Origin of the sequence: Philodulcilactobacillus myokonensis (assembly GCF_027923585.1) — a bacterium.
GTDB lineage: Bacteria > Bacillota > Bacilli > Lactobacillales > Lactobacillaceae > Philodulcilactobacillus > Philodulcilactobacillus myokonensis.
Window position 1 is genome coordinate 460,962 of sequence record NZ_BRPL01000002.1, and the last position, 57,671, is coordinate 518,632.

General features: G+C 35.2%; 58 protein-coding genes, 1 tRNA gene and 3 riboswitches (1 of these 62 only partly in view). Of the genes, 36 read left to right on the forward strand and 23 right to left on the reverse strand.

The genetic code is table 11. From position 1 onward, the window contains the following. Positions 1-53 precede the first annotated feature (53 nt). Positions 54-863: a bifunctional hydroxymethylpyrimidine kinase/phosphomethylpyrimidine kinase gene (thiD, locus tag WR164_RS02405; protein ID WP_286135974.1), complete on the reverse strand. Its 810-nt coding sequence runs from the start codon at positions 861-863 to the stop codon at positions 54-56. A 20-nt stretch (positions 864-883) separates the two neighbouring features. Beyond that, positions 884-1,693, reverse strand: a complete 810-nt coding sequence (gene thiD / locus WR164_RS02410) for a bifunctional hydroxymethylpyrimidine kinase/phosphomethylpyrimidine kinase (RefSeq protein ID WP_286135975.1) — start codon at positions 1,691-1,693, stop codon at positions 884-886. A gap of 162 nt (positions 1,694-1,855) precedes the next feature. Here thiD (WR164_RS02410) and WR164_RS02415 point away from each other — a divergent pair, with 162 nt between their 5' ends. The 6 genes from WR164_RS02415 to WR164_RS02440 all read left to right on the forward strand — a co-directional run bounded on the left by WR164_RS02415 (position 1,856) and on the right by WR164_RS02440 (position 7,222). After that, the gene (locus WR164_RS02415) at positions 1,856-1,978 is read left to right on the forward strand and encodes a hypothetical protein (RefSeq protein ID WP_286135976.1); all 123 of its coding nucleotides are present in this window, start codon (positions 1,856-1,858) and stop codon (positions 1,976-1,978) included. 71 nt (positions 1,979-2,049) lie between these two features. Next, complete coding sequence (locus tag WR164_RS02420; protein WP_286135977.1) at positions 2,050-2,877, forward strand: ribonuclease H family protein; 828 nt, start codon at positions 2,050-2,052, stop codon at positions 2,875-2,877. Between the two features lie 41 nt (positions 2,878-2,918). Further along, positions 2,919-3,449, forward strand: coding sequence for a sugar O-acetyltransferase (locus WR164_RS02425; RefSeq protein WP_286136886.1), 531 nt, complete (start codon positions 2,919-2,921; stop codon positions 3,447-3,449). A gap of 198 nt (positions 3,450-3,647) precedes the next feature. After that, positions 3,648-5,207 (forward strand): BCCT family transporter, encoded by a 1,560-nt coding sequence (locus WR164_RS02430; RefSeq protein ID WP_507763357.1) that lies wholly within the window; start codon positions 3,648-3,650, stop codon positions 5,205-5,207. Between the two features lie 75 nt (positions 5,208-5,282). Next, positions 5,283-6,224, forward strand: coding sequence for a phosphoglycerate dehydrogenase (locus WR164_RS02435; protein WP_286135978.1), 942 nt, complete (start codon positions 5,283-5,285; stop codon positions 6,222-6,224). 62 nt (positions 6,225-6,286) lie between these two features. Beyond that, positions 6,287-7,222 carry a phosphoglycerate dehydrogenase gene (locus WR164_RS02440; protein WP_286135979.1) on the forward strand — a complete coding sequence of 312 codons (936 nt, stop codon included), beginning with the start codon at positions 6,287-6,289 and terminating at the stop codon, positions 7,220-7,222. 65 nt (positions 7,223-7,287) lie between these two features. On the opposite strand, the gene map is transcribed toward WR164_RS02440, so the two are convergent. Then, positions 7,288-8,097 (reverse strand): type I methionyl aminopeptidase, encoded by an 810-nt coding sequence (gene map, locus WR164_RS02445; protein WP_286135980.1) that lies wholly within the window; start codon positions 8,095-8,097, stop codon positions 7,288-7,290. 238 nt (positions 8,098-8,335) lie between these two features. Here map and WR164_RS02450 point away from each other — a divergent pair, with 238 nt between their 5' ends. The 3 genes from WR164_RS02450 (at position 8,336) to WR164_RS02460 (ending at position 10,889) form a co-directional block, all read left to right on the forward strand. Then, positions 8,336-9,217, forward strand: a complete 882-nt coding sequence (locus WR164_RS02450; protein WP_286135981.1) for an alpha/beta hydrolase — start codon at positions 8,336-8,338, stop codon at positions 9,215-9,217. A gap of 86 nt (positions 9,218-9,303) precedes the next feature. Continuing rightward, the gene (locus WR164_RS02455) at positions 9,304-10,731 is read left to right on the forward strand and encodes an MFS transporter (protein WP_286135982.1); all 1,428 of its coding nucleotides are present in this window, start codon (positions 9,304-9,306) and stop codon (positions 10,729-10,731) included. Continuing rightward, a complete protein-coding gene (locus WR164_RS02460) occupies positions 10,728-10,889 on the forward strand; it encodes a hypothetical protein (RefSeq protein WP_286135983.1) in 162 nt (53 codons plus the stop codon). The genes WR164_RS02455 and WR164_RS02460 overlap by 4 nt, the downstream gene beginning before the upstream one ends. A 71-nt stretch (positions 10,890-10,960) precedes the next feature. Here WR164_RS02460 and WR164_RS02465 read toward each other — a convergent pair whose 3' ends face one another. The 4 genes from WR164_RS02465 to WR164_RS02480 form a co-directional block, all read right to left on the reverse strand. Continuing rightward, the gene (locus WR164_RS02465) at positions 10,961-12,892 is read right to left on the reverse strand and encodes a M13 family metallopeptidase (protein WP_286135985.1); all 1,932 of its coding nucleotides are present in this window, start codon (positions 12,890-12,892) and stop codon (positions 10,961-10,963) included. 93 nt (positions 12,893-12,985) lie between these two features. Further along, positions 12,986-13,897 carry a glycine betaine ABC transporter substrate-binding protein gene (locus tag WR164_RS02470; RefSeq protein WP_286135986.1) on the reverse strand — a complete coding sequence of 304 codons (912 nt, stop codon included), beginning with the start codon at positions 13,895-13,897 and terminating at the stop codon, positions 12,986-12,988. A gap of 17 nt (positions 13,898-13,914) precedes the next feature. Next, entirely contained in the window at positions 13,915-14,763 is an 849-nt protein-coding gene (locus tag WR164_RS02475; RefSeq protein ID WP_286135987.1) for an ABC transporter permease, read from the reverse strand. After that, positions 14,764-15,957 carry a quaternary amine ABC transporter ATP-binding protein gene (locus tag WR164_RS02480; RefSeq protein ID WP_286135988.1) on the reverse strand — a complete coding sequence of 398 codons (1,194 nt, stop codon included), beginning with the start codon at positions 15,955-15,957 and terminating at the stop codon, positions 14,764-14,766. It abuts the gene before it with no gap. 205 nt (positions 15,958-16,162) lie between these two features. On the opposite strand from WR164_RS02480, the gene WR164_RS02485 reads away from it, so the two are divergent. From WR164_RS02485 to WR164_RS02495, 3 genes are read left to right on the forward strand one after another with little or no spacing between them, the layout of a single operon-like run. After that, positions 16,163-17,272 carry a YibE/F family protein gene (locus WR164_RS02485; RefSeq protein WP_286135989.1) on the forward strand — a complete coding sequence of 370 codons (1,110 nt, stop codon included), beginning with the start codon at positions 16,163-16,165 and terminating at the stop codon, positions 17,270-17,272. Continuing rightward, a complete protein-coding gene (locus tag WR164_RS02490; protein ID WP_286135990.1) occupies positions 17,269-18,042 on the forward strand; it encodes a YibE/F family protein in 774 nt (257 codons plus the stop codon). The genes WR164_RS02485 and WR164_RS02490 overlap by 4 nt, the downstream gene beginning before the upstream one ends. Before the next feature lie 6 nt (positions 18,043-18,048). Further along, complete coding sequence (locus WR164_RS02495) at positions 18,049-20,016, forward strand: S9 family peptidase (protein ID WP_286135992.1); 1,968 nt, start codon at positions 18,049-18,051, stop codon at positions 20,014-20,016. Positions 20,017-20,085: 69 nt separating this feature from the next. Here WR164_RS02495 and WR164_RS02500 read toward each other — a convergent pair whose 3' ends face one another. From WR164_RS02500 to WR164_RS02515, 4 genes are all read right to left on the reverse strand, one after another. Further along, positions 20,086-20,745 carry a VIT1/CCC1 transporter family protein gene (locus tag WR164_RS02500; RefSeq protein ID WP_286136888.1) on the reverse strand — a complete coding sequence of 220 codons (660 nt, stop codon included), beginning with the start codon at positions 20,743-20,745 and terminating at the stop codon, positions 20,086-20,088. A 77-nt stretch (positions 20,746-20,822) separates the two neighbouring features. After that, complete coding sequence (locus tag WR164_RS02505) at positions 20,823-21,503, reverse strand: VIT1/CCC1 transporter family protein (RefSeq protein WP_286135993.1); 681 nt, start codon at positions 21,501-21,503, stop codon at positions 20,823-20,825. A 181-nt stretch (positions 21,504-21,684) separates the two neighbouring features. Next, the gene (gene dapF, locus WR164_RS02510; RefSeq protein ID WP_286135994.1) at positions 21,685-22,668 is read right to left on the reverse strand and encodes a diaminopimelate epimerase; all 984 of its coding nucleotides are present in this window, start codon (positions 22,666-22,668) and stop codon (positions 21,685-21,687) included. Between the two features lie 13 nt (positions 22,669-22,681). After that, entirely contained in the window at positions 22,682-24,034 is a 1,353-nt protein-coding gene (locus WR164_RS02515) for an aspartate kinase (RefSeq protein WP_286135995.1), read from the reverse strand. 196 nt (positions 24,035-24,230) lie between these two features. Beyond that, positions 24,231-24,419, forward strand: a riboswitch (Lysine riboswitch). A 137-nt stretch (positions 24,420-24,556) separates the two neighbouring features. Here WR164_RS02515 and lysA point away from each other — a divergent pair. From lysA to WR164_RS02560, 9 genes are all read left to right on the forward strand, one after another. Beyond that, the gene (gene lysA, locus WR164_RS02520) at positions 24,557-25,861 is read left to right on the forward strand and encodes a diaminopimelate decarboxylase (RefSeq protein ID WP_286135996.1); all 1,305 of its coding nucleotides are present in this window, start codon (positions 24,557-24,559) and stop codon (positions 25,859-25,861) included. 14 nt (positions 25,862-25,875) lie between these two features. Continuing rightward, positions 25,876-26,586, forward strand: a complete 711-nt coding sequence (dapD, locus tag WR164_RS02525) for a 2,3,4,5-tetrahydropyridine-2,6-dicarboxylate N-acetyltransferase (protein WP_286135997.1) — start codon at positions 25,876-25,878, stop codon at positions 26,584-26,586. A 4-nt stretch (positions 26,587-26,590) separates the two neighbouring features. Continuing rightward, positions 26,591-27,742 (forward strand): N-acetyldiaminopimelate deacetylase, encoded by a 1,152-nt coding sequence (locus WR164_RS02530; protein ID WP_286135998.1) that lies wholly within the window; start codon positions 26,591-26,593, stop codon positions 27,740-27,742. 9 nt (positions 27,743-27,751) lie between these two features. Further along, entirely contained in the window at positions 27,752-28,672 is a 921-nt protein-coding gene (gene dapA / locus WR164_RS02535; RefSeq protein ID WP_286135999.1) for a 4-hydroxy-tetrahydrodipicolinate synthase, read from the forward strand. Beyond that, positions 28,673-29,452 (forward strand): 4-hydroxy-tetrahydrodipicolinate reductase, encoded by a 780-nt coding sequence (gene dapB, locus WR164_RS02540; RefSeq protein ID WP_286136000.1) that lies wholly within the window; start codon positions 28,673-28,675, stop codon positions 29,450-29,452. A 23-nt stretch (positions 29,453-29,475) separates the two neighbouring features. Continuing rightward, complete coding sequence (locus WR164_RS02545; protein WP_286136001.1) at positions 29,476-30,660, forward strand: aminotransferase class I/II-fold pyridoxal phosphate-dependent enzyme; 1,185 nt, start codon at positions 29,476-29,478, stop codon at positions 30,658-30,660. A 17-nt stretch (positions 30,661-30,677) separates the two neighbouring features. Beyond that, a complete protein-coding gene (locus tag WR164_RS02550; RefSeq protein ID WP_286136002.1) occupies positions 30,678-31,754 on the forward strand; it encodes an aspartate-semialdehyde dehydrogenase in 1,077 nt (358 codons plus the stop codon). A gap of 38 nt (positions 31,755-31,792) precedes the next feature. Further along, entirely contained in the window at positions 31,793-33,295 is a 1,503-nt protein-coding gene (ppcA, locus tag WR164_RS02555; RefSeq protein ID WP_286136003.1) for a phosphoenolpyruvate carboxylase, read from the forward strand. A 116-nt stretch (positions 33,296-33,411) separates the two neighbouring features. Next, a complete protein-coding gene (locus WR164_RS02560; protein WP_286136005.1) occupies positions 33,412-34,098 on the forward strand; it encodes a hypothetical protein in 687 nt (228 codons plus the stop codon). 61 nt (positions 34,099-34,159) lie between these two features. On the opposite strand, the gene WR164_RS02565 is transcribed toward WR164_RS02560, so the two are convergent. Then, positions 34,160-34,564 carry an aggregation-promoting factor C-terminal-like domain-containing protein gene (locus WR164_RS02565; protein WP_286136889.1) on the reverse strand — a complete coding sequence of 135 codons (405 nt, stop codon included), beginning with the start codon at positions 34,562-34,564 and terminating at the stop codon, positions 34,160-34,162. Between the two features lie 333 nt (positions 34,565-34,897). On the opposite strand from WR164_RS02565, the gene WR164_RS02570 reads away from it, so the two are divergent. Then, entirely contained in the window at positions 34,898-35,071 is a 174-nt protein-coding gene (locus WR164_RS02570; protein WP_286136007.1) for a hypothetical protein, read from the forward strand. Positions 35,072-35,151: 80 nt separating this feature from the next. Here WR164_RS02570 and WR164_RS02575 read toward each other — a convergent pair whose 3' ends face one another. Beyond that, positions 35,152-35,616 carry a Fur family transcriptional regulator gene (locus WR164_RS02575; protein WP_286136008.1) on the reverse strand — a complete coding sequence of 155 codons (465 nt, stop codon included), beginning with the start codon at positions 35,614-35,616 and terminating at the stop codon, positions 35,152-35,154. A 297-nt stretch (positions 35,617-35,913) separates the two neighbouring features. On the opposite strand from WR164_RS02575, the gene WR164_RS02580 reads away from it, so the two are divergent. Continuing rightward, on the forward strand, positions 35,914-36,369 hold the full coding sequence (locus WR164_RS02580; RefSeq protein WP_286136009.1) for a hypothetical protein: 456 nt from the start codon (positions 35,914-35,916) through the stop codon (positions 36,367-36,369). 43 nt (positions 36,370-36,412) lie between these two features. On the opposite strand, the gene WR164_RS02585 is transcribed toward WR164_RS02580, so the two are convergent. Continuing rightward, a complete protein-coding gene (locus tag WR164_RS02585) occupies positions 36,413-36,907 on the reverse strand; it encodes a hypothetical protein (protein ID WP_286136010.1) in 495 nt (164 codons plus the stop codon). 150 nt (positions 36,908-37,057) lie between these two features. Here WR164_RS02585 and WR164_RS02590 point away from each other — a divergent pair, with 150 nt between their 5' ends. After that, positions 37,058-38,113 carry a lactonase family protein gene (locus WR164_RS02590; RefSeq protein ID WP_286136011.1) on the forward strand — a complete coding sequence of 352 codons (1,056 nt, stop codon included), beginning with the start codon at positions 37,058-37,060 and terminating at the stop codon, positions 38,111-38,113. Positions 38,114-38,151: 38 nt separating this feature from the next. On the opposite strand, the gene WR164_RS02595 is transcribed toward WR164_RS02590, so the two are convergent. Then, a complete protein-coding gene (locus tag WR164_RS02595) occupies positions 38,152-40,521 on the reverse strand; it encodes an ATP-dependent DNA helicase (protein WP_286136012.1) in 2,370 nt (789 codons plus the stop codon). A gap of 145 nt (positions 40,522-40,666) precedes the next feature. On the opposite strand from WR164_RS02595, the gene fakB reads away from it, so the two are divergent. After that, positions 40,667-41,509: a DegV family protein gene (fakB, locus tag WR164_RS02600; protein WP_286136014.1), complete on the forward strand. Its 843-nt coding sequence runs from the start codon at positions 40,667-40,669 to the stop codon at positions 41,507-41,509. Here the strand turns inward: fakB and WR164_RS02605 are convergent. From WR164_RS02605 to WR164_RS02620, 4 genes are all read right to left on the reverse strand, one after another. Further along, complete coding sequence (locus tag WR164_RS02605; protein WP_286136015.1) at positions 41,500-42,204, reverse strand: aquaporin; 705 nt, start codon at positions 42,202-42,204, stop codon at positions 41,500-41,502. The two genes, fakB and WR164_RS02605, sit on opposite strands and share 10 nt — an antisense overlap. Positions 42,205-42,333: 129 nt before the next feature. Further along, positions 42,334-42,696, reverse strand: a complete 363-nt coding sequence (locus WR164_RS02610) for a hypothetical protein (RefSeq protein WP_286136016.1) — start codon at positions 42,694-42,696, stop codon at positions 42,334-42,336. A gap of 53 nt (positions 42,697-42,749) precedes the next feature. Then, positions 42,750-43,118, reverse strand: coding sequence for a hypothetical protein (locus WR164_RS02615; protein ID WP_286136017.1), 369 nt, complete (start codon positions 43,116-43,118; stop codon positions 42,750-42,752). A gap of 70 nt (positions 43,119-43,188) precedes the next feature. Next, positions 43,189-44,487 (reverse strand): nucleobase:cation symporter-2 family protein, encoded by a 1,299-nt coding sequence (locus WR164_RS02620; RefSeq protein WP_373876893.1) that lies wholly within the window; start codon positions 44,485-44,487, stop codon positions 43,189-43,191. Between the two features lie 78 nt (positions 44,488-44,565). Then, positions 44,566-44,664, reverse strand: a riboswitch (purine riboswitch). Positions 44,665-44,768: 104 nt separating this feature from the next. Between WR164_RS02620 and WR164_RS02625 the strand changes: the two genes are divergently transcribed. After that, positions 44,769-45,740, forward strand: a complete 972-nt coding sequence (locus tag WR164_RS02625; protein WP_286136018.1) for an asparaginase — start codon at positions 44,769-44,771, stop codon at positions 45,738-45,740. A 12-nt stretch (positions 45,741-45,752) separates the two neighbouring features. After that, positions 45,753-46,919, forward strand: coding sequence for a hypothetical protein (locus WR164_RS02630; protein ID WP_286136019.1), 1,167 nt, complete (start codon positions 45,753-45,755; stop codon positions 46,917-46,919). Positions 46,920-46,969: 50 nt separating this feature from the next. Here the strand turns inward: WR164_RS02630 and WR164_RS02635 are convergent, their stop codons facing one another. From WR164_RS02635 to WR164_RS02645, 3 genes are all read right to left on the reverse strand, one after another. After that, the gene (locus WR164_RS02635; RefSeq protein ID WP_286136020.1) at positions 46,970-47,170 is read right to left on the reverse strand and encodes an LBP_cg2779 family protein; all 201 of its coding nucleotides are present in this window, start codon (positions 47,168-47,170) and stop codon (positions 46,970-46,972) included. A 77-nt stretch (positions 47,171-47,247) separates the two neighbouring features. Beyond that, positions 47,248-47,889 carry an energy-coupling factor transporter transmembrane component T family protein gene (locus WR164_RS02640; RefSeq protein WP_286136021.1) on the reverse strand — a complete coding sequence of 214 codons (642 nt, stop codon included), beginning with the start codon at positions 47,887-47,889 and terminating at the stop codon, positions 47,248-47,250. Continuing rightward, positions 47,886-49,304 (reverse strand): ABC transporter ATP-binding protein, encoded by a 1,419-nt coding sequence (locus WR164_RS02645; protein ID WP_286136022.1) that lies wholly within the window; start codon positions 49,302-49,304, stop codon positions 47,886-47,888. The genes WR164_RS02640 and WR164_RS02645 overlap by 4 nt, the downstream gene beginning before the upstream one ends. Positions 49,305-49,394: 90 nt before the next feature. Next, a riboswitch (TPP riboswitch) is annotated at positions 49,395-49,485 on the reverse strand. Positions 49,486-49,641: 156 nt separating this feature from the next. Here WR164_RS02645 and WR164_RS02650 point away from each other — a divergent pair. The 3 genes from WR164_RS02650 to WR164_RS02660 all read left to right on the forward strand — a co-directional run bounded on the left by WR164_RS02650 (position 49,642) and on the right by WR164_RS02660 (position 52,471). Then, on the forward strand, positions 49,642-50,646 hold the full coding sequence (locus WR164_RS02650; RefSeq protein ID WP_286136023.1) for a D-alanyl-D-alanine carboxypeptidase family protein: 1,005 nt from the start codon (positions 49,642-49,644) through the stop codon (positions 50,644-50,646). Positions 50,647-51,095: 449 nt separating this feature from the next. Further along, positions 51,096-51,842, forward strand: a complete 747-nt coding sequence (locus WR164_RS02655) for an HAD hydrolase family protein (RefSeq protein ID WP_286136024.1) — start codon at positions 51,096-51,098, stop codon at positions 51,840-51,842. Between the two features lie 23 nt (positions 51,843-51,865). Further along, positions 51,866-52,471 (forward strand): LVIS_2131 family protein, encoded by a 606-nt coding sequence (locus tag WR164_RS02660; RefSeq protein ID WP_286136025.1) that lies wholly within the window; start codon positions 51,866-51,868, stop codon positions 52,469-52,471. A gap of 45 nt (positions 52,472-52,516) precedes the next feature. Here WR164_RS02660 and WR164_RS02665 read toward each other — a convergent pair whose 3' ends face one another. Continuing rightward, entirely contained in the window at positions 52,517-54,340 is a 1,824-nt protein-coding gene (locus WR164_RS02665) for an FAD/NAD(P)-binding protein (protein ID WP_286136026.1), read from the reverse strand. A gap of 118 nt (positions 54,341-54,458) precedes the next feature. Here WR164_RS02665 and WR164_RS02670 point away from each other — a divergent pair, with 118 nt between their 5' ends. The 6 genes from WR164_RS02670 to WR164_RS02695 form a co-directional block, all read left to right on the forward strand. Beyond that, complete coding sequence (locus tag WR164_RS02670; RefSeq protein WP_286136027.1) at positions 54,459-54,788, forward strand: hypothetical protein; 330 nt, start codon at positions 54,459-54,461, stop codon at positions 54,786-54,788. A gap of 46 nt (positions 54,789-54,834) precedes the next feature. Then, positions 54,835-54,906 (forward strand) — tRNA-Arg (locus WR164_RS02675). Between the two features lie 145 nt (positions 54,907-55,051). Then, entirely contained in the window at positions 55,052-55,480 is a 429-nt protein-coding gene (locus WR164_RS02680; protein ID WP_286136028.1) for a MarR family winged helix-turn-helix transcriptional regulator, read from the forward strand. Positions 55,481-55,500: 20 nt separating this feature from the next. Then, positions 55,501-56,901: a DHA2 family efflux MFS transporter permease subunit gene (locus WR164_RS02685; RefSeq protein WP_286136029.1), complete on the forward strand. Its 1,401-nt coding sequence runs from the start codon at positions 55,501-55,503 to the stop codon at positions 56,899-56,901. A gap of 116 nt (positions 56,902-57,017) precedes the next feature. Beyond that, complete coding sequence (locus tag WR164_RS02690; RefSeq protein ID WP_286136030.1) at positions 57,018-57,305, forward strand: hypothetical protein; 288 nt, start codon at positions 57,018-57,020, stop codon at positions 57,303-57,305. Positions 57,306-57,317: 12 nt separating this feature from the next. Beyond that, on the forward strand, positions 57,318-57,671 hold the 5' portion of the coding sequence (locus WR164_RS02695; protein ID WP_286136031.1) for a hypothetical protein. It continues 222 nt past the right edge of the window; 354 of the gene's 576 nt are visible here — the first part of the coding sequence; its start codon is at positions 57,318-57,320; the stop codon falls past the right edge of the window.

Genomic DNA, 57,671 nt, shown 5'->3' on the forward strand with positions numbered 1-57,671 from the left:
CAGAATATTTTAATGCTTTTTAATGTTACTGTATAATTATGTTTTAACTAATTTTATTTTTGAAATTTAACGTAGTGATTAATGGGGCCTAATTTATGGCCAACGTTAATCACATGTTTTATGGCATCATCAACGTATGATTTAGCTTCTATAATGGATGCTTTAACATCCATTCCTTTTGCTAAGTTAGCGGTAATGGCAGCCGATAGGGTATCGCCGGTGCCATCCTTATGATGGGTTGGGTAGTACTGACCACTAAGCCAAAAGTCATGGTGTGATTTCAAAAGCACGTAGTCTTTAACAACTTTGCGGTTAGCATTATCATTTTTGCCCTTAATCATGATGTTGTTAGCACCTAATTCTTGTAAAACTTCTGCCACTTGTTTCATATCCTGATCTGATTTAATTTGAATCCCGGATAATTTTTGGGATTCATAAAAATTAAGGGTCAGAACGTCTGCAATCGGGATTAATTTCCGTTTTAAAGTTTTGATGGCGGAATTTTCTAATAACATTTCACCATGATTGCTGGCGATGACGGGATCAACGACAAGAGGACCCAAATCATATTTAGTATAATTTTTATAAACGGCATTAATTAAATTAGCATCAGCCAGCATTCCCGTTTTAGATGCCTTAATTTTAAAATCGTCGGCAATGTCCTTGAATTCTTGGTTGATAAAATCAATCGGTAGTTTATGAATGACATGGACACCATATGAATTACCGGCAACACAGGCAGTTAGAACGGAAGTCCCGTAAACATGTTCAGCAAAGAGGGTGTGTAAATCAGCTTGCATGCCAGCTCCGCCACCATTTTCAGAACCGGCAATCGTCAACGCCTGTGGGAAATCATTGATCATTTTAAAAATCCTTTGATGCTTTATTTTTGAAATTTAACGTAGTGGTTGATGGGACCGAACTTGTGAGCAACGTTAATCCCGTGTTTAATGGCCGCATCAACGTATGCCCTGGCTTCTTTAATCGAATCTTCAACGGACTTACCCTTGGCTAAACCGGCAGTAATGGCGGCAGAAAGGGTATCACCAGTCCCATTTTTATGTTCGGTATCGTAGTATTGGCCTGGTAACCAAAGGCTTTTGCCAGATTCCAAGAGAACGTAGTCACGAACGGTGGATTGGTTTTCATTATCATGGCGTCCCTTGATAATGACGCTGTCAGCTCCCATCTGCTTTAATTTCTTGGCAGCTACTTCCATGTCATGATCCGATTTAATTTCCATCTCTGCTAATTTTTGGGCTTCATAGAAATTAGGGGTTAAGACTTTCGCAAGCGGAATTAATTTTTGCTTCAATGCATCAAATGCATCTTGTTTTAATAACATCGCACCATGCTTAGTGACAATCACTGGGTCAACAACCAATGGTCCAAAATCATATTTAGTATAATTTTCATAAACGGTATTGATCAGAGTGGTGTCAGCTAGCATGCCAGTCTTGGAAGCTTTGATATGATAGTCATCAGCTAAATCTTTGAATTCTTGGTTGATAAAATCAACGGGCATGTTGTGGGCAGCATGAATCCCGTATGAATTACCGGCAACGCATGCCGTAATGACGGATGCACCGTAAACATGTTCAGCAAAAAATGTATGTAAATCAGCTTGCATTCCAGCACTGCCATCGCTGTCAGAGCCAGCAATTGTCAATGCTTGTGGAAAATCATTAATCATCTTTAAGCCCTCCTAATAAGTTATTTGATAAAATATTAACATGGTTAGGGGTAATAATCTATTAATTGGTGATTAATTTCAATTTGATTTATAATCATGGTTTGTATTATACTAATAAGAGTATGTTTATACGAATAATTTAAACGAAAAGGAGTAATAATAATGAGAAAATGTCATCCAAATGGCGTTCAAGGCCATCGTCCAATTAGTGCTAAAAAGAATAAAAAACGTGAAAAAGAAGTTCAAAGCTTACAAAAGTTTTTAAGACAAAAACCTGCTAAGTAAATAAAATTGGCCCAGTTGACTTAAATGACTGGGTCATTTTTATTGCAAAAATATTTTATTTGGTGGTCATTATGAGCAAAAAGAAAAAATTCTATGCGGTTGCAAAGGGTCGTCACCCGGGAATTTATCAAACTTGGGATGCAACTCAAAAAGAAGTGAATGGTTTTCCCAGTGCAAAATTCAAAGGCTTTGTAACCCAGCCGGAAGCTAAGGAATACCTTAAGCAAAATTCCAGTTCATCGAAAACATCTAATCAACACTATGATATTCAAATTTATAGTGATGGCGGGTCCCGTAATCATGGTAATCGCAAGGGTGGTCACGTTCATTCGGATGATAAATCAGCGTGGGCATACTTAATTCAATTTGACCATCGCCAGTTTTATGGTTCCGATGGTGAATTTGGTGCTACGAATAATCGAATGGAGATCATGGGCTTTTTGAATGCCTTAAAGTGGTTGCAAAAGCATCGTGATCAAACTAAACATATTTTAGCCGTTTTAGATTCCAAGTATGTTTTAAATGCAGTGACGAAACACTGGCTGAAAGGCTGGAAGAAACGTGGTTGGAAAACTGCCACTGGGGGTCCAGTAAAAAATGCTGAATTATGGAAACGGGTCGATGCCATCTTACCGTCATTTCGCCACTTAGATTTTCATTGGACGAAGGGACATGCTAATAATGATGGAAATAATTTTGTTGATCGTTTATTAAACGAAACGATGGACAAAATGAAAAAAGAACCCCATCATATTAAACGACCAGTTCATGACTATCGTCCAAAAACAAGTGTTAAAAAGCATCATAATCAACATTACAACCAACATTCTAAACGAATTTCGACTGATCAATCAGTTCAGAATTTGAAGAATAATTTTAAACAAATGGGCTTGTTTTAGCTCACTAGAGGAGAAAAAATTTGTTAACAGAAAAAGAAAAAATGACCAAGGGATTAAATTATGATCAATTTGATCCTGAATTAGACCAACGCCGTGCATACGTTAGAAAAAAATTAATGCATGTGAACCAATTAGCAGATAAGGAATCCATCAACAAAGCATTATCAAAATTATTTGCTGATGCTGGGAAAAATTTATTTATTGAAACCGGAATCGAATTTGATTATGGATTTAATATTCATATTGGTGATTATTTCTATGCTAATTACCATTTAACTTTATTGGATACCTGTCCGATTACCATTGGCAATCATTGTTACTTTGGCCCCGACGTTGGTTTATATACCCCTGTTCACCCGCTTGATCCTGAAAAAAGAAAAGCAGATGTTGAGTTAGGGAAACCAATCACAATCGGTAATAATGTTTGGATGGGTGGTCATGTTACCATTCTTCCGGGAGTTACTTTAGGTGATAACGTTGTCGTTGGTGCCGGCTCGGTTGTTACCAAATCATTCGGGGATAACGTTGTCTTAGTCGGCTCACCAGCTCGGGTCATTAAGACGGTTAAATAGTTATATTAATGAGAGCTTTTTTACTTATCGTCTAATGTGTGTATAATGTTATATGAATGTTTAATTAGAGCATTGAATAAATGCTATACAGAAAAGTTTCCTGTATAGCATTTTTAAATCAAAGGGGAGGAAAAATCAATTTTTAAGAGACTACATATTAATAAAGTCGTTTTTATTCCTACTGTTCTCTCGTTTTTTGTGGTTTCAGCTATTTTAATTGCTGGTGGTTCATCACTTCAAGGAGTTTTGGCAGATATTTTAAATTGGATTGATAATAAGATGGGTTGGGCCTACATGTGGGTCTACACCATTAACTTTATCTTCTTTATTTTCATCCTATTTAGTAAATATGGCCGAATCCGATTTGGTGGCCCGGATGCAAAACCACAATATTCTAGTTTTGAATGGGGTAGCATGGTCTTTGCGACCGCCATTGATGCTAGTATTTTAATGCTAAGTATGACTGATCCACTAAGTTACTTACAGGATCCGCCATACGGTGCCAAACCTTTTTCAGAACAAGCCTATAACTTAGCACACATGCTGGGCCAATTCAATTGGGGCCCGATGGCATGGTTAATGTTTTCCGCACCTACCGTTGCCGTTGGTTATGTTATTTATAATAAACACCGACGGATTCAATCGATTAGTGAAGTTTTGACCGTCTTAGATGGTGATCAAATGTGGAAAAAGACAATGCGGCAAATTGTTAATTTGTTAATTGTCTTTGGAATCATGGGTGGTGTTGGAGCCGATGTTGGATTAGAAATCCCAGTTGTCTCGAACGTTTTAAGCCGTTTAACCGGTATTTCCGATAACATGATGTTGAAGATGGAATTATTCTTCGTTTTGTTTGTTATCTTTACCTTTGCGGTTATGCGTGGTTTAAACGGTGGAATTGATAAACTGAGTCATGCCCATATTTGGACGGCCATTTTATTCTTGGTAATTGTTCTATTGGCAGGACCGACCGTTTACATTTTAAACTCTGAAACCAATAGTATCGGGTTATTAATTCAAAAATTCATTCCAATGAGTATGAGTACCGTTCCCAATGGACATCCTGGCTTTACCCAACGTGAAACGATTTTCTACTGGGGCTGGTGGTTATCATATACTCCATTCATGGGATTGTTTATCGCTAAGATCTCACGTGGTCGAACCATCCGTCAGTTATTGATTGGGATGTTAACCTATGGTGCAATTGGTTGTATGAGTTTCTATGCTATTTTTGGTGGTTACTCATTATGGCTACAAAAGACTGGTACCATCAACTTAGTCCATATCTTGAATACGCAGGGTCAAGCTGCAGTCATTTCAACTGTCATTGCTAGCTTGCCATTCAAAATTATTATTTTGGCATTGTACTGTATTTCATGTTTCATTTTCCTAGCGACAACGATTTCTTCATCTGCCTTCGTACTATCATCATTTACTAGTACGAAGTTAAAACCAGGTGTTGAACCAAGTAAAGTTAATAAAATGACATGGGTTGTCATCTTTATTATCTTCTCATTTAGTTTAGTTCTTGTCGGTGGATTCCAGACTGTTCAGACATTCTGTACGATTGCTGGATTTCCGATTATGTTCGTTGCAATTTTAGTTATTATGTCAGTCTTTAAGATGATTACGCATGATAAAAGTATTATGTATCCACCAAGAAGACGGTTCATTCGACGTCATACTAAGAAATCCGCCACGGTTGAAAGACGCCGTTCAATTTCAAAATTGATTTCGCCTAAGAACATTGATAAATAATTTATAATATCGGTATAATTAATAATGATTCCATTAGTTGGGGTCATTATTTTTTTGTAGAAAAGGAATGAAAAAATGAAAGCAAAAGTACTAATTCCAGAATATGCTGCTAAGTATGTCACAGATGATTTTAAAAAACATAAGATTGAAATTAAAACAACTAGTAGTACCCAAAGTGAAGATGAATTATTAGCAAAGGGAAAAGACGTTTCTGGTGCCATGATCTTAATGCCGCCGGATGGATTCAATCAAAATATGATTGATCAGATGCCAAATTTAAAGGTGATTTCGCGTTTAGGTGTTGGCTACGATAATGTTGACTATCATTATGCAGCCAAAAAAGGGATTGTGGTGACAAACACCCCGGGTGCCAATGCTATTTCAGTTGCTGAATCAACCGTTTGTGATATGTTAATTCTAGCTAAGCATTCATATTCAATTTCAAAAGCAATGCGCGATGGTGATAATGATTATATTTCAAAACATCCTACCAGTGAGTTAGCCCATAAAACGGTTGGCATCGTTGGTTATGGCCATATTGGCCAAGCCGTTGCCAAAATGTTAAGTGGTTTTGGTGTTAAAATTTTGATTTGGAATCGTCATCAAAAGCAGAGTCAATACGGAAAATTTGTTGATTGGAACACTTTGTTTCAACAATCAGATTACATTTCTTTACATATTCCATCGACTTCCGAAACAATTCACAGCGTGAGTCGAAAAGAATTCAAAATGATGAAGAAATCAGCAATGATCGTAAATTTTGCCCGTGGTTCAGTTATTGATGAGAAAGCAATGATCAATGCACTTAAAACAGGGGAGATTGCTGGAGCAGGTTTAGATGTCTTTGAAAAAGAACCATTGCCAATGGATAGTGAATTAAGAAAGTTGCCGAATGTTTACATGACACCGCATATTTCCGCCCAGACAACGGAAGCAATCGAACAAACTGCAATTAATGCGGCTTCTGAAATGATTCGAGTGATTGAAGGACAGCGTGCTAAGTGGCAAGTTAATTAATCCTTTTGTTTGGTAAAACTCATTTCTTCTTTTATAATTTCTGCATAGGAAGGTGATTTTAGATGGCAAATAAAGTTTTAGTACCACAAATTGCGGTACCGTATGTAAAAGATGATTTAGCAAAACATCATTTAAAAATGATTTCAACTAGTAACGCCCAAAAAGCGGATGAATTATTATCCAAAGGAAAAGATGCAGTTGCTGTAATGCTTTTAGGCGCACCGTTTACCAAGGATATGATTGATCAAATGCCGAATTTAAAAGTGATTTCACGTTTCGGCGTTGGTTATGATAACGTTGACTATCGATATGCTGCTAAAAAAGGGATTAAAGTTACGAATACCCCGGGAGCTAATGCTGCATCCGTTGCGGAAGCGGCTGTGACCGATATTTTAATTTTATCAAAACATTCCTATTCCATTTCAAAAGCAATGCGTGAAGGTGACAATGATTACGTTGCTAAACACCCCACCAATGAATTAGCTGGCAAAACCGTTGGAATTATTGGCTTTGGTCATATTGGCCGCATGGTTGCTAAGATGCTAAGTGGATTTAATGTGAACGTTTTAATTTGGAATCGTCATCCAAAGCAAAGTCAATACGGTAAATTTGTTGATTGGGACACTTTATTAAAACAATCTGATTTCATTACACTTCATGTTCCAGCAACTCCTGATACCATTCACAGTATCAGTACGAATGAATTCAAAATGATGAAGGATTCCGCCCATATTGTTAACTTTGCCCGTGGATCGGTCATTGATCAAAAAGCATTGGTTGAAGCACTTAAATCGGGTGAAATTGCTGGCGCTGGTTTGGATGTTTATGAAAAAGAACCACTTCCAGAAGATAGTGAACTAAGAAAGTTACCGAACGTTTACCTAACACCACATAACGCTGGTCATAGTTATGAAGCTATCGAAAGAATGTCAACTAGGGCTGCTTCAGAAATGGAACGGGTTATCAATAACGAACAGCCAAAATGGCAAATTAATTAAAAGATATAAACAAAAAGACTTACGATGAAATTAATCATCGTAAGCCTTTATTTTTTTAATTGAAATTATTTCTTGTACATATCTAACATGTACTTAGCATCCGCTTTGTGATCCTGTGAAGTCAATAACTTTGGACCATCGTTAGTAATTGCTAGGGTATGTTCGTATTGAGCGGACTTAGTATTATCCTTAGATAAGTAATAAGTCCAGTCATCCCGTTTGTCATAATGATCCTTGATTTGCCATGTTCCAAGGTTAACCAATGGTTCAATGGTGATAGTCATACCAGGACGAAGACGTAAACCTTGGCCCTTGGTACCATAAGCTGGTACATTCGGGGCTTCATGAATTGATGGTTGAATTCCATGACCGATTAATTCACGAACGTCACCCATATGGTGTTCATCTTCAACGTAGTGTTGAATGGCGGCACCAATATCTCCAATTCGGTTACCAACGACTGCTTGATCAAGTCCTTTATATAGTGCAGTGTGACAAACATGCATTAATTCTTTAACTTTGTCAGAAACCTTACCGACACCGTAGCACCAGCAAGAGTCACTTTCAAAGCCGTCTTTGTTAACACACATGTCGACTTTGACAACGTCGCCGTCCTTTAATAGGAGTCCCTTTCTAGGAATTCCATGGGCAACTTCATCGTTAATTGAAATACATGTGGCAAATTTATAACCATCAAAGCCAATTTGAGATGGAATCGCACCATGATCTCTGATGTACTTGTTAGCAAATTCTTCGATGTCCCATGTATCGACACCTGGCTTAATGATGTTTCTTAAGCCACGGTGGACACCGGCTAATACGGCACCAGACTTGGCCATCATTTCAATTTCTCGAGGTGATTTCAAAGTAATCAAAAACAACAATCTCCCTTGTAATTATTAATAAGATATGACAAAATATTGTCATGACAATATATTTTTAATTTATATATTGATGAACGAATATCAGAATTTTATGAAAACATAAAATTCCCTTCATATAATAATCTACTACTTTTTGCTTAATTAATAAAATAATCAATATTTTAATGCAAAATTTTTCGTTTTCGATTATCATTAAGAATGTTGAATATGAGAAAGTGAGGTTTAATTTTTGAGAAAAAATGTTAAAACAACCATCGTCTTAGCTGTTATTTGTGCGATTTTAGCAATCATTGCAGCTTTTTTAGCTTATGGCAAAAAGAAAAGTATGAATATGAACATGAGTTCTGCACCTAGTGAACCTGATACACCAACTTTGTATTTACATGGGATTGACGGAACTAAAAAATCAACTAATCATTTGATAACGGTTGCTAGTCGTAATAGCGGCACCCGTTCATTAACGATTAATGTTAAGAAAAATAAATCAATTGAATACCATGGTCATTTATCGAAAACGACTAGGAATCCATTAATTCAAGTTAATTTTCTTGATAATAAAGCACCGATTAAGTATCAAGTAAATTGGTTAACGCAGATTTTGATCCATTTGAAACAAAAATATCATTTTAATGATTATAACGGTGTTGGATATTATTCTGGCGGGGTTACGATATTGGAAAATGCTGCCCAGAATTCAGATAATCATCAAATTCCAAAGCTACAAAAATTTGTTTCAATTGCAACTCCATACAACGGGGTGGTGGGTCTAAATGACCGTGCCAATCAAAATACAGTTAACAGTAATGGCGAACCACAGATTAAGCATGCTGCCAATCGTTTTTATCCATCATACGATCAGATGATTTCTGATTGTAAAAAATTCCCATCCGATGTTCAGATCTTAAACATTTACGGTAGTTATAATGATTTATTAAATTCCGATGGCAAAGTAACCATCCCATCAGCACAATCACTTAAATATTTGGTATCGAAACACGTTCAGAATTACCATGAAATTCAAATGAATGGTCAAAATGCCAAACATAAAGTCTTGGTCGATAATCAAGCTGTCAACCGAATTATTAATAGTTTCCTTTTCGGGGATAATTAATGATCCTAAAACTTTACTTTTATTTAGAATCATTATAAAATATAATTATTGTTATATTAGAACTATTATAAATTAGGAGTGATGATATGGAACAGAGTCGTGATTTAGAAGGCCATACTTATAATCGTTGGTTCTTTATTTTAGTGCTGTTATTTGGTAGTTTTACGATGTCAATTAGTCAGTCATCAGTATCAAATATCTACCGTCCATTGATGGATACTTTTAACGTTCAAATGACATCTGTTCAATGGATGACTACTGGCTTTATGTTAGTTATGTGTATTATGATGCCAGTCAGTCCATGGCTATTGAACAATGTTAAGTTTAAGAATTTGTTCATGTCAATTCTGCTTACTTTTGATATTGGGACGCTAATTATTATCTTTGCGCATAGCTTCATTACACTAATTATTGGACGTGCACTTGAAGCCATTGCCGTTGGAATTTTATTTCCATCATTCCAATCTGTCTTGTTATACATCACACCGAAAGCTAAACGTGGAACTGTTATGGGATTAGCCGGTTTGGTAATGGGATCAGCATTAGCATTAGGTCCAACCATTTGTAGTGTCATTTTAAACTTTACTGCATGGCGTGGATTGTTTATGTTCTTTATGGTGGTTGTGACCGTTTTGTTCATTTTGGCATTGTTTGCTATTAAGGATGTAATGCCACATAAAGAGAGCCACTTAGATTTTATTTCTGTTATTTTATCAATTGGATTAATTGGAATCTTATATTTTGTTAATGCCATTGGCCAACTCAGTAAGGGTGGTGGATCACTTTCATTCTTACTATTGATTTTAGTCGTCAGTCTTATTATGGTTACCGCGTTCGTTTACAGGCAATTTCATCTTAAAGAACCATTATTACAATTACGGGTCATGAAGAATCTTAATTTTGATTTATCGATGGGGTTAACCGGAATTTCATACATTGCTTTGATTGTGGTTACCATTATTTATCCGCAATATTATCAAACCGTCTTAGGAATTCCTGCCAAGTATTCTGGATTTGCTTTAATTCCAGGCTCAATTATCATGAGTGTCTTGAACCCATTAACTGGTCACTTAGCTGATAAATTTGGTTTTAAGAGAATTATGGTGATTGGAATGTCCATGATTTTACTGGGTTGGCTTGCTCTAACCATCATGCCATTTCAATTTGGTCTAATTGCAATGATCATTACTTCATCCTTGATTAAGGGTGGAAATGCATTCGTTATGATGCCAGCAACCACTTTAGGTGGCGATTCACTACCAAAAGAATATATTTCACATGGAACCGCAGTGATCACAACGGTTAGACAAATTTTAGGTTCAACCGGTGTTATGATTGCATCATTAATTTTAACCAATGTCACAAATGATAGTTTAGGCCGTGGAATTCGAATGAGTTTAGCCCGAAACAATGGTTACCATGTCGTTTTCTTAACTTTCTTTATCATTGAAATTTTTGGCATGATTATGGCATTGATGATTAAGAATAATCATAAAGAAGGTGCTAAGAAATGACTAATTCGAAATTGTTAGCTTGTTTATTCTTCATCTTCTATTTAATTTTATTCTTCATGGTAATTGCTTCTAAAAACATGATTGCCATGTACATGATGTCAATTGGAATGTTACTAGAAGCATTGGTGAATCTTATCAGAGTTTATCATCGAAAATAATTAAATTTAAACAGTAAAAAAACAGTCGCTATCTAAATGATAGCGGCTGTTTTTTTATAATTATTTTGATTTTACCAAATTTTGACCCGGTCTGCTGGTTTTCTATACATTCCATCACCAGGTTTGATATCGAATGTCTTAAAGAAGTCATCTAAATTCTGTGGTTGAATTTGGCCACGTAATTCGGATGGAGCATGGACATCAATTGATAATAATAGTTGCTTAAAGGCCTCAGTTGACTTAGTTCGCCATACTCGTGCCCAGTTAAAGAAGAAAGCTCTTAAATCGACATTATTTTCAGATTTAGCAGCTTCTTCAGCACAACTTAATCCACCATCATCGGCAATATTTTCAGAAACGGTTAATTTACCATTAACCTTACCACCAGCAAATGGCATCCCATCAAATTCTTTAATCATTTGATCGGTTAATTTTTCAAAATGTTCATGATCTTCTTTTGTCCACCAATTATGAAGGTTACCATATTCATCAAAAAGTGAGCCGTTGTTATCAAACGAATGTGAAATTTCATGGGCCATGACAGCGCCAATTCCACCGTAATTTTCACTTGATGATTGATCCAAGCTATAGAATGGCTTCTGCAAAATAGCAGCAGGGAAGACGATGATATTTTTGAATGGGTGATAATAGGCATTGACCATGTTAGCTGGCATTTCCCATCTCATTCGGTCAACTGGACGGTTCCATTTACTGAAGATGTCTTGGACGGCAATTCTTGTGAATTTAACCTCGTTTGAAACGATGCTTGCGCCATCTTCAAATGTTTCAACGTGAAATTTAGCAAATAATGGATCGATTTTATCTGGATAACCAACTTGGATGCCAAGGTGATTTAATTTATTGATGGCTTGTTTTCTAGTTGAATCACTCAACCAGTCATTATCGGTTAAACGTTTTTTATAGACGTTAATCATATTGACAACCATTTGGTGAACATCTGCTTTAGCTTTTTCACCAAAGTACTTATGTCCATAATAATCACCGACAACTTGATCAAACGCGTCTTCAGCTAGGTAATAGGCTGCTTTTTCTTTACTAGAGGTCTGTTTCTTGCCTGAAAGAGCCCGGCTGAATAAACTACCAGCCTGTCTAAATTCTTCAGAAAGATCGCCAGTATATGAAGTTAAAACGCCAACTAACATCCAAGCTTTCATTTCATCGAAATGGTCAGGGCTAAGTAAATCTTTTAATGCTTCATAATACTTGGGCTGGTTATTAATGACTCGCTTTGGTGTTTCGTTCTGACCGATTAAATCGGTAACAACTTTTGCAAGGTCTAAACCAGGGACGGCATCATCTAAATCGCTAAACTTTTGAGGATTGTAATTCTTTTTTTCGTCGGCTGATTCCTCCGCAGATTTAACGTGAGGAGCAATCAATTGATCATATGCTTTCGCCTTTGCAACGATGGTTTGGGCCTGCTCCTTAGAATATCCAACCATAACAAGTAATTGATTCAACATTTTAACTAAAATTGGCATCAATTTTTGATAGGATTGATTATTTTTACTGTAGTAAGTTTTATCAGGCATGAAAAGACTAGGTGCCGTAGCATATAGGGCGTTTAACTTAGTATTCTTTTCATCAGCTTCAATATATAAAGCAAATGGTAATGGAAAACCATCTAGAATCCAATCCCTTAATTGGTGATTCAAATCGGATAATGATTTAAGATCTTGAACTTTTTTAAGAAGTGGCATTAATGGTTTTGAACCATCAGCTTCCCGTTTCTTAAAATTAGTGGTCATGGTGTAGAATTTTTTATATTCTGCCATTTCCTTATTTTTAGGTGCTATTTTACCGTTTTTTAAATCGTTTGAATCATGAATTAATGTTTTTTCAATTTGATCGACTAAATCCATAAAACCACCGGTTGATGAATGATCGGCTGGGATCTTAGCCGTTTTTAGCCAGTTACCGTTAACAGCTTGATACAAATCATCTTTAACCAATGATTCGTTAATTTCATTTGTTTTATCCATTCAATTAGCCTCCATTTTACAATCAATTGAACTAATACTAATACAATCAGGTTTAATTCACAAGTAATTCTTAATGATAATCTAATTGCTTTATTATTTATTGATTAAATCATTGATTGAATTAATATTTTTCATGTATTTCGGAACCGATAGGCCAACTTTAGCACCATTTAGGTTGACACCAGCGTCTTGAACCCGACTCTTGTACTGCTTGTAATAGATTCCAGCGGTGTTTGGTAGCCAAGCAGAAACGGTGGCGTCAGATGCACCAGTGGCAACTGATGCCCACATCGGCTGCATTTCCATCGATTGAATGGTAACTTTGTATCCCATTTGATCTAGTACTTGTGAAATTACATTGGTGGAAGCAATCTCTGAATCCCATGCAACATAGGTCATCTTCATTGCCTGACCATGGCCACGTTGGGCACCTTTTTCCCATTGGGCAACCTGCTTTGGATTCTTTTTAATCCATTCGTCAGCCGCTTTTTTCGGATCTTCGCCAGCGTTAGTTTTTAGCATTACTTGAGACATTTGTGATGGGGTCCAATGAAATTGCTGTAGAACTTTATATGCACCCGGTAATCGGGTATTTAGCCCTTTTTTAGTAATGGTGTGAATCTGTTCACTACTACCATAGACATTTTTCGGATCCTTTAAGAATTTAATGGGAAACTTAGTGAACATCCAATGTGGCTGCCATCCGGTAACAACAATCGGTTGTTTATTTTTAATGGCTTTATTTAAAGTGCTGGTCATGGCAGCAGTTGAACTGGTCTGTAATTGCCACTTATTACTTTTTAATGGATAAGTGGTCAAAGCTTTTTGAGTTGATGCCATGATTCCGGCACCAGCATCGATACCAGTAATGGTGTAGTTAACCTGTGGACCTAATTTCTTTTTCGGATTATAAGCAGCAGTTTCACTTTGACATGCGGATAATCCGAGTGTCAAAACAGCAATTGTGGCGATTAATAAAACTGATTTAAAACGTTTTAGTTTCATAAAACTCCTCCTTATAATTATTGACGGTTTTGGTTTAATGATTGGGTAATCCGGTCTAAAATAATGGCTAAAATAACGATGGCTAAACCAGCTGCAAAACCGGATCCGGCATCGTTTCTACCAACGGCAAAGTAGACTTCGGAACCAAGTCCCATCGCACCAATCATGGAAGCAATGACAACCATTGAAAGTGTTAGCATCATGCCTTGGTTAATCCCAGACATTAGTGTTGATTTAGCGAGTGGTAATTCAACTTTGATTAATTTTTGCCATGCGGTTGAACCAAAAGCATCGGCGGCTTCAACTAAATCACTTGGAACCTGTTTAATGCCTAAATTGGTCATCCGAACAACTGGTGGCAATGCAAAAATGATTGAAGCAATCACACCAGGAACCATCCCAATTCCGAATAACGCAACGGCTGGAATAAGGTAGACGAAAGCTGGCATTGTCTGCATAAAATCAAGCAATGGTTTTAAGATGACAGTAACGACCTTACTTTTAGCCATCCAGATGCCAAGTGGGACGCCAATGATAACGATAATTAAACTGGATGTTAAAACTAAAGTTAAAGTTTGAGTCATATCTCGCCAATAACCCTGATTCCAAATAAATAACAAGCCAATTAGTTCAAATGTCATTAATCCCCAATGCTTGTTTTTCCTTAATGCTAAATATGTGATTAAAAGAATTAAAATGATAAATAACCAAATTGGTAGGGCATCGAAGATCCATTGGAATCCGTTAATAATACCACCCAAGAAATTAGTGATGGCATTAAAAAATCCGGTAAATTGAGTGAGCCAATTAACAAAAGCATTAATCCATTTAGCAACTGGAATTGGTTGTAATGATAAAATGTTCATTTATTTTTCCCCCTCATTTCCTGACAAAGCTTCTAAAACAGAACTATTAATGATAATTCCAATTAATTTCTGGTCTTTATCTACAACGGCAACTGGAACCGGAAACTTTGGAATTTTAGCAATGATTTCCTTAATTGCCATGTTCGGTTTAACAATTGGAACGTTTTTTTCAATAATTTTTGAAATGTCATTATCGTTATTTTGAATTAGGCGATCGGCATCGTTAGCTCGAACTAATCCCTTGAAACGATGTTCTGAATCGATGACGTAAACACTTGAAATTTCGTTATCACGCATTCTTCTGAGGGCAATCCTTGGACCATCTTTCTCAATATTAATAATGGCAGGTTTGACCATGACGTCTTTAGCGTGCAAAACTTTGGTTCGGTCAACACCTTGAATGAAACTTCTGACATAGTCATTCTTGGGATTTCTTAAAATTTCTTCCGGGGTGCCGGTCTGAACGACTTCACCATCCTTCATAATCATGATCCGATCACCAATTCTTAGTGCTTCGTTTAAATCATGACTGATGAAGACGATTGTTTTTTGCAATGATTCTTGTAAATCTAATAATTCGTCCTGCATTTCTTTTCGGTTTAATGGATCTAATGCTGAGAACGCTTCATCCATTAACAGAATTTCAGGATCATTGGTTAGTGCTCTTGCTAAACCAACCCGTTGCTGCATTCCACCGGATAATTGGTTAGGAAATTCATTCCCATAATTATTTAAACCGACTAATTGGAGTGCTTTCTTAGCTTTTTGATAACGTTTATTTTTTGCAACACCTTGAATTTCTAATCCATAGGCGGTATTTTCTAAAATAGTTCGATTCGGGAAAAGGGCAAAGTTTTGAAAGACCATGCTCATTTTTTGACGCCTTAGTTCCCGTAATTCTTTTTTACTCAATGATGTGATGTTTTTGCCATCTAAATAAACTTGCCCGCTAGTTGGAGCAATTAAATGGTTTAACATTCTAATCAATGTTGACTTACCACTTCCGGATAAGCCCATAATGACAAAGATTTCATTATTTTTAACATTAAAACTGGCTTTTCTAACGCCGATCGTGGCACCAGTTTGTTTTAAAATATCATTTTTAGATGCACCCTGATTAATTAAGTCTTCTAACTTATGACTAGGATGTCCAAAAATTTTAGTAAGATTCTTAACTTGAATTTTATCAGCCATATCTTCTTCCTCCTTTATCTACTTCTTTTCATAGATACAAAAAACCCACCATTATATTATGTAAAATATGTGACGCTAATGTCAAATTACTTAACTAGGTTATGAGAATATGTTAATTTTACCTTAAGCCAGATAGGGTTTAATGATCGAAAAAAGTAGTGAATTATATTAGGATAGAGACTAAGCTAAAATAAAAACAAACGAGATGAATAGCGTGAATGAAGTAATCAAAAAGTTGCCAATTAAAATTATTATTGGTGCTTTAGTGCTGGGATTCATTGCCATTTTTGGCACTTCTCACGATGAATTTTTATACCAGCAGCCAATTTTTAAAGTTGAAAGTGTTCATAATGGTAATCGAATGAAATCCAGCGATGAATTTCATAATGCTGATTATCAGATTAACCAGAAATTAAATGGAACGATTATGAATGGTAAATTAAAGGGAAAACATTTAACGATTAACAATACCTTTAGTCATTCCGGTGCAATGGATCGTGAATACCACGTTCATAATGAAGCATTTATTAGTTATCATCAGCATGGGCAAAGTACGATTAAAGATTATAAGCGTGATGTTCCGATTGTCTTTCTAGTCTGGCTTTCGATTAGTCTATTAGTGATTTTCTTAAGGATGAGCGGTGTTTCAGCGTTATTAAGTATCATTGTTAATAGCTTCTTGTTCTATGATTCGGTTTTGATTAATTACCAGACGCAGGGAGACCAGGTCTTATTCCTATTTGGAACGTTAGCAATTATATTCTCTGCAATTACTTTGTGGCTGATTTTAGGATTTAGTCGGCAGATGCTGACGACTTTGTGTTCAACAATTGCTGGAACCCTCGTTTCAATTGTCGTTAGTTTAATTGTCTTTACATTTACCCATGAGCATGGGATGTACTATGAATCGATGCAGTACGTTACCCAGTTGCCCAAGCCGCTCTTTTTATCTGAAACATTGATTGGATCATTAGGAGCTGTGATGGACGAGTCAACGGATATTATTTCATCATTATTCGCACTTAAATCCGAACGTCCGCAAATTTCTAGGAAACAAATTTTCTTATCTGGCCGGCAAATTGGTGCTTCCATTATGGGGCCGTTAGTAAATGTCCTATTCTTTATTTTCATGGGAAGTACCTTGCCACTCGCACTATTATTCTTAAAGAATGGCAATAGTATTGGATATTCATTTTCAATGAACATGTCATTAGGCATCGTTCAAAGCTTGATCAGCGGAATTGGAATTGTTGCTGCGGTTCCGCTAGCAAGTTTATTTGCTAGTTTGTTTATCAAAGGTGGTGCTAAAAAATGAGTACGATTACAGCCTTAGGAATCATCCTATTATTAATGATGGTTGCCGTCGGTGGTAAAAAAGGGGTTCAATCATTTTTAAGCCTGCTATTTAACTTTGGTTTTCTATACTTTGCCATCATTCTAATGGCGTATCACTTGCCACCGTTGCCGATTACGTTAATTGTTGGCATCATTATATTGTCTTTGACAATTTTTCTTAGTGGAACCGACGATAACGCAAGCCAATCAGCATTTATATCATCACTATTTGTATTGATCCTACTGATTATTTTGATCATTCCAATTGAAAATTGGGTTCAAGTCCAAGGCTTTGGCATTGAGGATAGTGATGATTTAGAAGGAATGTCTTTGCTAATTGGAATTAAATTTATTAAAATTGCAATATCAACTGCGATATTAAGTACTTTAGGTGCAATTGCAGAAGCATCAATGGCAATTGCTTCAGGATTGAATGAAATTGCAGAACAGCATCCAGCGATTAAACCACGCCAATTATTTATCGATGGAATCTCAGTTGGTAAACAAATTATTGGAACCACTTTAAATACGTTGTTCTTCGGTTTATTTGGTGGATCGTTGTCACTGTTTATTTGGTTTGCCGGTTTGCATTATTCATTTGGAAACATTATTAACGATAAAGTTTTCGGAGCTGAATTTATTATTATTATGTTTTCATTGATTGGTGTAATTATTACAATTCCGATTACTTCGGCGGTGATCTCAAGAAGATTTGCTAAAAGAAAATCCAAATCTCAAAGTAAGGGGTAATGAATTATGAAGCAAGGCGTTCAGATCAATGATTTATATCAATTGAAGACAGTTAGTCATCCCGTTCGTTTTGGCGGTTTCTATTTTTTCAGTGAAAACGGCATGGATGCAGCTGACAATCAATACACCAGTGTTATTATGAGTGTTGATAATGATTTTAGGGTTCATCAATGGACTGCTGGCTGTTTTGATAGTCATCCCGTTTCGAATGGCAATGATCTATTCTTTATTCGCAAAACTTCAACGGGGAATCAAGTGATGCAGATTGATTTTGAACATCAAAATGTTAAAAAAATTACAAATGGTTTCCCAGTTTCTGATTTACATGCTTCAGATGATGGAAAATGGTTGATTTATAAAACCACTGAAACAAATGAATCACCTAAGTTTAAAACGTCTCAATTTCCACCAATCCGATATGTTAATAAGCTGAATAATCGAATTGATGGGATGGGTTGGTTACCAAATCACGTCACATACCGTTTGCATACTTTAAATTTACAAAATCACCAAAGTCAGGTTTTATTAAAACAATCTGAGCCGTTTGAAATTAAATCAATTAGTTCCGATGGTAACCAAATTGTTTATCTTCAAGCTAACCATCCGGAAATTAAAAATGATTATGACATCAGTAAGGGTGTCTATATTTTTGATCGTGAAAGCTTGCAAGTTACTTTTGTAACTGAAAAATACGATCAGGGCATCTTTCAAGATGCATCTTTTTCAGCCGATAGCCAAAAATTAGCATTAGTTGGTAATAATAATACGCACTATAACCAAACGGTCAATGATCTTTGGGTTTATTCGTTATCTGATTATAAGCTTAAGAATATGACACATGCCTTGGACGATGTTGATGTTGGATATGAAGGTGGCATTTCAACTGATTTACTGCAACAAGCTAGGAATCATGCTGTTTTATGGATTAATGCCCATCAATATGTTTTTCATGCTTTTCACCATGGTCATAGCCAGCTTTACACCGGTAATGAACAGGGTGTGAAATTAATCAAAGATGATTCAGAAGATATCTATGATTTAAACGTTTTTGATGAAAACAATTTGATGATGTGTATATCTGATCAATCACATCCGTCTAAACTAGGAATTTTTGATTTATCTAAAAAAACATTTGAACCGGTATTTAATCCAAATAATAAGTATGAACAGGATCATCATTATGCAACTTCTTATGCTTTTAAATTCAAGACGTTTGATCATCAAACGGAAGGTGGTTGGGTCTTGATGCCAAAAGTTAAATCAAACCAAAAGGTACCAGTGATTCTATACGTGCATGGTGGGCCGCATGCCTTTTATGGTGAAACTTTCTTCCATGAATTCCAAGCTTTGACATCTAAAGGGTACGCAATCGTCTTTGTCAATCCGCGGGGCTCAACTACTTATGGTCAAAACTTTCAAGATGCTGTTAATGGCCATTATGGTGAAGGTGATTATCAAGATATCCTATCCGGATTAGATGCGGCCTTAGGTCAATTTAATCAACTGGATGCAAACCATGTTGCAATTGTTGGTGGATCATACGGTGGGTTTATGGTCACATGGGCTGTTTCCCACACCAATCGTTTTCAAGCTGCCATTGCTCAACGGCCACTAGTTGATTGGCAATCACTCTATACCACTAGTGATATCGGTAATCGCTACGTCCGGGAAGAAATGCAAACGGATTTATTTAAGGACCCGGATGCACGTGACATTTATTGGCAACATTCACCATTAGCATATGCAATGAATGTTAAAACCCCACTGCGAATTCAGCATGGCGAATGGGACATGCGCTGCCCAACGAACCAGAGTGAGGCATTTTTCAATGCAATTCAACAAAACGGCGTTAAAAGTGATTATTTAAGGTATCCACAGTCATTCCATGGGATGTCTCGAAATGGGCTGCCTAATTTGAGGATTAGGAGACTGGAAGATATCTTAGAATGGCTTGACCGTTATTTAAAAAATTAAATTAAAAATTAAAACAAAAATGAGCTCATCAATCATTGATGAGCTCATTTTTGTTCATTTGAGTTGGAACTATTTAATTAGAATTCCTAAAGTATAATGGATGATCATCGTAATAATTCCGATAATGATATTTCTGATGATGGCTTTCTTGGTTAATCCATTACCAAGTTTAGCACTTAAATATCCGGTTAAGCCAACACAAATGATGACTGCTAGAATGGTTCCGGGCCATTCGATTGATACCGGCAATAGTGACATTGCGACTAGTGGTAAAATTCCGCCTAGTGCTGCCGAGAAAAGTGATGAGAAAGCAGCATTCCAAGGATTCATGTAATGCCCCAGTTGAAGATTATATTTGACACTAACCATGGTGGATAGTGGTTGGGTGTCTAATAAATTTTGGGCAATATCCTTGGCGGTCTGAGCAGTAATCCCCTTGCTAGCATAATAATTTTGAACGGTCTTTAATTCACCAGCAAAATCAGTTTTCAAAAGATGTTTTTCAGTGGCAACTGCGGACTGTTCAGTATCTTGCTGGGAACTAACTGATGAATATTCACCGGAAGCCATTGACAGGGCACAAGCAAGTAGATCAGAAAGCCCAGCAATGAAAATGGTAAAACGATTAGTCGTTGCAACGGCGACGGAAAAGAGGACCCCAACGACGGTTAGGATTCCATCATTTGATCCTAAGACACCGGCACGAAGGGTATTTAATTTTTCACCCATCGTTTGTTTGGCTTTTTTAGTTGTATTTTGATTTGATGCTAAAGCTTTATTATCAGACAAAATGGATTCCTCCTTTTTTAAAGCATATGAACAATATTACCAATGACGTATAGAACAACCATTGTGAAAATTCCAGAGATGACATTTCGAATCATGGCTTTAATTTTATTTGCATTCCCAATTAAAGCGGCAACGTAACCGGTAATTGCCAGGGCAATTAAAACGGCAATGAAAGTATAAATAATACGCATGTTAGCTGGTGAAAGTAAGATGGCAGCTAACGGTAAAACTGATCCGGTTGGAAATGAAAGCATTGATGCGATGGCAGCAGCATATGGACTGGTGAAATCGTTGACGTTAAATCCAAATCGTTCACGAACGGTTGTGACTAGTGGATTACTAGTCATCATTTCGTTAGTTGCCCGATTAGCTAATTCCTCTTTAATACCCGAATTCATGTACTTATTTTTAACAAAGGTGTATTCTTGATTATAGTTGTTCCTTAAATTCTTCTTTTGGGTCATCACGGCACGACGTTGTGAATCCTTTTCAGTATTAACTGATACATATTCACCCATGGCCATTGAAACGGTTCCGGCAAGCATGCCGGCAATTCCAGAAATGAAAATTGCAAAACTTGATTCGGCAGCTCCGGCAACACCAATAACAATTCCGGCAACGGAAACAATTCCATCGTTGGCACCCATCACACTAGCACGGATGATATTGATTTTTTGACTAAGTGTTTGTTTCTTCATAATGAATCTCCCCAAAGTTATTATTTGTTTAGAATGATTATCAACTAAAAACAATTATAATCTATTGAACGGAATTTGTAAATAGAAACGACGAAAAATGCTCTATAAATTTCCTCTTTTGCAAGGACAATTATAGAGCATTTTTTTCATAAGTATAATTTTTAATATATTATTTTAAACTTTATTTTTTAATGGTTTTCACAAATTTTTGGTAGGCATTTTCTTCGCCGGTACTTTGAATTTTAACATTATTTTTTGACACATCAGCATTGTGCAAATCATCTTCATCAACGTCAACAACATCTGTAAAAGTGGCGTTACCAATTAAATTGATCCAGTATTTGCCATTTTGATGGTGAACATTGGTTTTAACCATGCCACCAGGATTCTTGACCTTAATGATGTGATCGTAATCGCCGTCATTAGGGTAATTTAATAGGAATGCTAATGATGTTGCTGACATACCAGTTCCACAGGCATTAGTAAAGCCAACCCCGCGTTCGTAGGTTTGGACGAATAATTCGTTGTGGCCTAATATTTTAGCAAAACTGACGTTAACCCCATCTGGAAAGTAGGGGTTCTTGCCATTTAACTGTTTACCCAATGGCCCTAGTTTCTTAAAATCATTTTTATTTTTCACGAAACTAATTAAGTGTGGATTAGGAAGTGCAATCGCAGTGAATCTTAAATCAGGGTCAAAATTTAAAATTTTACGGTTCATAATTTGATCAGTTTCTAAATGGTCAAATGGAAAGGCTTCTTTATTAAACTTAACGGGCGAAATTTCAACACTGAAAGCTGGAACGTGGTCTGCAAGATCTTTTTGCTTACTAACATCTAAATTGGCAGTAATGGTTTCAACCTTAAATTGATCTTGGTGGTGCTTTTCAGATAAATATCTAGCAATGGTTCTTAAACCATTTCCACACATTGAAGCTTCACTACCATCGGCATTGATGACCCTCATTTGGCCAAGTGCATCTTGACTACCGGCGTGATTGACCACTAAAACTCCATCGGCACCTCCTAAGACACCGTTATCAGGGTTAGTAATATCACGTGCTAAGTTACTTAATTCATTATCGCTTAATTGATTTTTTAATTGGGTCTGGTCTAAAATAAAAAAATGATTTTCAGAACCATGGACCTTTAATAGTTTTGTCATTATTTTTCCTCCGTTATTTCATAAATTCATTATAAATCCGGATGATGGCTTCGTCCGCATCCTCCGTTTTAGTTCCAATCATCATTGAAATTTCAGATGCACCCTGGTTAATCATATTAATACTGATCTTTTTATCAGTTAGGGGTTTAATAGTGCGTTCCAAAGCACCAGGACGGTTTTTCATGCCTTCACCGACCACCATGATAATTGCGTAGTCACTGATCCATTGCATATCATCTGGATGCAGTTGTTCCTTAATATCATGGCACATATTTTTAATGATTTTGTCATTAAATTGGCGGTTATCAAAGACAACGGTTAAATCATCAATTCCGGATGGCATGTGTTCATATGAAATATGATATTTATATAAAATTTTCAATAGTCTTAGTGTAAACCCAATTTGCTTATTTAATAAGTATTTATGCAGATAAAGAGCAGCAAAATGTTTAGAACTAGCCACTCCGGTAATAACGTGAGCTGGTTTGAAGCATTTGTCTGGAACAATCAAAGTTCCAGGTGCTTTCGGGTTATTGGTATTTTTAACGTTGATGGTAACGTTTCCTTTAATTGCTGGGATGATTGCTTCATCGTTAAAGACTGAAAATCCGGCGTATGATAATTCACGCATTTCACGGTAAGTCATTCTTTTAATTGGGACCGGATGGTGAATTAGATTCGGGTTAGCAGAATAAATGGCATTCACGTCGGTAAAATTTTCGTAGGTTGGAACATTTAAACCGCAAGCAATGATTGATCCGGTAATATCAGATCCGCCACGGGCAAATGTTGCAATTTGATGGTTTTTCGTAAACCCAAAAAAGCCTGGAAAGACTAATTTTTCATCATTGAATTTTAATTGGCTTAAATTGTGATAAGTTTGATCTAAAACGGTAGCATCGTTGGGATGGTCACTAACGATAATACCGGCTTCACTTGGATCAACAAAGCGGGCTTTAATACCCAAATGCTTTAATACTTTAGTGAATAAGCGAGCGTTCATGCGTTCACCGTGGGCTTTAAAAGCAGCCATTAAATAATGATTATCTGGATAATCATGGTCTGGTAATGACTGAATAATTTTTTTAATATCATCAATTTTTCCACTTGGCAACTTAAAATAATCTGCAATATCTTGATAACGTTTAATAATTGCTTGAACTGTTTTTTGAGTAGATTGTTTTTTAATGGTTTGATTAGCATATTGAATTAGTAAGTCGGTAACTTTGATGTCACCATTAAATCTTTTTCCCGGAGCAGATGTAACAATTACTTGGCGCTGTTCATCACTTTTAATGATGTTAATGACCTTTTGAAATTGCGGTCCATTAGCTAATGAACTTCCGCCAAATTTTACGACTTTCATTAAACAAAGCAACTCCCTTAATCATAAAAGTTTTATTAAAGTGAATTTTATCATTTTCATTTTGTTTATCAACCTTAACATGCAAAATAAATGTGCATCTTTTCTGCCATATAGTAGTAAAAAAGAATTTTTAATTAGAAAATTAAATTTTACATTAAAAAACAATTGACTTAAATGAGAAAAAGTTATATTCTGTTTGTAAAGAAGAGGTTGCAACCGACATTAGTAAATCAGCCCAGTGTGATGTAGACACGATGATAGTTGATTGAAAGGGAAGGCTGCCGAAGCGCTAGGATAATGCAAATCCTAGTAAGCTGGGACGTAATTAAAGAAGTTACGGACTGTCACAGGCACAAATAAAAGCCTGTGGGGTGCTTCCTACAATATGAATCGAATGATGTTTAATAAATTAAAAGGATTCATTTGTTTGGATGTACCAAACAAATGAATCTTTTTTTATTGTCATTTTAAAGCATCAAAATTCACAATTAGCCATGATCTATTTTTGGAGGTTATCAATTTATGTTAGACGCTAAGTATAACGTTAATGATCAGGGTCATCTTACGATTGGTGGGATGGATGCAATTCAACTTGCTAATCAATTTAAAACACCACTAGTTGTTTATGACGTTGCCCAAATCAGAAATCAAATCCATCATTTTCAAAAGGTTTTTCAAGATAATGATGTTAAATATGCAATTAGCTACGCAAGTAAAGCCTTCGCATGTTTAGGGATGTATCAAGTTGTTAATCAGGAACATTGCCACATTGACATTGTTTCCGGTGGTGAAATGTATGCAGCTTTAAAGGCAGGCTTTCCAGCCAGCAAAATGAGCTTTCATGGGAATAATAAATCGAAAGCCGAATTAGAAATGGCAATCGATCACCATGTCGGATTGATCATGATTGATAATTTTCATGAAATAGATTTATTAAACCAAGTTTTAAAAAATAAGGATGCAAAAGTCGATGTGATGTTGCGATTAACACCCGGCGTTTCAGCTCATACCCATGAATATGATCAAACTGGCCAACGTGATAGTAAATTTGGCTTTGATTTAAAGTCAGGCCAAGCCGACCAGGCACTTCAAAAGGTAATGGCAAGTGGCCGAATGAACTTACGAGGAATTCATGCCCATATTGGATCCCAAATCTTTGAAGTCAAAGGTTTTGAGATGGCAGCTCAAAAATTAGTTGAAGTTGCCAAAAACTGGCGTGATAAATATGACTATGTTCCAGACATTATCAACGTCGGTGGTGGATTTGGCATTAAATACAATGAAAATGATGATCCAATTCGACCAGAGGATTTTGTCGAAGCCATCATTAAAACAATGAAAGATAGCGTCAAAGATGATGGATTACCAATGCCTGAAATTTGGATTGAACCAGGTCGATCGATTATCGGTCCTGCTGGCTATAACTTATATACGATTGGATCAACTAAACGGGTTCCGGGAATTAAAACCTATGTTGCTGTCGATGGCGGCATGGGTGATAATATCAGGCCTGCATTGTATCAAGCTAAATATGAAGCAGTTTTAGCTAATGATCCCAATGCTAAACCGGTTGAAGACGTTAGAATTGCCGGTAAGTATTGTGAATCTGGCGACATTTTAATTCAAAATCAGCCGATGCCTAAGTATCATCTGGGCGACGTTTTAGTAATGTTTGCCACTGGTGCTTATGGGTATGCAATGGCTTCTAATTATAATTTAAATGCAAGACCAGCCGTTGTTTTCGTTGAAAATGGCAAGGCTAAGGTTGTTATTCGCCGCGAAAGTTACGAAGATATGATTCATTTAGATAATAATTATATTAATTAAAGGAGAATTTTAATATGCCAAAGATGGATGCACAATCAATTATTAATTACATTTCTAATTCAAAGAAGAAGACCCCCGTTAAAGTTTACATTAGTGCTGACATGGGAAAAATTAGCGTTCCGGATAATGTGAAGGAATTTGCTAGTGATAAGATGGGAATTCTATTCGGCGATTGGTCTGATATTCAACCGGTTTTAGAAAATAATAAGGATCAAATTGACGATTATGAAATTGAAAACCATGCTAGAAATTCCGGTGTCCCGTTATTAAATCTTAAAAATCAAGACGCCAGAATTGAACCAGGTGCAATTATCAGAGAAAAAGTTGCGATTGGCCATAACGCCGTTGTCATGATGGGTGCCATCATTAACATTGGTGCTGAAATTGGTGATGATACCATGATTGATATGGGGGTTGTTATGGGCGGACGTGCCATTGTTGGCAAGCATAGTCATATTGGTGCCGGTGCAGTTTTAGCTGGGGTAGTTGAACCCGCTTCTGCTAAACCAGTTCAGATTGATGATAATGTCTTGGTTGGTGCCAATGCAGTTGTCATCGAAGGTGTCCACGTCGGTGAAGGTGCCGTTGTTGCCGCCGGCGCAATTGTTACCCACGATGTTGCTCCTCATACTTTGGTTGCTGGAACACCTGCTAGAAAAATCAAAGATATTGATGCTAAGACTAAATCTAAAACTGGTTTACAAGACGCATTAAGAAAGTTGTAATATGATGAAAACTTTAAGTGAAAAAGAGTTAATTCAAATCAGAAGGCATCTGCACACTATTCCTGAACTAGCCTTGCATGAACATCAAACCCATGATTATTTAATGAAGGTGATTCAAAGTTTTGACCAATCACATTTAACGATTAAAACTTTTCAACAATTACCAACTGCAATCATGGTAAGAGTAGGTGGCAGTAATCCCAAACGAACGGTTGGCTACCGAACCGATATTGATGCTTTGCCGGTTAAAGAACAAACCGGATTGCCATTTTCATCGCACCATCAAAATATAATGCATGCCTGTGGACACGATATTCATATGACCGTTGCTTTGGGTGTTTTGAACTACTTCTCAATTTATCAACCGAAAGATAATCTACTTTTCTTCTTTCAACCAGCTGAAGAAAGCGAGTACGGTGGTAAACGAGCCTATGAAATGGGACTATTTCATGATGAATGGAAACCAGATGAATTTTATGCCCTTCACGATAATCCGAACTTACCTGCTGGCGCCATTGGTTGTCGAATGGGAACCCTGTTTGCTGGGACAACCGAAGTTAATGTTGATTTGATTGGGAAAAGTGGTCATGCTGCGTACCCACAAGATGCTAACGATATGGTTGTTGCCGCTGCTGAATTTATTAATCAAGCTCAAACCATCGTTTCCAGGAGTATTAATCCGATTCAAAGTGGCGTGGTTACGTTCGGTAAAATGGAAGCTGGTACCATTAGGAACGTAATTGCCGGTAAAGCCCGGATTGAAGGTACCATTCGTGGACTTGACCAAGCAATGATCAAACGAATTGATCAGCGTCTAAAAGATATTGGCGAAGGAATTGCTAGGAGCTTTAATTGCCAAGTCAATGTGGGCTTAAACCAGGGTGGTTATTTACCAGTTCAAAATAATCCTAAATTAACCAAATTCTTTATTCATCATATGCAATCAGATCCAGCCGTTAACTTTATTGCAACTAAACCAGCTATGACCGGTGAAGATTTTGGTTACTTACTATCTAAATTTCCTGGAACCATGTTCTGGTTAGGAGTTAACGATACTTCACCACTACATTCTGCCACTTTTAATCCGAAAGAATCGGCAATTCAAAAGGGTGTGAATGCAATTGTTGGTTTCATGCAAGATCGCATGGATCATTAGTAAGGAGATATGAATATGTTTGAAAATGTTGATTTAATGACAGCGTTAGTAACTCCTTTCAATGATGATAACCAGATTGATTATCAATCACTTGAAAAGTTAGCCAACCATTTAATTAATACCGGTAGCCGTGGCTTTGTCATTGGGGCTACCACTGGTGAAACGCCAACTTTAAGCATGGATGAAAAGATTGAATTATATACCAAATTTAGTCGTATAATTCACGGTCGGGTTCCAATCATTGCAGGTGTCGGTACTAATAATACTGCTGAAACAATCAAATTTACCCAACGGGTCAGCAAAATTAAAGGAATTAACGTTGCCCTAATTGTCGTTCCATACTATAACAAGCCTGATCAACGAGGGATGATTAATCATTTTACCAAGGTTGCCGATGAAGGTGGAATGCCAACCATGATATATAACATTCCAGGGCGGACCGGTAAGAAGATGGATAATGATACCATTATTAAATTGTCTCATCACAAAAACATTATCGGTGTTAAACAGTGTGGAACGATGGAAGACATGGAGAATTTAGTAGAACATGTTGATAAAAATTTCATGATCTATAGTGGCGAAGATGCCCAAGCATTATTTGCTAAAGTAATTGGTGCAAATGGTGTGATTTCGGTTGCATCCCATATTTATGGACCTCAGATGCGCCAAATGTACGATGCAATTGAAAAGGGCGATGTCAAAACTGCTGGGCATCTTCAAAGATTACTGACTCCTAAAATGGCGGCATTATTTATGTATGCATCACCAGAACCAACTAAAGCAGTTTTGAATGCTCAGGGTTGGAACGTTGGTGGCTGCCGTCTTCCATTAGAGTCACTTAATAATGAAGAAAAAGAAAAATTGGCGAACCGATTAGGGTTAAGCCAGGATGCACTATTAAAATCTTTACCAAAGGAGCTGAAGCTTTAAATGATTAAAGTATTAGTAGCAGGATTTACCGGTGCAATGGGTCAAAAGGCCGTTCACATGGTAAATACAACGGATAATTTTAAATTAGTGGGTGCTTATGCTCCATCAGCTAAGAAGATTAACCGAAAGGACTACCATTTAGATGATGATGTGAAGATTTATTCTTCATTAAATGATATTGATAGTGATGCCGATGTTTGGATTGACTTTACACTACCTAGTTCTGTTTATGAGAACACTAAGTTTGCCATCCAACATCATATTCAGCCGGTAGTTGGTACTAGCGGTTTATCAGATGATCAAATTAATTCACTTGTTAAGCTATCAAAGCAGGAAAAAGTGGGTGGCTTAGTTGCACCTAACTTTGGGTTATCAGCAGTTCTATTAATGAAATTTGCTCAATCTGCAGCGAAGTACTTCCCAGATGCTGAAATCATTGAAATGCACCATGGGGACAAAGCCGATGCACCATCTGGAACTGCTTTGAATACTGCTAAATTGATTGATCAAGTTAGACCACGTCATGAACAGGGTGCTAAACACCCCGTTGAAACTTTGAAAAATGTTCGTGGTGGTGACTACCACGGAATTAGAATTCACGCGGTTAGATTACCTGGTTACATTGCCCATGAACAAGTCTTGTTTGGTGGACCAGGTGAAGCTTTGACCATTAGACAAGATTCATTCGACCGTGGCTCCTTTATGAAGGGTGTTAAGGTTGCAGTTAATAAAGTCGATTCATTAGACCACTTAATTGTTGGTTTAGAAAATGTTTTATAGAAATTAGAAGGAGTGGAATTACAATGCCTGAATTAATACCACAATTGTCAAAACAATATAATCATAAATTAGATTTGGTTCAACCATCCGGAATTAGAGCCTTTGATCAAAGAATTTCAAAGGTGCCTGGAATTGTTAAACTAACGATTGGTGAACCGGATTTAAATACGCCGGATCACGTTAAAGAAGCCGCTATTAATGGAATTAAAAATAACGATACCCACTATTCAGCTCAACCCGGCAAACTTGAACTAAGAAAAGCCATTGCGAACTATCTTCATAAAAGTCAGGGCTTAAATTATGATCCAAACGATGAAATTATCGTTACAATTGGGGCCACCGAAGCAATCTATGCTACTTTTGAAGCAATGATTAACCCTGGTGATAAGGTATTGATTGCCACTCCTGCATTTGCTTTATACCAGCCGATTGTAACTTTACTTGGCGGAATCCCTGTTGATATTGATACTTCTGGAAGTCATTTTAATTTATCTGCTGACCGGTTAGAAAAGGTCATTGAAAAAGAAGGCGATGCTGTTAAAGCCGTCTTGATTAATTACCCAGGAAATCCAACTGGCGCAGAATATTCAAAGGATAGTTTAGAAGCAATCGCAAAGGTAATTAAGAAGCATCATTTATTTGCCATTACCGATGAAATTTACGCTGAATTAGTCTATGGTGTGAAACACTATTCATTAGCACGCTGGATTCCAGATCAAACGATCGTTATTAACGGTTTGTCTAAATCACACGCAATGACTGGCTGGCGAGTTGGTTACGTTGCGGGACCAGCTGAATTTGTTAAAAAAGCAACGAAAGTCCATGCCTTCATGGTGACATCACCGTCTGATCCCGCCCAAGATGCTGCAACAGAAGCATTGACTAATGGTTTAGATGATCCAATTGGGATGCGGAAAATCTACTTCAAGCGTCGTAATTTCATTAATAAAGCAATGAACGACATGGGATTGAAGACAGTTTTGCCACAAGGGGCATTTTACCTCTTTGTTAAAATTCCAGCTTCATATAATAATTCTGAAGCATTTGCATTAGATTTGGCTAGAAAAGCTAAAGTTGGTGTTACACCTGGCAGTGCATTTGGAACTGGTGGCGAAGGCTACATCCGTCTATCATACGCTGCATCTGATCATGATCTTCATTTAGCAGCTGATCGGATGAAAACATTTATGGATCAAATTAATAAATAATTAGGGAGTTTTTGAAAATGAGAAAATATAACGTTGCAATTTTAGGTGCTACTGGTGCCGTTGGAGTTAGAATGGTCGACCAACTTGCAAAGTCAACCATTCCAGTTAAGTCTTTAAAATTGCTAGCTTCTAGTAAATCAGCTGGTAAGAAGATGAAATTTAAGGACCAACAAGTAACCGTTGAAGAAGCAACACCAGATTCATTCAATGGGGTTGACCTAGTCCTTGCTTCGCCTGGTTCTTCCGTTTCAGCTCGTTTGTTGCCAGAAGCTGTTAAACGCGGTGCTGTCTGTGTTGATAACAGTAGTAACTTTAGAATGGATCCCAAGGTTCCGTTGGTAATTCCAGAAGTTAATCCGGAACAGTTAAAGAACCATAAGGGCATCGTTGCGAATCCTAACTGTTCCACCATTCAAATGTTAGTGGCATTGAATCCCATCAGAGAAAAGTTTGGTCTAAAACAAATTATTGTTTCAACTTACCAAGCTGCTGCTGGTGCTGGTCATGCTGCCTTAGAAGAATTTTATCGCCAAGCCCAAGAATATTTAGATGGTAAACCAATGGAACATAACATTTTACCAACCGGTGGGGACAAAAAACACTATCCATTAGCATTTAACCTACTTCCACAAATCGACGTTTTCCAAGAACATGGTTACACCCATGAAGAATGGAAAATGGTTCATGAAACTAAGAAGATCATGTTAAACGACATGAATTCACCGAAGATTAAGGTTAATGCAACATGTGTTCGAGTTCCCGTTCCAGTTGCCCATGGTGAAACGGTCTACTTTGAAACTGATGATCAAAATGTTACCGCTGACCAAATTAAGAAAGCAGTTGACGATGCACCGGGTGCAACATTACAAGATGACCCAGCTCACCAAGTTTACCCACAACCATTGAATGCAGTTGGCAAGCGTGAAACCTTTGTTGGCCGCATTCGACCTGATTTAGAAAATAAGGGCAGCTTTGACATGTGGGTCGTTGCCGATAATCTTTTAAAGGGGGCCGCATGGAATACCGTTGAAAATGCTGAAGAATTAGTTAAACGTGATCTAGTTCACGTTCCAGATGATTATTACAAAGCTTAATTAATTGAATGTTTTTCTAATCTTAGGAGGAAAAGACAATGGATCGTAAAATTCCAAATATCATGGGAACTCAACATCCCGATAATGCGCGGGCTCCATTTTTTCAAAAGAGTCCCTTTGTTTCAGCTTTTAAAGAAATTAACGAAGCGTATCAAAACTTTTCGGTTTTAGATGCCGATGAATACATGTGGGATTGGGAAGGTAAACACGCTGATGCATCAGTTATTAGCCGTCTTTATTCAGAACATTATGATTACTTTAAACAGCATCAATTAGGTCGAGATAAATTCTTAACTTTTCGGTTTCCAAATATTTGGGAAGAAAAGGGCTATAGTCTAATGCAGGCCATGACAACCATGTTATTAGCAGAAGACTTAGCACGTGATCTTCAATTTGATCAAAGGCCACTTTTTGAAGCCATTTTGCCAATGACCAAGTCTGCTGACCAGTTAATTAATATGGAAGATAAATTTTCCGCATTGGCTCATTTTAAAGCTAAGGTATTTAAGAATGGTCATAAGGATTATGATACGATTAAGATGATTCCATTGTTTGAAAGTTTTGAAGCCCAACAAAATGCCCCTAAAACTTTAGAAAAATTTATTGAACTATACCGCAAGCATTTCGGTAAGGATGTTGAATACATGCGAGTATTTCTGGCTGGGTCTGATTCAGCATTGTCCAATGGATTTTTAAACAGTATTATTGGAAATAAATTAGCATTGTCTGGTTTAGCTCAATTTGTTGATAAGACCAGGATTCCGGTTTATCCGATTGCTGGAACTGGTAGTACGATCTTCAGGGGCGGTTTATCACCTGAAATGATTGATCGATACGTCAGGGAATTTCCTGGTTTAAAGACTGCGACAATTCAATCTGCATTTCGATATGATTTTCCAATGTCAACTGTAAAACCAGCGATTGCTAAATTACGTCGGGGGTTACAGAACAGTGAATTCAACGTCATTAGTGGTGAAGATCACGATACATTATTCAACATTGCTAATCGCACTGGAAAAGAATATCATGATACTTTAGATCCATTAATTAATGATCTACAACACGTTTTTAATGTATTTCCAAAGCGTCGTGATCGACACTTACACGTTGGAATTTTAGGCTACTCAAGAAATGTTGATGGTTATAAGATGCCCCGTGCGATTACTTTCTCTGGATCACTTTATTCGGTTGGCGTTCCACCAGAATTTATTGGTTCTGGAAAGGTTCTCCGTGGCTTGAATAAGAAGGAAATGAAGACTTTAAGAAAGTACTATCCTGACATGCGCCATGATTTTGACCATGCTGGTAAATACTTCTCAAGACGGGCTTTAAATATCTTAGAAACTAAGAATCCAGCCTGGAAAGTCGTTGATAAAGAAATTCAGGATCTAGAAGATATTTTAGATGTTAAATTCGGGCCAACAACTGATGATCAAGCTAAACATGCTGAATTAGCTGCTGATCTAGTTAGCATCCATGATAAACAAACTAGAACCGAATTAATTAACCGAATGGGATTATTAAGGCACTTCCTAGGTTAATAATATCCATCCAAAAAACACTCACTTTTAAAAAGTGGGTGTTTTTTTAGTTTGTAATGATTAAATTTAACTTGTAAAATGATTTTGATTTCAAATTAAAGGGGGTGTTTTAAACGATGACATTAACCATTTCTGAAAAACTATTTTTGTTGATTAGTAAGCAAAGTACCAGTTCGAACGTTTATCATTCCAACACACCAATGCTTGAGAGTTACTTAGTCGATTTACTTTATCATGGTGTAATTGGAATTGAGAATGATCAAATCGAAATTCAAAAACAATTGCCAAAATCTTTGGACAATCTGGACGAATTAGACGAATATTTAAAACAACACGTTCAAAATCAAAGAAGGATGAATGCACTGGTTTTTAACGTTATTAAACAGACTAAAATGGCTAAATCAATTTATGAAAAAATTGGTGAAAAATTAGCTACTGATGGAATTGTTGCTGACCAGGGACATCGGGGATGGATTATTAAATACCATAATTTTACGCCTAAACCAACGATAATCAATCAGTTGATCAATCAAATTAAATCCGAAATGATTGATTCTTCTGAAAAATTAAATCACTCAACCTTATTTCTTTCTAAAATGTTGATTGATAGTTCTTACGCGATGAGGTACTTTAACTTTCGACAGATTAAAACAATGAAGCAGCAAATTAAAACTTTTCAGATTAATCATCATGAATATGATGATATTTTTGAATTGATGAAAGTCGTTCAAAATATTAATAAAGCATTTAGAAATTCAAATAGTGCAGCAATTATGGTTGCTTCAACACTTCATTTCCATTAAAAAACTCATTTCATTTTTGAATGAAATGAGTTTTTTTATTTTATATCAATTTAATTTAATCTTAATACCAATGGTGTGCTTGCCAGAAATGTTTGGCATGAATCCAAGTACCATATCGATGGGCAACGTATTTGTTAGCAGTTAATTCTTGATTTTTAGGGGTGAAATTGTGATGTAAGTACCCTAAATCAAGTTGAAATTTACCATAACAATGACCATTTTGAGCATGGTATCGATTAGTGGATTCGTGAAATGAAATCCAACGTCTGGCGGCAACCTGTTTTTTAGATAGTTTACTTTCGGCAAATTTCATCCAGTAGTGACCATCATAAGCACTATGGTGGGTTTTAGTAGTTTTAGCATTAGCGTTGGTTGGGTGAATAGCATTGTTGGCACCAACAACGGTTGTAAATAAACTCATGGTACTGACTAAAATTAAGAAAGATTTTTTAAGATTGGTTTTCACTGATTTCAACTTGTAATGCACTCCTTGAAATTTAATAACTTTTGTTTTTAATTTATTATATTTAACATTTAACTTCGTTCGATTAACTTATGGTTAATACTATATACCGTGAATGTCACAGCGCGATTATCATAACTTTACAGTTTGATTATGAAATGTTACAAATAACATATTAAAATTCTAGATGCTGATTTAAAGGCATTCATACTTTCAATGAACTCATTAATCAATTGCTATTAATGTGAAAAATGTTAAAATAATTGTATTCAAGTTGAAGAAGAGTGATTAAAAATGTTTATTTTACTATTATTGTTATTTTTCGGATTAATATTCATGGTTAAATTGACTTTTAAAATTATGTTTTGGTTATTCGCCATTGCGATTATGTTAATTTTAATTCACGTTTTAATCGGTGGGGCAGTTTTATTTGGCACCATTTTGCTGATTAATTATTTACCGATTATCTTTGGCGGCCGGATGACACTGTTTAGGAGTTTCTTTAGCTGATTGTTAAAATTAACCATAATAAAAGGGTTCATTTCATGTAAATCATGAAATGAACCTTTTTTTATTCCGTTTTGATTTAATTATTTACTTCGTTGCTTATTTAACTTCTTTTGACACTGTGGACATAAACCATAAACTTCAATTTTACTATGTGATAGTAAATAGCCAGTTTGGTCAGCGGCTTCATCTTTTAAGTGTTGACTGATTTTCATATAATCGTCACTTGAGACATCGGTAATTCGTCCACAATTTTCACAAATGGCATGAAAATGAGGTTGACCAAAGAAGTCGTACCTGATTCCACCACCTTGATTAGGTAATTCAATTATAATTCCGATCTTTTCGAATAGTTCGAGCGTATTATAAATGGTTGCCATACTTAGGTTAGAAAATTGTTTTTCTAAAGAATCATAGATAGTTTCAACAGACGGATGGTTATGATGCTCAATTAAATATTTCAAAATAATTTGACGTTGTGGAGTAATTCGAACGTTGTGCTTTTTTAAACTTTGAATCCCAATTTCATATTTTTTTTGGTTATCCATATCAATACCTCCTTGTTTTTAATCTGTATTTTTTAATAATCATTATTAAATAGTATATATTATTATTATCATATATCTTATTGAAATAATTTTCAATTTTTTTCAATGTTTTAAGAATGTAATATTGTTAAATAACTGAAATAAATATTAAACAAAACGCAAAAAACAAAAGACAAACGCCATTATAACAGAACTGGTGCGGAGTTGATAGCTATTTTTTAAATTGCATTTATTTTTAAATTTAATAAAATAAAAGTAATGATGTTAGTAGTCAACCAATAAGCAAAGGAGAATTATGTGTTAAAAAAATCTAAAACCTTATATTTTTTAATCATATTAGTTGCTGTTTTGGCAATTATCATTCCATTTAAGATCAGTAACGCCAACGCAAAAGTTGATTCAATTCCTAATCATTTTCAAGGAACATGGGTTTCACAAATGAAGTCTAAAGTTAATTACTTGGGAAGTAAGGAATATATCTGGGATGGCATTAAATTAAAATTAAATTCTAACCATGCTCAAATTGCAACTCAAGACATGGAAAGCAAGGGCAATTATAATTTAAATAATCAGTTGAATTTTACTTCTGTAAAGTCACAATCCGATGGCTTTTATCAGTGTATTGATAAAAATGGAAATGTTGTCTATTTAAAACATTTTACAATTAACCGGAATGGTCACTCTAAAGATGCAATTTATTATACTAATCAAAGCAATAAAAAAGACGGTAAATTATTATACCGTCAAGGTTAAAATATTAAAAATGATCTGGGAATATCAATTTAATTTGATGTTCTTATTTTTTATCGTTTCGATTAATAATATAAATCATTCTAGTGGTAACGCTAGTGATCGTGATTTTGTATTGATCATCTAACCAGTGATACAAACTTTCATTATCAGCATTATTAATTATTTTAATTTTATCAACTTTAATTTGATCACTGAATAATAAAGTTACCATTCTTTGAACGATTTCAATTAATGCCTCTGAGTCAGCAAGTTTTTCAACGCAATCAATGTTCATGGTTGCTTGATGATTCTTAAAATCAATTCGGATCATTCCAAGAAAATGATCCGTTTTTTTATCGCCAATCCCAAAAATTAACTTTTGATTTTGCATAATTGATTTCATCGATTGATTAATATAGTTTGCAACGCCATCGGGGGTAACGGTGGGGAAAATAGTTCTTAAAAATCTTAAAACGTCTTTAATTTGAAATTGATTGATCCAATCTAATTTATAATGATTGGTGAAAAAGGGATGTAAGCTGCTAAAATTGGCTTTCATGATTTGAATTCAACTCGATTAATTAGGATAACTCTATTCTATGGGTATTTAATATATTTTTCAATGAAATATGGGTTTTCCATTATTGTTAATAAAATAATTGTGTCATAATAATAGTGTGAAATAAATTAAATGAAAAGAGTGATTAAAATGTCTGAAAAATTTTTAATTGGAACTTATACCCATAGTAAAAGTGAAGGAATCTACGAATTAGAACTTAATTCGGAAAGTAAAAAATTAGAAAATTTAAAATTAGTTGCTAAAGCCGGAAACCCAACATACGTTGCATTATCTAAAAAGAACCGCATTTATTCAGTTGATAAAGTCTTTAATGCTGGCGGTCAAAAGGGTAATGTTAAAGGTGGTGTATTAGCACTTGATTTCAATGCTAAGCCTGCTAAGCCAATTAATTCAATCATTAAAGAAAACACTAATCCAGCTTATATTACCGTTGATGAAAAACGTCAATTTGTATATACTGCTAATTACCATACTGGGCAAGTCCGCGTTTATCAGATTGAAAACAATGGTTCACTAAAATACTTAGATGAAGTGGTTCACCAAGGCTCTGTCGGCCCGCGTCCAGAACAACAGGATGGTGCTCATCCACACTTTGCTGACTTAACACCTGATGGCCGCTTAGTGGTTGTTGATTTAGGTCAAGATCGGGTTTACCTATATGATATTTCAGACAATGGTCAATTATCAGAAGTTAGTCACTTACAAATGCCCGCTGGATACGGTCCAAGACACATTGTTTTCGATGCTAAAAAACACGTTGCATACTTAGCTGGCGAATTAAGCAGTAACGTTGCTTCATTAAAATACGATGCTTCAAACGGTCAATTTAGCATTCAACAAATTGTAAAGACCATTCCAAAAGAATGGGAATCACATAATGGTGCGGCTGCAATCCGATTATCAGCCGATGGCAAGTTTGTTTATGTTTCCAACCGTGGTAATAATAGCCTTGCTGTTTTTGAAACATCATCAGATGGTCACTTAAAATTAATTCAATACGTTTCAACTGATGGTGATTTTCCACGTGATTTTAATTTTGCAGATCATGAAAAATTCATCATTACTTTGAACCAGAATACTAACAACGCAACTTTGTACGAACGAAATCAATCGACAGGTAAATTAACAATCGTTCAACGTGATTTCTATGTTCCAGAAGGAGTTTGTGTTTATCCAGAAGACTAATCAATTCATTTGATAAGAAGAAAACGGTAAATGAAATCTCATTTACCGTTTTTATTTTGCCAAAATTTTTTAATTTGATTGGATAGTTTTTGGGGTGTATTAGCAATTTTTAATGGTAGCCAGTTGTTCGGATATGATTGAGTGTACCGTAATTGAGTGAAGCGTGAATCAATTAAAACGATGACTCCTTTATCACTAGCACTCCTGATCAATCTACCGGCTGCCTGTAAAACATGGTTTAATCCAGGTAATTGGTATGCAAATTCAAATCCATGGTGATTTTCACAATTAAAATAATTCATGACCATGTCTGATTCAGGATTCATTTTAGGCAGACCAACGCTGACAATTCCGATTCCAATTAGGGTATTGCCCTTGAAATCGATTCCTTCTGAGAAAATACCACCCATAAGAGCAAAACCAACCATTGAATGATTACAATTAGTTTTAAAACGGTGAATGAATTTTGCTCGATCGTGTTCATCCATCGTTTGTTTTTGGGTTATGGTTGTAATGGTTGGATAATCGCAATGAAATTGTTGAAAAACCGCGCCTAGATAACGATTAGATGGGAAGAAAATTAGGTAATGACCAGCTTTTGCTTGGACCATTCGATGAATTGCATCGACAATTAATGGGATGCTGGCTGGCCTTCTTTTAAAAGTGGTCGTAATATAAGGCGTTATCGTTGTTAGTTGATTTTGTGCGGGGAATGGCGAAGTGATTCGGTATGCTAAACTGCTTTTTTCATTGCCTAGGACCCTTTGATAATAGTTCATCGGTGATAGGGTGGCAGAAAATAGCACGGCACCTCCGCCTAGATTCAGTGAATCAGATAGGTGGGAACTTGGATCCATGCAAAATTGCCTAAAAATAATATTATGTCCATGTTTAATAACCCTAGTTCGATAGGTATGATCGTAAAAATCACTAATTTTAATGTAACTAGTGCATTGAAAGTAGTAATTAGTAACTTGATCTAAAACACTATCATTTCTTTGATTCGGCAACCATTTATGAATTGCTGCATTTAATTTGATAATTGTTTTGTCGAAGTCAATTAATGGACCCTTAACATGAATTGCACTTGCTTCCTTATGATCTTCGAATAGTTCATCCGCCGTATTTTGGAATGCTTTTTTTAAATTTCTTAACGGTGTCAAAATTTTACCATTACGTCGTCGGTTATTGCGGGTGATTTTTATTAAATGTGTTAGCGGCTTAAGGCTTAGCGTTGCCGAATACATTTCACGCGAACGATCAACTAAATTATGGGCTTCATCAACTAAGAAGCAATTTTTCTTATTCTGGGTTGCAAAAAAACGCTTTAAATTAACCTGCGGATCGAATAAATAATTGTAATCACAGATAATGACATCACAAAATGAGCTTAAATCCAATGAAAATTCAAATGGATCAAGCTGGTATTTTTTAGCATATTGAAGCACGATTTCTTTAGTAATTTGATTTTGGTGTTTTAAAACATCTTTGATTGCTGGCTTTAATCGATCGTAATAGCCAAGCATGTACGGATTCTTTTCTGGCGGTTCATTCCGTTCACTTGTAAATTGAATTTTTTCCTTTGCAGTTAACGTGATACTTTTGATAAATAAATGATGTTTAACCATTAAATTAATTGCTGCTTCAGCAACATTTCGGGTACTTTGCTTCGCCGTTAAATAAAAAATGCGCTGCAAGTTGTGTTCACCCATTGCTTTGATTCCGGGAAAGAGGGTGGAAATTGTTTTGCCGGTTCCAGTTGGCGCTTCAGTAAATAAATGTTTATGAAAAACGATTGTTTTGTAGACAACGGCAGCTAATTTCCGTTGGCCGGGCCTAAAACGTTTAAATGGAAAGGATAACTTCTTTGCGGTTTGATTCCTTTTTCTGACAATGTCAGCCCTTAATTTTAACCACTCCTCATACTCATGAATCAAGTCATGAAAAAAATGATCAGCTTCATTCTTTTTAATAACATGATCTTGATGGGTAATATGATTATCTGGAGTTTGAACGTATGTTAATCTTAATTTGATTTGTTTGATTTTAGAATTTTGATTAAACATGAGGTAGGCATAGGTTTTTACTTGTCCCCAGTATAAATTTAAAATGCTGTTAGGAAGATTTGAAAATTCTGTATCGGATGTTTTAATTTCTTCTATTAGTGGGGTCTTGAGATGCAGATTAACAACATCGGCTCTTCCATGAATTAAATAATCAATGTGATTAATTTGCACATGCTTAGATAGATAGTATTCAGATTGAAAGTTAACGCCCCTTTGCTTTTGAATCCGACGGTGGATCCTAGCACCTTGCTGGGGTGTATTTTGACTATTTAACGCTGGGTTCAAATCGCCACTGCGTAATGTAAATTCAATTAAATCTCTAACGCCAATTCGATTCGACAAAAATAAGCGCTCCTTAGTTACAGTTAATTTGATGTGTCATTAGTAAAACGTGATGTTAATGGAATTATTATTAATTCTACTGGTAATTTAGTTCGGTTTCAATTTAAAATGGAGATAACCAAATGAAGTGAAAGGGGATATTTCATTGATTCAAATCGTTACCGATTCATCCGCATTAATTACTAAAGAAGAACAAAATAAATTACCAATTACAGTGGTTCCCCTAAGTGTTACCATCAACCAACATACTTATCATGATTCAATCGATATTGATGGTAAGGGGTTAACTAAAACAATTGCCGAAAATCCAAAGGATCCATTTCCAATTACCAGTCAGCCGTCAATTGGTGCTTTCGTTGAAACTTACAACCGTTTAACTAAAAATGGTGATTCCGTATTATCAATTAACATGACCGATTTACTAAGCGGAACGGTTCATTCAGCTGAACAAGCAGCTAAGATTGCCGATGGAAATGTCCAGGTTATTAATACTAAGTATATCGACCAAAGCTTAGGCCATATTGTTTTAGAAGTTGCCAAAAAGGCTCAAAAGGGCAGTTCAATGAAAGAACTAGTCCAATTGACCCATGATCTAATGCAAAAAAGTGTTTTATTTATTGGTGCAAGTACTTTAGATAATTTAGTTAGGGGCGGTCGGATTAACCGTGCCGTTGGATTGATTTCTAAGTTAATGAATCTACACGTTATTTTTAGATTGAAACCAGATGAATTGAAACTGGAAATGAAAGGCCGTGGTAAAAAGACCTTTCAACGTTGGTTTGACCGTAAATTTAAATCGGAAGTCAATGGTTATCATTTTAATTTTCTAGGAATTAGTTATACTGGTTCGGATCAATTTCCAAATGAATTAAAGGAACAACTTCATAATATGTATCCAGAAGCTGAAATTAAAGTCCTCTATACCTCAGCAATCGTAGCTAATCACGTTGGTCCCAATGCATTCGCCATTATGGGATGTTATAAATGAAGATATTTCATAATTGCTTTAAAAATTAAGGCAACTATTCCAGCTGAAATCGGAGCCAGGAGTGGAATTTTAGCGTAACTCCATTCTGAAACTGATTTATCGAACATGTGTGAAAAGAATGTTCTTGGAATTAAGTCACGAGTTGGGTTTAATGCTGCTCCAGTAATGGGTGCAATAACGGTGATTAAAATTGTCATTAAAACTGATGACCAGATGGTTTTAATCCACCATGCAATGCTAATATCATTCATGATTTGAGCGTTAACAATGATTGCTAGGGTTCCAAAAAATTCCCATAAGAAGTTTTCAAGATTCTTATTTGGGTCCCGCGGAACGGTCGCAAAAAAGTTTAAGTTAATTGGCAAAGTGTATAAGTATTTAGACCAAATGTATTCAACCGTTTTTGATGCTAACCAGGCACCGATGATTTGCGTTACGGTTTCGCCAATCATGACTGGCCATGTGATTTGGTGGCCAGCTGCCTGGGTAAATGAAAAGACCGGGTTAAAATTGGCTGTTCCCCAAAGGCCAGTACTAATGAGTGAGGCAATTAAAATGCTAATCCCCCAATATAGACCGGTAATATAACGATTTTGAAGCCGGGGGTATAAGAGGTAGTTAATAATTAAACTGATGCCAAGCCCTAATGCTAACATTAGGTATGTTCCAATAAATTCGCCGATAATCATCTTCATATCGTTATGCCCCTTTTGGTTTTTAAATTAAAAAGAACCATTGCTGATCCTTGGATTAATTATAGTATAATTTTAATGATAATAAAAAAGGTTACTTAATATTTATATATATTAAGTAACCTTTTTATATTATGCAAGTTCCCATTTATCAAATTCTTTAGGATGATTTCCCAGATATTCAATTGCTTCTTTAGCTAATGCTTCGGCTTTTTGATGAATTTGTTCCGGTGTTAAATCATTTCTTAGGTTATTAACATACATATCATTAATGTATCCTTCACCAATTTTAAAGAACTTTTCGGTCCTCCCAAAACCCTTGTCTTTAAATAAACGATCTAAACCCTTTAAATCATTTTTAGCGGCGCTATAAATGGTTTCGGATAGTTTACTTTCAGAATGATTTAATTTTTGATCACCATATTGCATAATAAAATCGCCCATATCAACGATAATATTATGATGTTGTTGTTTTAAATATTTTTTATTTGACATTTTTTCACCTCATAATTAATTTTAATTCAAATTGACGTTGATTGCCAACGTAATTAATGGAGTGAAGAGCGGTAATTGCTACCATGGGATAGTTTAATGTGATTACGTTTAAATCGCTGGTGGGCACCATTGGGTTCAAATTTAAAGTGCCGCATTTGACCATTAAAATTTTTTCCGCTTAATTTAATTTTAGTCCATTGTTGCATCACATGAACCATGCTGTTAGCTTCAGCAACTCGCTTTGGATTACTTTCCCTCCTGGCAGTATCCTTAATATTACCAGCAACCTGTTGGGTTAATTTATTATGATAGGCAAGTAGGTCCTTGGTCAATTTGGCATTTCGATACTTATTGAATAATTTTTCAATAAAACGCATTGCATCCTTTGAATCCTTGGGTTGATAATAACGATTTGATGACATTAAATCCCTTCTTCCATAGACATTAATATAACATTAATGTCTGCACTCGTGAAATATTATATCTAATTGATTAATTATTTTTTTGTGGGCGCCAGTTAAATAGAACGTTTAAGATTACAGCGGATACGCTTCCAATCACAACTCCATTATTTAAAATGATTTGAGCTTCCTGTGGAAGTGAATTGAAAATTTGCGGATAAGTACTGATACCAATTCCTAAACCAACGGATACTGCAACAATTAATAAATTATTATTACTATTGAAATTAACTTTTTGAAGCATTCGAATTCCTTGAACACCAACCATTCCGAACATGACCACCATTGCACCACCTAAAACTGAATCGGGGACAACAGTTGCAAATGCAGCGGCTTTAGGAAGTAGCCCTAAAAGAATTAAGAATAGTGCTGAATAATAAATAGGTCGTCTAGTTTTAATTCCTGATAATTGAACCACACCAACATTTTCCGAAAAAGTTGAATATGGGAAGGTATTGAAAATTCCACCTAAAATTGCTGCAATTCCTTCAGAACGATAACCACGCCCTAAATCATTACTAGTAATCTTTCTGTTAGTCATATCACCCAATGCAAAGAAAACACCGGTTGATTCTACCATGGTTGTTAATGAAACTAGAATCATGGTGATAATTGATGACCATTCAAAATGAGGCGTACTCATAAAGAATGGGGTTGGAAATCTAAACCAGCTTGCCTGACCAACTGCTGATAATGAAATTTGACCCATTAGACCAGCAATAATGGTCCCACAGACCATGCCAATTAAAACTGAAATGGATTTGAAAAAACCGCGGCCAAAAATATTAATTAAAATGATAATTCCCATGGTTGAAAAACCAATGATTAAATTGCTACCGCTGGCAAAGTTTTTAGCAGTGGCATCACCACCGCCTAAATCTTGAATGGCGACTGGGACGAGTGAAAAACCGATAATCATAATTAACGATCCGGTTACTACCGGCGGAAATAATTTTCTAATTTTAGAAAACAATCCTGAAATTAAAAAGACAAAGATCCCGGCACCAATGATGGCACCATACATGGTTCCAATTCCCATCGTTGATCCGATTGATTTCAATGGAGCCACAACTTGAACGGCACAACCTAAGACAACCGGAAGGCCAATTCCAGTTAACGGGGTTCTTTTTAATTGAAGCAGTGTTGCAATTCCACACATAAAAATATCGGTAGAAATTAAAAGCGTCATGGTGGCGGCACTAAAATGTAACGCGGCACCAATTAAAATTGGGACAATGATATCTCCAGAATACATGGTTAAAAGATGTTGAAATCCTAAAATCATGGCTTTAGGATGTGATACCTGTTGTAAATTCTGTTCATCCTGCAAAATGAAATTCCTCCTTAAATAAAGACAATTAATTCACACCTAAAACAAAAAAACTCCTTTTGCATCCGCAAAAAGAGTAAATAAGCAATAAAAGCTTATAGTTCCAAACTTTACGGGTTTGGGTAGATACTGCCAACCATATTTTGACATTATATAGGCGAACTTTTTAATATGTTTTAAGTAAATTTTATCATTTTTAATTTTAAAAAACAATGTATGGATGACTAAATCACGTTATAATGGTAATAATTAATTTTTTGGGAAATTGGAGGAATGAAATCTTGAAAAAGATTTTGGCAATTCATACAGGCGGTACGATTTCAATGTCTAAGGGGGTAGATGGTGGCGTCAGACCGAATCAACACAATCCGATTGCGAATCAACCCATTCATGATTTAAACGTAAAGATTGAGAATGAAACAATGTTTAATTTACCATCACCACATGTTACTCCGAAAGTAATGCTAGAAGTGAAGGAAAGGATTATTCAAGCTGAAAAAGATGGCGTTGATGGCGTTGTTGTTACCCATGGAACCGATACTCTAGAAGAGACTGCATACTTTTTGGACTTAACATTGCCACACCACATTCCAATTGTTGTTTTGGGCGCCATGCGTTCTTCAAATGAATTAGGTTCTGATGGCCCCCATAATTTTAAAACTGCAATTGATGTGGCTTTATCTGAATCATCAAAAGATCGTGGTGTCATGGTCGTTATGAATGATGAAATTTATGCGGCACAATATGTTACTAAGACTCATACTACTAATGTTGCGACCTTTAAATCACCATTAACTGGACCAATTGGGGTTGTGAATCATGAACGGCCTTACTTTTTCCAAACCGTTAACGATGGTCATTATCAAAATATTTCAAAAGTTATTAATCACGTTTACCTATTAAAAGCGTATGCGGGAATGGACGGGACTTTGATTGATGCGATTGATAATCATCAAACCAATGGTTTAGTCATTGAAGGAACCGGTGCGGGTAATATGCCACCCAAAACCTTACCAGCACTTAAGCATTTAATTGATAAACACATTCCAGTTGTATTAGTATCAAGGTGCTTCAACGGTTTAGCTCAAGATGTGTATGAATATGAAGGTGGTGGAATTCAACTTCAGCGAATGGGAATTACCATTTGCCGTGGATTGAATGGCCAAAAAGCAAGAATTAAATTAATTGTAGGGTTAAGTGCCAATTTAAGCGGTGAAAATCTTGCAAAATATATGGGAAATGCAATTCCCTAATTAGGTGATAAAATGGATAATTCAATTTTGAATGATCTGACACTTGCCGAAAATAGCCATAAATTAGTTAATGTGTATCAAATTGATTCCGGAATTTTTTACACTGGCTATGTGTATAAACATAATTATGAAGGGGTTGTACTGAAAGTATATGATACTTATGGGATGCCCAATGGTTTTGTTTATCTTCGGCTAGTAATTATTGATCAAGTCGATTTTGTCAGTAATGATTTGTTGCATATGCAAACTAAAATTACTTTAGCAGATCGAATGGGACTAAAAGATTCAGCAATCAATCAACTTAAATTGCCTAAAGATGATCATTTGATTTATCAACTTGTTGGAAGAACCTACGTTGAAGATCAAATGTTAGTGATCAGCTTAAATAATCAATCTGACTACGTAGAAGGATTTATTGAATCGTTCGATCAAAAAGGTTTAGTCCTGACAACCATTGATGAATTTAATTTTAGCCATCGAAATCAAATCAAAATTGATTACAATAATATTAGATTGATTGAATTGTTTGGTAAGCAGTTGGTGATGCTTAGAAAAAGTAAATCAATTCTATTTAGCAGACATCTTAAAACAATTCGTTACAAACGGATTGATGCAATTAAACGGCATTTAAGTCGATTTTCGGATCAAAAATATATTTTGATCATGCCTAAATCGGATGATGGGCTTTTCTTTATCGGCAGACTTAAAGTAATTAATGATTATTCATTGATACTAAGTGTAATTGATATGTCCGGCCAGTTTGGTGGATACGTTTTGATGCGTTTTACAAACATTGGATTTATCGAAATTCAATCTGATTATTTAAGGTTAATGACTGAGTTTGCCAAATTAAATCTAAAAAGTGGCAAGCTAATTCAACCGGTATTAAACGCTGATCGTGCCTTTGACCATGAAAATAATTGGTTTATCGATATTTTGAACCAAGCTTCAATGCTTCATCGAATCATTAGGATTCAATTACACAATGGTAGCAGTCAACTTGGTTATCCAATTCGGATTCATCAAAATCAGTTTGTTGATTTTAAAAAATTAGATCACCATCACGAACGGTTGTTTACTCCTGAAATGCTTCCGATTGATCAGATTGAGCAAATTAGTTTTGATTATTTAGGGACGCTATACATTCAAAAACGGTTAAAACAAAATCATAAATTGTAAATAAAAATGGCCTCCATCATAATTATTAATGGAGGCCATTTTGTTTTTAATTAAATGTTTTCGTTATTAGTGATAACTTCTTCAATAATTTTTTCTTCATCACTAGTTGGAGTGATTTCCATTGCTTTGATTCCGTGAATACGTTCAACACTTAAATGGGTATCAAATGCCATTTGAGTATCAGTTAAATCCATCTTTTTTTCGTAGTCAATAATATTCTTGGCTACTTTACTAAAACCATTGCGGGACATAATATTCCTCCTTTAAAATCATCAATATCACTTTTAATTTTAAGCTGAAATTGAAATTAAAGCAACAGCAATGGCTTTTAAACCATGATGGGAATTTGAACCACGACGATAATTAAAACTGCGGCTATGATTTCACTAGGCTTAATTTTCATTTGAATTAAGTGGGTTCTCTGACCTTCTTCGACAAAGCCATGTGAAATCATTGCTTCAGCCAGTTGAGTTGACCATCTGAATGCTGCAATTATGGCTTTGAAATAAAGTTTAGGCGACCAAAAGTGGAGGGTGATGCCCCGCATTGAACTTGCAATTTTAATGGTCTTAATTTCTGTGATGAAATCGCTAACTAGTGCACAGGCACTCACCACCCCATAGACCATTTTAGGAGGTAAATGAAGATTCTCTTCCAATGAATAAGTGAGTTTAGTCAATGGTGTTTTAACTAAAATGGCACCGGAAAATGCGTATGCATATAATCTGGTGAACAAAACCCAGCCGAAAACTTTGCCGTTGGCTCCATAAAATAGCTGGGAAACTAGTAGACCAACTGCTGGTAGTAATGGTGCCAATAAAAGGTACATTAAAGCTTTAGGCTTAATTCTTTGAAAAAGTAGGATGGCTAAACATAATAATACAATCCAAATATTAAAAATAATGTGCTGGGTAAAAGTTAATTCTAATCCTAATAGTAAAATGATAATGATTTTAAGTGATGGATTCATTTTAATTGCCTCGAATAAATTAGTTTTTGGTCTTGAAATTGAATGTGGTAGTCAGCTAGCTGATCCATATCTGCTAACTGGTGGCTAATAATAATCATTGTTTGATGATGGTTTTGATTGGCATCTTTTAAAAGTTGATACGTTTCATTCAGGGATGCATAATCAATGCCCTGAAATGGTTCATCCATTAACAAAATTTGAGGGTGCATAATTAGCATTGAGATGATTTGTAATTTTTTCTGCTGACCTTCACTGAGCGTGTAGACGGTTTGTTTTAGATGATGAATTAAATTGAGTCGCTTGAGCCATTTTAAAATCTCTTTTTTAGAATACTGCTTTTGGTTGGCATTGTTCATGGATAGTTTAATTTCATCTTGAACGGTGATTTCAATAAATTGATCCTCTGCATCCTGAAAAGTCATGCCAATTTTTTGAAAGTATTGCTTGTTTTTAATTTTCTTGATATTTTGGTGGCCTAAAAAGGCATCACCCTGATATTTAATCAATTTAATCAATGCTTCAAAAAGGGTTGATTTTCCAATTCCATTATCGCCAGTGATTAATGTAATTTTATTCATAAAAAAGTGAAATTGATTAACTGACAATAATTTTTTATTACCACGTAGCAATTGAAAATTAGCTAGTGTAATTGCTGGTGATAATTGATGGTTGTTCGGTAATTGGAACGATTGTGGTTCGGTATGAAACCACTTATAGTTTGGCAATGATTGAATGTGATTGAACGAATCAATGTGGCCATCGTTAAATAAATATAAATAACAATCGGCAATGTGCTCATATTGATTTAGGTCATGATCAACAATTATGATTGTTTTGCCGTTTTGCTTTAATTGTTTTAAAATATTAAGAATCTTTTTGCGGGCTTTGAAATCAACATTTGCAAATGGTTCGTCTAACAAAATCACCTTTGAATTCATTGCCATGATAATTGCTAATGCAACTTGCTGTTTTTCGCCACCCGATAGTGTATTGATTTGACGGTGCTTAAAATGATTTAAATGGTACCGACTTAAAACTTGATCAATAATGGGTTGAATGCGATTAGGGGATACCCGCTGATTCTCTAACGCAAAAATCATTTCGTTATTGACTGTTGGCATTGTAAATTGGTGATTGGGATTTTGAAACATCATGACAACGTTTTGACTTAGTTGATTGGCTTTTAATTTTTTAATATTTTTTCCATTAATATTAATTTCGCCGCTTACCTTGTATTTTTGATCGATAAATTGAGGATAAAGGCCACCCATCCACTTCAAAAGGGTGCTTTTACCGCTTCCTGATGGACCGGTTAGTAATATTAACTGACCATCATTAATTTTAAAATTGACTTGGTTTAAAATCTTTTGATGATTCTGATATTGAAACGAAAAATTGCTTACTGTAATTGACATTCGTAATCACTGCCTATCCGTTTAAAAATGATAACGATTAAAAATATAACTAAAAAAGGATCTCCACCAATGAAGGGGAGATCCATATTATTTTACGTGATCAACGATTCTCTGCGCTAGCATTGTCTAGATCAGATTCAACGGGTTTAATCTCAGCCTTTCAGCACCCCCTAGATATTTAATTATCGATTTCATTATATGAGATTAAACTGATAAATGCAATTTAGATTACATCAACTTAACACTTTAGTTACAAATCATACTGATTTAGTTTTAACCCCGTTAATTATGATATTATGCGTGGTGGAGATATTTGAGATAGTAAAGGTGAGATTAAATGAAAGTTAATCAGTTAATAAAAAGATGCTTGTTAGTAGGAGTTGCCGTCTTAGGAATTGGCGGTAGTGTTGGATTAAATAATCAACCCATTAATGCTTCGGCCAAGTCGTTTCGGCTTCACTTCCACCGTGGGTATCGAATGCAGTCAATTAAAAAGCGTGATTTAATTAGTGATAATTATAATGTTAAACACGCGCGGGCTGCGGTTGCTATGGATGCCAACACCGGTAACGTTGTTTATAATAAAAATGGTGATAAAAGGATGAAGATTGCTTCCGTTGCCAAGTTAATGACCCTTTATTTGGTAGCTCAAAAGGCACAAAGTATCAATAATGGTTGGAATCAGCAGGTTAATACTTCGAATGCAGGGTTGAAACGGATGAGTTATAATTCAACCCTTAACGGTGGTTTTAAGTTTAAGCGGAATCATTATAGTGTGAAACAGTTATTTAGGGCAGCATTAGTTGGTTCATCCAATAACTCAGCTATTGCTTTAGGCCAATGGGTGTCAGGCAGTAATAAAAGCTTCATTAAAGCAATGAACCGCCAGGCCAAAGCATGGAATTTAAATGCTTCCTTTGTTTCAGCTTCTGGACTAGAAAATAATGATTTAGCCCGTTACGGTTTCTGGGCAAAGGGCGGCTATTATGCCGGAAATGAAGTTTCAGCTAACAGTGTTGCTACCATTGCCAGAAACGTTTTAAATGAGTATCCTAGTATTGTTAATGATGCGAAAAGATTATCAATTAAGGTTGCTGGTCAACGTTTAACCAACGTTAATAGCTTGTTAAATGGTGGCCGTTTATCACATTTCTCAAAAGGCTTGTATATTGATGGTCTAAAGACCGGTTACACTGGTCCCGCAGGATTATGCTTTGTTGGAACGAGTCAAAAGCCAGGCAAAGATCGCATGATCACCGTCGTCTTACATGATGATTATGAATTTACTGATACCACTTCTTTAATGCAGCATCTTTATTCCACTTCGGATGCTTTTAATTAAAATTTAAAAATGAATGTAATTTAAAAAACGTGATCTAGTGCATAGCTAAATCACGTTTTTATTTATTTTTCCATTTTAAATATAACAATCTTATAATTGCATATATATTAAGTAAAATTAAAGCGCTACCGCCAATTATTAATTCTAGTCATAAAAAATTTTTAAAGCTTTTATTTTTGAATGGCCAAATATTATGTTAGGCATTAATTCATTGTTAATGATGGAAACTGAAACGATAATAAATATTATTATATTAGCAAAAACTAATGAATTAAAAAATGTTATTTTTCGTTTTTCTAATTTTTTTGTAAATATGATTGTTAATTTTCTAAGCATCATCTTATCTCTTTTCTCGGCTGTTCTAAAATTGAAATCAATTGTTGTTTAGTATAGAATGATTATTTGGAAATTAAATCATAAAGTTTATTTTTCGTTCGGAGGATCAAATATTGAAATTAATCGCAACAAATATCAAAAACACACTTGTTGATGATCAGAATCATTTTGATTATCAAAAATTTCAAAAAATAATGGATCAAATGAAATCAAAGGGAATTCATTTCGTAGTTATTAGCAGTGATAATTATCCACACTTACTACGCTTTTTTAATTCAATTGATGGTCAGATATCATTCGTTTGTGAAAATGGTGCTCAAGTTGTTAAAAATGGGGTCGTTCTGAAAAATCACTTAGTTGATTATTTAACATGCCAGCGGGTATTTAAATATTTATCTAAAGATGATCAATTATTCGGTGCCAATATTATTCTTTCTGGTAAAAATAATGCTTACACTAACTTGAAAGCTTCTGATCCAAAGTTTAAACAACAGAAGCAATTCTATGATTATTTACAGCATGTTCCTGATATTACAGCTGTTTTTGATCAAATTTACCGAATTCATTTAGAATGGCAAAGTGGCGATGATGCTACTCGAATTCAACTTATTAATCATCATTTTCCAGATTTGCGGGCAGTTTCTAATATTAATGGGGGCATTGATATTATAACAGAAGATTCCAGCAGAGAAGACGGTTTAAAGGCCTTACAAGCATCTTTTAAAGTGAATGATGCAGAAGTAGCTATTTTAAGTTCAGATGATAATGATCAGAATTTTTTGAATCAATTTTCAAATGGAATTTCAACTAAAAATCAATCAATCGATGGATTAGACCAAATCAATCAATTGATAAAGTAAAATAGTAGAAAAGGAGTTATTTTATGCAATCAACTTGGAATTGGTCAGGAATTTTGGGATGGCTTGTTCTTTTAATTGATTTGATTTTACTCTTAATTTACTTTTATCATCATAAAGTTTGGCGGAAGGAGTATTGGATCCACCCACAAAACCTTCATTCTAAATCACTTTGGTTTAAGATCGTTACTTTTGTTATTTTATTACTCGGGTTAGGCTATGTTCATTTAAATCATAGCATTGACCAGGATAGTGTAATGACAACGCACCAATTTAAACCATTAGCTTTAGAAATTGATGGTAAACGTTCATATTATATTCATGTTCGAAATCAAAGACTTTTTAAAAAATACATTTTTTTTATTAACGGTGCTAAGAATAAATCCACTTCGCACCGGACGTTATTATTGGATCGTGATAATCCTTTAGATTCACAATATAACCAATTAAAATTAAACCCAGTTCAGCTCCATCAACTGGATTCAAAGTATCAAAAAGCATGGGTCGAAATTACTACAATTCGTTACCGTAATCGGCTGCGAAATGGACTCGGATTACATGCTGGAAGGATATTATCTTCACAAGTAGCAATCCGGGTTCCAAATCAAAATTATGAAAAATTGGAAGATTAAAAAGGGTTCATGAAAATTAATTTCATGAACCCTTTTTATTTTATATCAATTTTGATTCGACTTTATGTTTAAAATTGTATCTGCAATTTTAGTGGCAATAACTTTATTAAAATCATAATCCTTATTTTTAGGGCTAATTGTCGTTAGCCAATCGCTTTTTCCTTCGTTAATGTTGCCCCATTTATAAAAATGATTATTAAAATGATCATCTTTTTGGTATGAGCTATCAATTCCCTTGGCCTTAAGATGATTTAAAACAACGTTGTCACTATGTTCTAAATCAATTTTAGGTAAACGCGCTTCAATTAACGTATCGCCAGAAAAAATTTCTTTAGGATAGAAGTATGAAACGGCTTTGAATTGCTGCTTAGCACCTGCAACGTGCATTTGAGGTGGAATAATTGTAACAATGTCTGATTTGATTAATGCCTTTAATTGTTTAATTCTGATTAATGGCGGTCCCATTGATATGAAACGGCTGGTTGAATTGAAATCTTTTAAGAAATGCTTTTCATAATCATCATTGGTAAATAATTTCTTCCTGACAATGGTTCGGATGGTATCTTCAAAATCAATGATTGTTGAAAGGGCAGATGAAAGCGGATCGGTTTTAGTCCCTTTAGCTGCACCATTGATTAATTTCTGTAATTTATTAATAATTGTCTTTTGATAATTTTCAACCGTTGTAATTTTAACTCCAGCCACTGGGTTTAAAACGTGATCCCAGTCTAATAAATCGTCATGATTAATTTTAGAATGTTTAATGGCATTTTTAGGATCCTCGATAAATGCGGATTTAAATTGATCTAAATTAACATTTGGATATTTAGCCTGGACTAACCGGGTGTAATAGACGTATTCCATATCAAGTTTTAACAATTCAACAAAATCTTGGTATGGTAAATGATAATTATCTAAATGCCTTTGAATTCGATCATGAGTTAAAAAATGGGGCTGATATGCTTCGTTATGACGCTTTTGATCGGTTCCCTTTGGATAGTAAGGCATTCCGCGTCTTGAACCAGCATAGATGTGGGGTTCTTGACCAGATTTATTATACGAAAGGGTATTGTCCGGCATAATTTGAAATCGCCCACCACGGCCTTCGGTTAATAATGTAACGTAGTCAAAGAAACTAAGACCTAATCCGCGAATAATGACGTTACTCCGTGGCTTGATATGGCTTAGTGGGGTATCACTTGGGTATCCAGGTAAAATGTAATTTAAATGGTTATTATTAGCATATTTTTGCAATGCCTGTTGCTGTTGGTTAGGATGATTTTCAGATAAACCAACGTTCAAGACAACGTGGTCAAAATTATCATCAAAAGCTTCTTTATGATCGGTCATTAAATTAAATTGATTGCCTTTTCTTTCAACGTCTAAGACTTTCTTTTGGTGAATATGAATTGAAACATTTTTAGGTAGATAGCGTTCACTAGTCATTCTCTGGAAACACCATTGAAGATAAACTCCATAAAGCGGGCGTGGAGTATAATTAGTTGGCATTAATCTAGTTGAAGCTTTAAATAGTTGGTCTTTAAATTGATAGGTATTGATTTTTGAGTGTGAATTTAATTCAGTTTGAAAGGGATGCTTATCACCTAAAATAAAATCAGGTGCTTCAGTTCTTGCCCATTGGTCTAAAGAGGGTCCTTGCCTACAATTATTGAACATTGAAATGTCTTGTGCATCTGTATTCATAATTAAATGAATTGATTGGTCAGTTCGCCAGGTTCTTCCACCAATTGGATATGGATCAAATAAATGGATTGCTAATTGATCAATTTGACTTTGTTTAAAATGTTCGATTAAATAACGTGTAACTAAAATGCCGCGTGGGCCAGCACCAATAATTGCTACTTTCATGTTGTTCAGCTCCTTTACATCTTTACAATGATTATGTTCTAATTTTCTTTTCTAAAAAGCAAGTTATACCTATTTTTAATTCATTTACGATATAATTATACATTAGGGGTGAATTTAAATGAGTAAATTAGTTCCGGAAAATATGTTAGAAATTAAACAAAAAATGAAGCAATTATCAAACAATGGGCATCAAGTGAGTGAAGATAAAATGATTTATAACGCTATTCAGACCTTAATGCAGAATTATTTAGAAGCGGCTGAAGAAGGGCATTATGATAATTCAATCATGAATCCAAAGGGGAATCAAATTAACGCTTATGACGTTAATAATCATTTAATTGATGCCATTCAATCAACCCATGCAACCTTTATTGATGATTTTAAACAAGATTCATTTAAATTAATTTTGCGGTTAGAAGAATTTGCTGATTACATTGCTAGACAATAATCAACTTGCAATTTTCTTAATTTTTGTTTATAGTAGAGATTGTTGTGCGCCCTTAGTGTAAAGGATAGCACATGAGATTTCGGTCCTCATGATCCGAGTTCGATTCTCGGGGGGCGCATAAATTAATAAGACTAGTCATTTTCATGACTAGTCTTATTTTTTTGTAAAAAATTTTAAATAATGATTGATTTATCGGTTCAATTTAGTTATCATTAATAACGTTAGTCAGCTAACGTTTATTCAGAAAGAGGCGTGTTTGAAGAATGAGAAGAGACTTTGCAAGGTTATTAAAATCAGCTGCAACCCAACTTACCAAGCAATTTAATCAGTTCGCAAAACGATATGATATGACTGCGACACAGATGGCAATCATTGATTTTATGACGAGAACCAAGAAAAAAGAGTTTTTTCAAAGTGATATTGAACATGAATTTTGGATTCAACGTTCGACAGCATCGGTTCTATTAAAACGGATGGAGGCAAGAAAATTAATTATTCGAACTTCTAGTCTTGAAGATGCCAGACAGAAGCAGGTGATTTTAACATCAAAGGCTCGTCAGTTGGAAAACACAATTGTCGATTTTATGAATAAACAGCAGGCTCAGATTGAGGATCACTTTTCAGTTCAAGAAGTTGAAACTGTAAGAAAATTTTTAAAATTTATTATTAATTTTGAAAATAAGAAAAAATAATAGAAGGGAAATGACAGTTGATGGATGAAAAAATTTCACCCAAGGTAATTGGAGCCATTATTGCTGCTGGAATTATGTCATTCAGTGGTGTTGTCGTTGAAACATCAATGAACATTACTTTTCCAACGTTAATGAATGAATTTAATATTTCAACAAGTACTGTTCAATGGATGACAACAAGTTATTTATTGATTGTAGCAATGATCGTTCCAATTTCTGCAATTTTAAAACGGAATTTTAAGACGAAAAATTTATTTATAATTGCTAATTTATTGTTTATTTTAGGATTAGCTTTGGATGCCTTTGCACCTAATTTCTTAATTCTTTTACTCGGGAGAATTATTCAAGGCTTTGGAACTGGAATTGCACTACCGCTTATGTTTAACATTATTTTAGATCAGGTTCCTGTATCTAAAATTGGCATGATGATGGGAATTGGTTCGCTAATTACAGCGATTGCACCAGCCATTGGACCAACTTTTGGTGGAATTGTTGTTTCTAGTTTAGGTTGGCGTTTTATTTTCATTTTCTTACTGCCATTGTTAATTATTTCTTTGATTGTTGGATTAACTAGTATTCAACAAGCTAGTAAGATTGTTAGAACCCATTTTGATATCCCAAGCTTTATATGGATTATTGTTACTTTCTTTGGGCTAGTTTTTGGATTTAGTAATATGGGACAAGATGGTTTTCTTAGTGTAAACGTAATTTTGCCAATCTTAATTGGTTTAATTGGATTATTCTTACTTGTTCACCGATCTAATCGAATTGACCACCCAATCATTAATCTACGGGTTTTAACTAACCATGGTTTTGCTGGGCATGTCTTTAGTTTCTTTGTTTTACAAATTTTGACTTTAGGCTTGTCATTTATCCTACCTAATTATGTTCAACTAGTGAATGGTAGTTCGGCTTCATTGGCTGGAATTTTAGTATTTCCTGGAGCTGCTTTAGGGGCAGTCATGTCTCCATTTACCGGTCGGATTTTAGATAAAATGGGTCCTAAACTTCCATTAATGTTAGGATCAGCCCTGGGTATTTTAGGTTTAGTTTTATACACAATTTTTGGAATGCATCTATCTAACTGGATGATTTGTGTCTTCTACATTATCTACATGGCATGTTTAGGCTTATCATTTGGTAATATTATGACCAATGGTTTAAGCTACTTACCAGAAAAACAAAATGCTGACGGAAATGCAATCCTAACGACTTTACAGCAATTAGCTGGTGCGGTTGGAACTTCATTGGTAGCTGCAATTGTAGCCCAAAGCCAAATGGCACCTGGTGTTAATAAAGCACTTAAAACATCTATTGGTTCTGAACATGCATTTATTTTTCTATTAATCTTAGTTATTATCCAATCAGTTGTTTTGTTTAAAGTGGTTGTTTTGGGTCATAAAAAAGCAATTAATAAGTAGTTCAATCGAAATATTACAGAAAAAAGTTCATTTCGCTTTGAAATGAACTTTTTTTCTTTTTAGTCCTTTAATTAATGTTAAAATAAATTTAGTAATAAATTGAAAGGGGGATAATTATGAGCCGAAAAATTAAATCATATTTTCAAGCAGCAATGATCGATGCAACGTATTGGATGTTGATTGGGACCATCTTCCTTTTGGCAGAAATTCCATTCCAATGGATTTTTGATCATAATGCGGCTCTTGCTACGATCAATGTATTACAACGCCTAATTACCCATCTTTATGCCTTTTTTAATTTTATTTTGATGATGATCATTGTTTGGGTGATTATTGTATTTTTAATGTTTATTTTTATTTTACTTAAACCCAAATGGCATGAAAATGAAAATAATAAGAATTGAGAGTGACTTAAATTGAATCGTAAACATCAAGATCGATTGGAAAAACATTTTGCCAAACACTGGTATTTAATGTGGCAATGGTGGTTTTTAATCATCATTGTCATTTTATGTGGCTTCTTTTTATTTAACCGTTATCAAAACCATGAAAATAATGTTAGAAGTCAAAAACAAGTTTCAAAAGACGTTAATCATCATAGTGATTTATCAAGTGATGAAATTGCCTCAACCTTAAAGAAAAAACGCTATAATACAAAGCATAGGGCAATTAATACGGTTAGCCTAATTTTTGCTAACCAACATCAGTTTAGCCAAACAAAGGTTAAGATTGGTAATAACTACATTGTTGAAGTTCATATTCCTAAGCAT

What these genes read in the sequence shown, in the direction of transcription:
- dapB (WP_286136000.1), top strand. Translation starts at nt 28,673, where the DNA reads ATGATTAAAGTATTAGTAGCAGGATTTACCGGTGCAATGGGTCAAAAG.
- WR164_RS02605 (WP_286136015.1), bottom strand. Translation starts at nt 42,204, where the DNA reads ATGAAGATGATTATCGGCGAATTTATTGGAACATACCTAATGTTAGCA.
- dapD (WP_286135997.1), top strand. Translation starts at nt 25,876, where the DNA reads ATGCCAAAGATGGATGCACAATCAATTATTAATTACATTTCTAATTCA.
- WR164_RS02630 (WP_286136019.1), top strand. Translation starts at nt 45,753, where the DNA reads ATGGATAATTCAATTTTGAATGATCTGACACTTGCCGAAAATAGCCAT.
- WR164_RS02640 (WP_286136021.1), bottom strand. Translation starts at nt 47,889, where the DNA reads ATGAATCCATCACTTAAAATCATTATCATTTTACTATTAGGATTAGAA.
- WR164_RS02650 (WP_286136023.1), top strand. Translation starts at nt 49,642, where the DNA reads ATGAAAGTTAATCAGTTAATAAAAAGATGCTTGTTAGTAGGAGTTGCC.
- WR164_RS02500 (WP_286136888.1), bottom strand. Translation starts at nt 20,745, where the DNA reads ATGGGTGAAAAATTAAATACCCTTCGTGCCGGTGTCTTAGGATCAAAT.
- WR164_RS02615 (WP_286136017.1), bottom strand. Translation starts at nt 43,118, where the DNA reads ATGTCATCAAATCGTTATTATCAACCCAAGGATTCAAAGGATGCAATG.
- WR164_RS02680 (WP_286136028.1), top strand. Translation starts at nt 55,052, where the DNA reads ATGAGAAGAGACTTTGCAAGGTTATTAAAATCAGCTGCAACCCAACTT.
- WR164_RS02485 (WP_286135989.1), top strand. Translation starts at nt 16,163, where the DNA reads ATGAATAGCGTGAATGAAGTAATCAAAAAGTTGCCAATTAAAATTATT.
- WR164_RS02685 (WP_286136029.1), top strand. Translation starts at nt 55,501, where the DNA reads ATGGATGAAAAAATTTCACCCAAGGTAATTGGAGCCATTATTGCTGCT.
- WR164_RS02610 (WP_286136016.1), bottom strand. Translation starts at nt 42,696, where the DNA reads ATGTCAAATAAAAAATATTTAAAACAACAACATCATAATATTATCGTT.
- WR164_RS02465 (WP_286135985.1), bottom strand. Translation starts at nt 12,892, where the DNA reads ATGGATAAAACAAATGAAATTAACGAATCATTGGTTAAAGATGATTTG.
- thiD (WP_286135975.1), bottom strand. Translation starts at nt 1,693, where the DNA reads ATGATTAATGATTTTCCACAAGCATTGACAATTGCTGGCTCTGACAGC.
- WR164_RS02435 (WP_286135978.1), top strand. Translation starts at nt 5,283, where the DNA reads ATGAAAGCAAAAGTACTAATTCCAGAATATGCTGCTAAGTATGTCACA.
- WR164_RS02455 (WP_286135982.1), top strand. Translation starts at nt 9,304, where the DNA reads ATGGAACAGAGTCGTGATTTAGAAGGCCATACTTATAATCGTTGGTTC.
- WR164_RS02550 (WP_286136002.1), top strand. Translation starts at nt 30,678, where the DNA reads ATGAGAAAATATAACGTTGCAATTTTAGGTGCTACTGGTGCCGTTGGA.
- WR164_RS02690 (WP_286136030.1), top strand. Translation starts at nt 57,018, where the DNA reads ATGAGCCGAAAAATTAAATCATATTTTCAAGCAGCAATGATCGATGCA.
- WR164_RS02475 (WP_286135987.1), bottom strand. Translation starts at nt 14,763, where the DNA reads ATGAACATTTTATCATTACAACCAATTCCAGTTGCTAAATGGATTAAT.
- WR164_RS02420 (WP_286135977.1), top strand. Translation starts at nt 2,050, where the DNA reads ATGAGCAAAAAGAAAAAATTCTATGCGGTTGCAAAGGGTCGTCACCCG.
- WR164_RS02570 (WP_286136007.1), top strand. Translation starts at nt 34,898, where the DNA reads ATGGTTAAATTGACTTTTAAAATTATGTTTTGGTTATTCGCCATTGCG.
- WR164_RS02490 (WP_286135990.1), top strand. Translation starts at nt 17,269, where the DNA reads ATGAGTACGATTACAGCCTTAGGAATCATCCTATTATTAATGATGGTT.
- WR164_RS02585 (WP_286136010.1), bottom strand. Translation starts at nt 36,907, where the DNA reads ATGAAAGCCAATTTTAGCAGCTTACATCCCTTTTTCACCAATCATTAT.
- WR164_RS02645 (WP_286136022.1), bottom strand. Translation starts at nt 49,304, where the DNA reads ATGTCAATTACAGTAAGCAATTTTTCGTTTCAATATCAGAATCATCAA.
- ppcA (WP_286136003.1), top strand. Translation starts at nt 31,793, where the DNA reads ATGGATCGTAAAATTCCAAATATCATGGGAACTCAACATCCCGATAAT.
- dapA (WP_286135999.1), top strand. Translation starts at nt 27,752, where the DNA reads ATGAATATGTTTGAAAATGTTGATTTAATGACAGCGTTAGTAACTCCT.
- WR164_RS02515 (WP_286135995.1), bottom strand. Translation starts at nt 24,034, where the DNA reads ATGAAAGTCGTAAAATTTGGCGGAAGTTCATTAGCTAATGGACCGCAA.
- WR164_RS02470 (WP_286135986.1), bottom strand. Translation starts at nt 13,897, where the DNA reads ATGAAACTAAAACGTTTTAAATCAGTTTTATTAATCGCCACAATTGCT.
- WR164_RS02560 (WP_286136005.1), top strand. Translation starts at nt 33,412, where the DNA reads ATGACATTAACCATTTCTGAAAAACTATTTTTGTTGATTAGTAAGCAA.
- WR164_RS02505 (WP_286135993.1), bottom strand. Translation starts at nt 21,503, where the DNA reads ATGAAGAAACAAACACTTAGTCAAAAAATCAATATCATCCGTGCTAGT.
- dapF (WP_286135994.1), bottom strand. Translation starts at nt 22,668, where the DNA reads ATGACAAAACTATTAAAGGTCCATGGTTCTGAAAATCATTTTTTTATT.
- WR164_RS02670 (WP_286136027.1), top strand. Translation starts at nt 54,459, where the DNA reads ATGAGTAAATTAGTTCCGGAAAATATGTTAGAAATTAAACAAAAAATG.
- WR164_RS02425 (WP_286136886.1), top strand. Translation starts at nt 2,919, where the DNA reads ATGACCAAGGGATTAAATTATGATCAATTTGATCCTGAATTAGACCAA.
- WR164_RS02575 (WP_286136008.1), bottom strand. Translation starts at nt 35,616, where the DNA reads ATGGATAACCAAAAAAAATATGAAATTGGGATTCAAAGTTTAAAAAAG.
- WR164_RS02665 (WP_286136026.1), bottom strand. Translation starts at nt 54,340, where the DNA reads ATGAAAGTAGCAATTATTGGTGCTGGCCCACGCGGCATTTTAGTTACA.
- WR164_RS02495 (WP_286135992.1), top strand. Translation starts at nt 18,049, where the DNA reads ATGAAGCAAGGCGTTCAGATCAATGATTTATATCAATTGAAGACAGTT.
- WR164_RS02460 (WP_286135983.1), top strand. Translation starts at nt 10,728, where the DNA reads ATGACTAATTCGAAATTGTTAGCTTGTTTATTCTTCATCTTCTATTTA.
- WR164_RS02440 (WP_286135979.1), top strand. Translation starts at nt 6,287, where the DNA reads ATGGCAAATAAAGTTTTAGTACCACAAATTGCGGTACCGTATGTAAAA.
- WR164_RS02530 (WP_286135998.1), top strand. Translation starts at nt 26,591, where the DNA reads ATGAAAACTTTAAGTGAAAAAGAGTTAATTCAAATCAGAAGGCATCTG.
- WR164_RS02480 (WP_286135988.1), bottom strand. Translation starts at nt 15,957, where the DNA reads ATGGCTGATAAAATTCAAGTTAAGAATCTTACTAAAATTTTTGGACAT.
- WR164_RS02660 (WP_286136025.1), top strand. Translation starts at nt 51,866, where the DNA reads ATGCAATCAACTTGGAATTGGTCAGGAATTTTGGGATGGCTTGTTCTT.
- WR164_RS02590 (WP_286136011.1), top strand. Translation starts at nt 37,058, where the DNA reads ATGTCTGAAAAATTTTTAATTGGAACTTATACCCATAGTAAAAGTGAA.
- WR164_RS02545 (WP_286136001.1), top strand. Translation starts at nt 29,476, where the DNA reads ATGCCTGAATTAATACCACAATTGTCAAAACAATATAATCATAAATTA.
- thiD (WP_286135974.1), bottom strand. Translation starts at nt 863, where the DNA reads ATGATCAATGATTTCCCACAGGCGTTGACGATTGCCGGTTCTGAAAAT.
- WR164_RS02415 (WP_286135976.1), top strand. Translation starts at nt 1,856, where the DNA reads ATGAGAAAATGTCATCCAAATGGCGTTCAAGGCCATCGTCCAATTAGT.
- WR164_RS02635 (WP_286136020.1), bottom strand. Translation starts at nt 47,170, where the DNA reads ATGTCCCGCAATGGTTTTAGTAAAGTAGCCAAGAATATTATTGACTAC.
- lysA (WP_286135996.1), top strand. Translation starts at nt 24,557, where the DNA reads ATGTTAGACGCTAAGTATAACGTTAATGATCAGGGTCATCTTACGATT.